Genomic DNA, 57,149 nt, shown 5'->3' on the forward strand with positions numbered 1-57,149 from the left:
AAGCCCGGCGAGGGCGGCCAGCTGCCCGGCCACAAGGTCTACCCGTGGGTCGCCAAGACGCGTCACTCGACGCCCGGCGTCGGCCTCATCTCGCCGCCGCCGCACCACGACATCTACTCCATCGAAGACCTCGCCCAGCTGATCCACGACCTCAAGAACGCCAACCCGGTCGCCCGCATCCACGTGAAGCTGGTCTCCGAGGTCGGCGTCGGCACGGTCGCCGCCGGTGTCTCCAAGGCCCACGCGGACGTCGTCCTCATCTCCGGCCACGACGGCGGAACGGGCGCCTCCCCGCTGACCTCCCTGAAGCACGCGGGCGGCCCCTGGGAGCTCGGCCTCGCCGAGACCCAGCAGACCCTGCTGCTCAACGGCCTGCGCGACCGGATCGTCGTCCAGACCGACGGCCAGCTCAAGACCGGCCGCGACGTCGTCATCGCCGCACTGCTCGGCGCCGAGGAGTTCGGTTTCGCGACCGCGCCGCTCGTCGTCTCCGGCTGCGTCATGATGCGCGTCTGCCACCTGGACACCTGCCCGGTCGGCATCGCCACCCAGAACCCGGTCCTGCGCGACCGCTTCTCCGGCAAGGCCGAGTTCGTCGTCAACTTCTTCGAGTTCATCGCCGAGGAGGTCCGCGAGCTCCTCGCCGAGCTGGGCTTCCGCACCCTCGAAGAGGCCGTCGGCCACGCCGAGCTGCTCGACACCAGCCGCGCCGTCACCCACTGGAAGGCGCAGGGTCTCGACCTGGAGCCGCTCTTCTACGTGCCGGAGCTGCCCGAGGGCGCGGTCCGCCACGCCGTGATCGAGCAGGACCACGGCCTGGAGAAGGCCCTCGACAACGAGCTGATCCAGCTCGCCGCCGAGGCCCTGGGCGCCGCCTCCGCCGAGGAGGCCCAGCCGGTCCGCGCCCAGGTCGCCATCCGCAACATCAACCGCACGGTCGGCACCATGCTCGGCCACCAGGTGACGAAGAAGTTCGGCGGCGCCGGCCTCCCGGCCGACACCATCGACATCACCTTCACCGGCTCCGCCGGCCAGTCGTTCGGCGCCTTCCTGCCGAGCGGTGTCACCCTCCGCCTGGAGGGCGACGCCAACGACTACGTCGGCAAGGGACTCTCCGGCGGCCGGGTGATCGTCCGCCCCGACCGGGGCGCCGACCACCTCGCCGAGTACTCGACGATCGCGGGCAACACCATCGGCTACGGCGCCACCGGCGGCGAGCTGTTCCTCCGCGGCCGCACCGGCGAGCGCTTCTGCGTCCGCAACTCCGGCGCCCTGGTCGTCTCGGAGGGCGTGGGCGACCACGGCTGCGAGTACATGACCGGCGGTACGGCGGTCGTCCTCGGCGAGACCGGCCGCAACTTCGCGGCCGGCATGTCGGGCGGTGTCGCCTACGTCGTCGACCTCGACCGGGACAACGTCAACTCCGGCAACCTGGGCGCGATCGAGGCCCTGTCGGACTCCGACAAGGTGTGGCTGCACGACGTCGTGCGCCGTCACCAGGAGGAGACCGGCTCCACGGTCGCCGAGAAGCTCCTCGCCGACTGGGACGCGAACGCGGACCGGTTCAGCAAGATCATCCCCACCACGTACAAGGCAGTGCTCGCCGCCAAGGACGCCGCTGAGCTCGCCGGTCTCTCCGAGGCCGAGACCACCGAGAAGATGATGGAGGCGGCGACCCATGGCTGACCCCAAGGGCTTCCTGACCACCGGTCGCGAGGTCGCCGAGACCCGCCCCGTGGCCGAGCGCGTCCGCGACTGGAACGAGGTCTACGTTCCCGGCTCCCTGCTGCCGATCATCAGCAAGCAGGCCGGCCGCTGCATGGACTGCGGCATCCCGTTCTGCCACAACGGCTGTCCCCTCGGGAACCTGATCCCCGAGTGGAACGACTACGCCTACCGCGAGGACTGGTCGGCGGCGCAGGAACGCCTGCACGCCACCAACAACTTCCCGGAGTTCACCGGCCGCCTGTGCCCGGCTCCCTGCGAGTCCGCGTGCGTGCTCGGCATCAACCAGCCGGCCGTCACCATCAAGAACGTCGAAGTCTCCATCATCGACAAGGCCTGGGACGGGGGCGACGTCAAGCCGCAGGTGCCCGAGCGCCTCTCCGGCAAGACCGCCGCCGTCATCGGCTCCGGCCCGGCGGGTCTCGCCGCCGCACAGCAGCTGACCCGGGCCGGCCACACCGTGGTCGTGTACGAGCGCGCCGACCGCATCGGCGGCCTGCTGCGCTACGGCATCCCCGAGTTCAAGATGGAGAAGCGGCACATCAACCGCCGCATCGAGCAGATGCGCGCGGAGGGCACCAAGTTCCGCACCGGCATCGAGATCGGCCGCGACCTCACGTCGACGGACCTGCGCAAGCGGTTCGACGCCGTGGTCATCGCCGCCGGCGCCACCACCGCCCGCGACCTGCCCGTCCCCGGCCGCGAGCTGAACGGCATCCACCAGGCGATGGAGTACCTGCCGCTCGCCAACAAGGTCGTCGAGGGCGACTTCGTGACCCCGCCGATCACCGCCGAGGGCAAGCACGTCGTCGTCATCGGCGGCGGCGACACCGGCGCCGACTGCGTCGGCACGGCCCACCGCCAGGGCGCGGCCTCGGTCACGCAGCTGGAGATCATGCCCCGACCGGGCGAGGACCGTAACGCCGGCCAGCCCTGGCCGACCTTCCCCATGCTGTACAAGGTCACCTCCGCGCACGAGGAGGGCGGCGAGCGGGTCTACTCCGTCTCCACCACCCACTTCGAGGGCGACGAGGACGGCAACGTCCAGTTCCTCCACCTCGTCGAGGTCGAGTTCGTCGCGGGCAAGCTGACCCAGAAGCCGGGCACGGAGCGCAAGATCCCCGCCCAGCTGGTCACGCTCGCGATGGGCTTCACCGGCACGGACGTGGAGAACGGCCTGGTCGCCCAGTTTGGTCTGGACCTCGACGAGCGGGGTAACATCGCCCGTGACGCGGACTTCGCCACCAACGTCGACGGCGTGTACGTCGCCGGTGACGCGGGCCGCGGCCAGTCCCTCATCGTGTGGGCCATCGCCGAGGGCCGCTCCGCCGCCCGTGGCGTGGACCGCTACCTGACCGGAGCCAGCTCCCTGCCGGCCCCGATCCGCCCGACGGACCGTTCGCTGACGGTCTGATCCCGCCGGATCACCCCAGAGACGTCCCGTACAACGACGTACGGAACTGAGCGCGGCGCCCCCCGAATGTCCCCGACCGGACGACTGGGTGGGCGCCGATGCGCGTCCCGGGGGAGCTGCGGAGACCGTCGACAGTTCCGGAGACCGTCGCCGTCGCCAGAGGCCGTCCACAGCTCCGGACACCGTCGACGGCCCGCCCGTAGACTGCCGTTCGTGGCGGAGGGGAAGACGGCGAGGGGGCCGGGGCCGCCACAGCCGCCGGGGTTCCCGGCGACCCGTCGGAGGGGGACACGTCCATGGCACTGAGCCTGCGGAAGGTCGAGGAGACCGCGCCCGCCCTGGTGAACCTCTACAAGGAGGCCGGCGCCTCGCTCCAGCGGCACGGGATCAGCGGGCAGCGCGTCGCCGTCTACCTCGTCGTCGACTACTCGGGGTCGATGAAGCCGTACTACAGGAGCGGTGCCGTCCAGGCCCTCGCCGACCGTGTCCTCGGGCTCTCCGCACAGCTCGACGACGACGGACGCGTGCCGGTCGTCTTCTTCTCCACCGACATCGACGCCGAGACCGACATCCGGCTCGACGACCACGCGGGCCGGATCGACCGGATCGTCGCCGGACTCGGCCACATGGGCAAGACCAGCTACCACCTGGCCATGGACGCCGTCATCGACCACTACCTCGACAGCGGCTCCACCGCGCCCGCGCTCGTCGTCTTCCAGACCGACGGCGGGCCGATCAACAAGCTCGCCGCCGAGCGGTACGTGTGCAAGGCCGCCCGGCTGCCCCTCTTCTGGCAGTTCATCGGCTTCGGAGACCCCACCAGCCGCCAGTTCGAGTTCCTGCGCAGGCTCGACGAGCTGGCCGTCCCCGCGAAGCGCCCCGTCGACAACTCCGGCTTCTTCCACGCCGGCCAGGACCCGAGCCGCATCCCGGACGCGGAGCTGTACGACCGGGTCGTCGCCGACTTCCCGGCCTGGCTCACCGCCGCCCGGAACCAGGGCATCGTCCGCTCATGAAACCGCCCACTTCCCCCGGGGGGCGCCGTGAAGATCGGTGAACTGGCGCGCGAGACCGGGGTGAGCGTACGGCTGCTCCGCTACTACGAGGAGCAGGGCCTCCTCGGCTCCGAGCGCACCCCCGGCGGGCACCGGCTGTACGGTCCCGACGCCCCCGCCCTCGTCCGCCGCGTCCGGGCCCTGCTCGGCGCAGGGCTGCCGACCCGGGTCATCGCCGAGGTCCTGGACTGCGTCTGCGGCAGCGAGGCGGAGATCGAACCCTGCCTCAGCCCGGTGCTCGTCGCCCGGCTGCACGCCATCGACGAGGAGATCCACGACCTCCAGGGCACCCGCTCCTCCCTCGCGGCGCTCGTGGCGGCGACCGAGGGCAGACCCTAGGGGGTGTCTCGCCGATCAGGCCGGGCTCACCGACAGGACACCCCTAGGGTCTTTCGTTTGGATCAGGCCGGATCAGGGAGTGGGGTCTGGTGCCGTGCTTCGCAAGGCGGAGGAGGGCGCCATGGCGGAGCCATGGGAACCGACGACAACGCGGCGAGGTGCGGTGCCGGACCCCGCGAGCCCGGCATGATCCAAACGAGAGGCCCTAGCCCCCGAGGAATGACCGGCGGGAAAGCGGTGGTCCCGGGCGCGGCACGCGGGCGATCATGAGACCCATGACTTCTCTCGTACGACACGTGACCATCGACTGCGCCGACGCCCACGCCCTGGCCGCCTTCTGGGCGCAGGTCCTCGACGCCGAGGTCACCGCGGAGGACGGGGTCGGCGACCCCGAGGTCGTGTCGGCCGGTGCCGACCTCCTCTTCATCCAGGTGCCCGAGGCGAAGACGGTGAAGAACCGCGTCCACCTCGACCTCCAGCCGCAGGACCGCACCCGCGACGAGGAGATCGAGCGGCTGCTCGGCCTCGGCGCCACCCTCGTCGACGACCGGAGGAACCCTGACGGCACCGGCTGGGCGACCCTGGCGGACCCGGAGGGCAACGAGTTCTGCGTCGAGCGCAACGCGGCGGAGCGCGCCGCCACCTCCTGAGGCGGCCGGCTCCCGGGAACGTCCGGAGTAATCCGGACAGTGGCTGTCGGGTATCCGGTGTCTCCTGGTCGTATGGGAGACACCGGAACCACCTGGTCCGCCTTCGAGGCCGCCGAACCCGAACTCGCCGCGACCGTCCGCGCACGCTTCGGGCAGTACACCCACCACGCCCTCGCCACCGTCCGCAAGGACGGCTCGCCCCGGCTCAGCGGCATCGAGGCCGACTTCCGCTTCGGCGAACTCTGGCTCGGCATGATGCCGAACTCCCGCAAGGCCCTCGACCTGCGCCGCGACCCCCGATTCGCCCTGCTCGCCAACCCCGGCTCCGGCACCGACATGGGGGGCGGCGACGTCCGCGTCTCCGGGCGGGCGGTCGAGGTCACCGACCCGGCGACCGTCGACCGGTACGCGGCCGAGGCGGGCGCGCCCCTGCCGTTCCACCTCTTCCGGGTGGAGCCGACCGAGGTCGTACGGACCTGGGTGGACGGGCACGAGATGGTCCTCCACAGCTGGGCGCGGGGGCGACCGACCCGGACGTACCGGCGCGGCAACGACGACAGCCCACCGCGCCGGGTGCCGCCCGCGTAGGACCAGAATGGGCGTGTGTCAGCGACCAAGAAGAAGACCCAGGCGAGCGCCGCGCCCGAGCGGCGCCGCGAACTCCTCGACACGGCGGCCGAGGTGTTCGCCGCCCAGGGGTACAACGCCACCACCGTCCGCAAGATCGCGGACGCCGCCGGGATGCTCGCCGGCAGCCTCTACTACCACTTCGACTCCAAGGAGTCGATGCTCGACGAGATCCTCTCCACCTTCCTCGACGAGCTGTGGCAGGGGTACGACGCCGTCCTCGCCGCCGGGCTCGGCCCCCGGGAGACGATCGAGGCCCTGGTCACCGAGTCCTTCCGCGAGATCGACCGGCACCGCGCCGCCGTCGCCATCTACCAGAAGGAGTCCCGGCACCTCACCGACCAGCCCCGCTTCCACTACCTCACCGACTCGCAGCACAAGTTCGAGAAGGCCTGGCTCGGGACCCTGGAGCGGGGCGTCGCGGCCGGAGTCTTCCGCGCCGACCTCGACGTCCGCCTCACCTACCGTTTCGTCCGCGACACCGTGTGGGTGGCCGCGTCCTGGTACCGGCCCGGCGGCCGGCACAGCCCGGAGGAGATCGCCCGCCAGTACCTGTCGATGGTCCTCGACGGGGTCGCCGTACGCCCGGCCCGGCCGGGGGGAGAGGCCGGCGGGCTGTGAGGTCGCCCACGTCGCACCGCCCTGGGCAGGTCTGATCCGTCCGGGCATCGGTCGGGAGGGGCGGGAAGGTTCCCGGGCGCACTATTGTTCCGGTAGAGACATCCGGGGCCCGTATCACGTGTTCCGGTAGACATCCGGAGCCCGTATCGCGTGTTCCGGGTAGAGCAGCCGGGGCCCGCACCGTGCAGGTGCGGGCCCCCGCTGTGCCGCGAGCACCGGCCAGAAAGGCACGCATGACCCGCTCCGAACGCCCTCACAAGCGCAGCCCCCGCACCGCCCAGGCGAAGTCCACGTCACAGCCGAAGGCCTCCCGCGGAGGGCGCCGTCCCACCGCGCCGCCGCCGCCCAGCGAGTTCACGCCGCCGGAGACGGTGACGCCCGCGCTGCCCGCGGTGGCCGCCTTCGCCGACCTCGACATGCCCGAGGGCCTGCTGCGGACCCTGGGTGAGCAGGGCGTCACGGAGCCGTTCCCGATCCAGGCCGCGACCCTGCCGAACTCGCTGGCCGGCCGTGACGTGCTCGGCCGCGGGCGTACCGGATCGGGGAAGACCCTCGCCTTCGGGCTCGCGATCCTCGCCAGGACCGCGGGCCGCCGCGCCGAGCCCACGGCGCCGCTCGCGCTCGTCCTGGTGCCCACGCGCGAGCTGGCCCAGCAGGTGACCGACGCCCTCACGCCGTACGCCTCCGCGCTGCGGCTGCGGATCACCACGGTCGTCGGCGGCATGTCGATCAGCCGGCAGTCCTCCGCGCTGCGGCGCGGCGCCGAGGTCCTCATCGCCACCCCCGGCCGGCTCCACGACCTCATCGAGCGGGGCGACTGCCGCCTCGACCAGGTCGCCGTCACGGTTCTCGACGAGGCCGACCAGATGGCCGACATGGGCTTCCTCCCGCAGGTCACGAAGGTGCTGAAGCAGGTCGAGCCGGGCGGGCAGCGGCTGCTGTTCTCGGCCACCCTCGACAAGAACATCGACAAGCTCGTCAAGATGTTCCTCGACGACCCGGTCGTCCACTCGGTCGACCCGTCGGCCGGCGCGGTCACCACCATGGAGCACCACGTCCTGTACGTGGCCGACGAGACCGACAAGAAGGCCGTCACCCTGCGGATCGCGGCCCGCGACGGCCGGACGATCCTCTTCATGGACACCAAGCGGTCCGTCGACCGGCTGGTCAAGCGGCTCCTCGCCAACGGCGTACGGGCCTCCGGCCTGCACGGCGGACGTTCGCAGCCGCAGCGCAACCGGACCCTGGACCAGTTCAAGACCGGCCAGGTGACCACGCTCGTCGCGACGAACGTGGCGGCGCGCGGCATCCACGTCGACGACCTCGACATGGTCGTGAACGTCGACCCGCCGATCGACCACAAGGACTACCTGCACCGCGGCGGCCGCACCGCCCGCGCCGGCGAGTCCGGCAGCGTCTTCACCCTGGTCCTGCCCGAGCAGAAGCGCGACATGGGCCGGCTGATGACGAACGCGGGCATCAGCCCCCGTACGGCGCAGATCAAGTCCAGCGACGAGCAGCTGATCGAGCTGACCGGCGCGCGGGAGCCCTCGGGCGTCCCGGTCGTCATCGAGACCCCGCAGCCGACCCCGCCCCGCAAGGCGACGGGCGCCGCGGGCAGCGGCAGCGGTGGTGGCAGCCGTCGCCGCCGCCGTCCGGCCCCCGCCGGCGGGACGGCCGGTACGGGCTCCGGCTCCGCTCGCTCCGGAGCCACCGGCACGGCCTCGGGCCGCGCCGCCGGTTCCTCGGGCCGCGCCGCCGGTTCCACCGGTGGTACCGGGCGTGGCGCGGGCTCCGGCCGGGGCGCCGGTGCGGGCGGCGGGCGCGGAGCCGCGTCCGGTGCCGGTCGCGCCGGACGTCAGGCGCCGGGCGCCGGGCGCTCGCGGAGCGCGGGCGGCTCGGGCGGCTCGCGCGGCTCCAGGCCGAGGCCGACCGACTCGTAGCCCCTCGGGACCGTACGACGTCCCACGGGGCGGTACGACGGTCCTCGGGGCGGTACGACACGGGAGCAGCGCACACCGGGGTCCTCCACGAGGGCCCCGGTGGTGTGTGCAGACGGTTCGCACATTCCGTGGGGGCCGGTGAACTTCCGGAAAACTCAAGGGCGTTGGGCTTTCGTGGGCCGATCTACGCGCGTCATCATCTGAGGCATGCGAATCCCCCCTCGATTCACCTTCGCCGGCGGCGTCGCCACCGCCCTCCTCTCCTCCCTCCTCCTCGGCGCCCCGGCCACCGCCGTCGCGGCCCCCGCGCCCGGCCCCGCCGCCGTCGTGTCCTCGGCCGCCGTCACCGCGGCCGTCGGGGACATCTGCTACTCCGACCTGCCCAGCCAGGCCCACGACACCCTGCGCCTGATCGACGCGGGCGGCCCCTTCCCGTACCGCCAGGACGGCACCGTCTTCCAGAACCGGGAACGGATCCTGCCGGCCCACTCGCTCGGCTACTACCACGAGTACACGGTCAAGACCCCGGGCGTCACCACCCGCGGGGCCCGCCGGATCGTGACCGGGGACGCGGCGCGGGAGGACTACTACACGGCCGACCACTACGCGTCCTTCGACCTCATCGACCACGACTGCTGAGCCGCTCCGGAACCCTCACCCCGCCGAACGGCACCCGCCGAGCCGTCAGACGCGGCGCGGAAACGTCCACTCCAGGCGGGTCCTGACCCGGGGGTCGCGCACGTGCTCGAGGGCGGCCAGCGCCGTCTCCCGCGCCGCGCCCTCCGGGTCGCCGTCCGCGAGGGCCGACGCCAGCGCGTCCACGGCCCGCGGGTCCTGCCGGATCGCGAGCCCGCGCGCCGCCTCCGCCGCCGTCTCCGGATCGGTGTCGCCGAGCCGCTCGGCGAGCCCCTCCCGTACGAGCGGGGTGTCGTCGGGCAGTTCGGCGAGCGCGAGCGTCGCCCAGTCCCGTACCCGCGCGTCACCGTCCCGGCTCAGCGCGAGCAGCACCCCGAGCGCCTCCATGTGCCCGGCCGGCACGATCCCGGCGAGGGCTCCCGCGACCGCCCGCCGTACCGTCGCGTCGGAATGCCCCGCCACCGCGAGGAGTTCCGGCACGGCGGCCGGGTCCGCGCACTGCCCGAGCGCCGTCACCACCGAGAGCACCGGCTCCCGCGCCTGCACGGCCGCCCCCGCCGATCCCGCCGGCCCCGCGGTCTCGCGGGTCTGCACTCCCGCCGCCGCCCACTCCGCCGCGAGCCGCCGCAGCACCGGGACCGCGCTCGGCGCGAAGCCGGGCAGGGCGCCGAGCACCCGCGCGCCCAGGGCCCGGCGCAGCGGATCGCGGTACGCGCACCACGCGGCCGCCGCCACGAACGTCTCCTCGTCGGCCCGCCCCGCCAGTTCGGCCACCGCCGTCGTCCAGTCGTCGAGCTCCGGATCGCCGCAGCGCAGGGCCCGCGCCGCCAGCTCCTCGTGCGAGGTCCGCAGTCCGAGCGCCGCCTCCAGGAGCGTGGCGATGGCCGCATGGCCGGTCTGGCGGTCGTCACCGCGCCCGGGGGCGCCGTTCTCCCGCAGCAGCTCCACGACGACGGTCACTCCGCCGTCCTCCCTGACCCGGCGCACCACGGCCTCGTACGTCTCCCCGCCCTCGTTCCCCGCGACGAGCCCCCGCCGCAGCTCGGCCGCCATGTCGGCGCCGATCCACCGCCGGGCCTCCCGCAGCGCCGCCTCGCGGGCCTGCGCCCCGTGGTCCAGGAGCGCCCGTACGCAGCCGGTGGAGCCGCGCCGCGCGGCGGCCACCAGCGGCAGGACCCCGTCGGGCCCGCGCCGGTCGGGGTCGGCCCCGTACTCCAGGAGCACCCGCGCCGTGTCCGCGTGCCCGAGCCGCAGCGCCCACGCCAGGGCCGTGAAGCCGTACGTCTCCTCCTGGTCCGGGTGCGCGCCCGCCGCGAGCAGCGCCCGCGCCACCCCGGTGTGTCCGCCGACGGCCGCCCCGCACAACGGCAGTTCGTCACCCTCCTCGCCGCTTCCCCGGCCCGGATCCGCCCCGGCTGCGAGGAGCACCCGTACGATTCCGGCCTCGGCGCCGACGGCCGCCCGGTACAGAGCGGTCTCCCCGTCCTCCCGGCCCTCGGGGTCGGCCCCGTCCCGCAGGGCTCGTACGGCCCCGTCCTCGTCCCCGTCCCGGATGGCGTCGAACAGCGTGCTCATGCGCCGACCCTGACCCGCCGTCCGGGTCCGGCGCAAATCCGATTCCGGGCCCGCGCGCCGGTCCGACGGGACCGGCGCTCCCCGTCCCCTCGTACGGCCGTGCCAGAATCGGCCGCATGACGCATGATCACGACGGCGCGGCGCTGAGCGTCGGCCACGGCGACGCCGCACTCGCGAAGCTCCTGGAGGAGGGGCTCGACGCGTTCAACTTCGCGGCCACCGGCACCACCGCCGAGGACCAGGGCGAGCTGTCGGTGAAGGCCGTCGACGCGAAGGGCGACCTCATCGGCGGGCTCACCGGCTGGACCTGGAGCGGCCTGTTCGGCATCGACATGCTGTGGGTCCGCGAGGGCAGCCGGAAGGACGGCTGGGGGAGCAGGCTCCTGCGCGCGGCCGAGGACGAGGCCCGGCGCCGCGGCTGCGACCGGGCCACCGTGTCGTCCTTCACCTTCCAGGCACCGGACTTCTACCGGCGGCACGGGTACGTGGAGACCGGACGCGTCCTGGGGATCCCGGGCGGCGCCGAGGACGTCCACTTCCACAAGAGCCTGACCGGGGACGCCGACGAGACCGCCTAGGGTCCTTCGTTTGGATCATGCCTAGCCCGCGCACTCCAGGACCGTGCGGCACACCCCGCACCTGGCCCGCAGGGTCCGGCCCGCCGGGATCCTGAGCCGGCCGCGGCAGACCGGGCAGCGGAACGAGACGCCGGTCGCCGGGGCCCCGCCGTGGAAGGCGTACGGGGCGCCGTCGTTCGCCCGGCCCCGGCGCCGCTCCCAGGCGTACCGCCGGTGTTCGGCCCAGCCCGCCCCGGTGAGCGGCGGCAGGGTCCGCTCCCGGTCCGCCCGCGCCCGGCCCCGTGTCCACGCCTCGTACGCGACCGCGCTGGTGAACCACGGTGACGGGTCCTCGCCGAACACCGCGGCCCGCTTGGCGAGGACGTACCCGAACTCCTCGGGGGTCAGATAGCCCAGCCGCTGGCTCTCCACCCCGTCCTGCCGGTACGCGTCGAGCAGCAGCCAGCCCGCGCCGAGGTACGCGGTGACGACATCGGTGAGGATCTCGTTCTCGTGGGTGTCGGGGAAGGCGAGCCCGAGCCGGTGCAGCAGGACGTGGGTGATCTCGTGGGCGAGGGCGGCGCCGATGTCCCTGCGGCGGGTCCGGAAGCGCTCGTTGAGCTCCACGCGGTACTCCGGCCCCGCGGCGAGTTCGACGGTCGCCGCGTACTCCATCGGCCGGAAGCCCACCACCATGCGCGCCTCGGGCAGCCGCAGGTGCCGGACGAGCGCGCGGGCCACCCGCTGGGTGCCCGGACGCAGGTCCTCGTCGTCGCCGAGGGCCACGTCGGCGGCGGGGACGCTCGCCGGGTAGCGGTGCACGCCGTCGGGGGAGAGGCGCCGGTAGAGCGCCGTGAGCGAGGCCTCCACCGTGGCGAGGTGCGGGAAGCCGTGGGCGACGCGGTCGCCCTCCTGGCGGTTCGTCATGCCTCACCCCCTTGCCCGTCCACTGTACGGTTCCGCGCCGCGATCTGGCCGAAAAGGCTTTCTTGTGGGGGGAGTTGGGCGCTGTCCATAATCCGGACATGACTTGACGGGCGCATGTCATGCCTCGTCGGGCTCAACCCCCCATGAAAGAAGGAACACACGTGAAGCAGAACCGAATGGTCCGCGCGCTCCAGAAACTGGCCGCCGCCGGCGCGGTCGTCCTGGCCGCCGTCAGCCTCCAGCCCACCACCACCGCCTCCGCCGCCCCCGCGCCCGTCGTCGGCGGCGTCCGCGCCGCCCAGGGCGAGTTCCCCTGGATGGTCAGGCTCTCCATGGGCTGCGGCGGCTCCCTGATCACCCCGCAGGTCGTGCTCACCGCCGCCCACTGCGTCAGCGGCTCCGGCAACAACACCGGCATCACCGCCACCGCCGGCGTCGTCGACCTGCAGAGCACCAGCGCCATCAAGGTCAGGTCCACCAAGGTCCTCCAGGCCCCCGGCTACAACGGCAAGGGCAAGGACTGGGCACTCATCAAGCTCGCCAGCCCCATCACCTCGCTGCCCACCCTGAAGATCGCCGAGACCACCGCGTACAACAGCGGCACCTTCACCGTGGCCGGCTGGGGCGCCGCCCGCGAGGGCGGGGCGCAGCAGCGCTACCTCCTCAAGGCCAACGTCCCGTTCGTCTCCGACGCCTCCTGCCAGGCCTCGTACGGCAGCGACCTCGTCCCCAGCGAGGAGATCTGCGCCGGCTACACCCAGGGCGGCGTCGACACCTGCCAGGGCGACTCCGGCGGCCCGATGTTCCGCAAGGACAACGCCGGAGCCTGGATCCAGGTCGGCATCGTGAGCTGGGGCGAGGGCTGCGCGCGCGCCGGCTACCCCGGCGTCTACACGGAGGTCTCGACCTTCGCCGCCGCCATCAAGTCGGCCGCGGCCACGCTGTAACCGCACCACCTGAACGGGTGCCCCGGAGCGGTCTCCGCTCCGGGGCACCCTTCGTTCCCGCGAAGACCTCCCTCAGTGGGCGTCCGGGAGGACGCCGAACTCGACGCCCGGCACGCCGTCCCCCTCCAGTTCGAGGACCCACACCTCGTTCACGCCCTCCCGCAGCACGGGACCCGGTACGAACAGCGACTCCTGCGGACCCGCCGACGACCAGTACCGGCCCAGACAGAAGCCGTTCACCCACACGAAGCCCCGCGTCGCACCCGGCAGCCGCAGTACCGCGTCCCCCGCGCCCGCCACCCCGACCGTGCCCCGGTAGAGACCCCGGCCCGCCCCCTCCGGAACCTCCCGGAAGGCCAGCGCGCCGACCCCGGCCGCCGTGAACGCGTCCAGCCGCAGCCCCCTGGCCCGTACCCCGTGCAGATACTGCCGCTCGTGCCGCACCCCGCCCGTGATCCCCTTCGACTCACCGAGCCGGGGCCCGTAGTTGACCCGGCCCAGCGACTCCACCCACAGATCCACCACCGCCGACCCCGCCACCGGCTCGGCGAGCACCGACTCCTCCGCGTCCAGCACCCCCGCCGGCACCCCGTCGACGTACACCACCGCCCGGTCCCGCAACCCCGTCACCGACAACGGGTACGGCTGCCGCGGCCCCGGCACCGTCAGCCGGTAACGGACCAGACCCCGGTCCACCCCCAGCTCCTCGAAGGTCGGCGGGACGGGCGACACCGTCTCCACACCGCCGAGCACCCCCAGAACCCCGTCCAGCGACACCCAGCCGTCGAGCGCACCGGAAACCGGCGCCGCCAGCCGGGCCGGCGGCTCCGGCGGCTCCGGCAGCGGCCCCTCCGCATACCGCGCGAGGACCTCACGGAAACGCCAGAACTTCTCCGTCGGCCGCCCCGCCTCGTCGACCGGCGCGTCGTAGTCGTACGAGGTCACCGTCGCCCGCAACGGCCCGTCGTGCAGCTCACCCGACCGGTTCGCGCCCGCCCAGCCCGCGAAGTTCGTCCCCCCGTGCGCCATGTACACATTGACCGACGCCCCGCACTCCAGGATCTCCCGCAGCGCCCCCGCCGCGTCCTCCGCGTCCCGCACCGCGTGCTCCGTGCCCCAGTGGTCGAACCAGCCGCACCAGAACTCCATGCACATCAGCGGCCCCTTCGGCTGATGCCGCCGCAGCGTCGCGAACCCCTCCCGCGCGCCCGAGCCGAAGTTCGCCGTCGCCAGCACCCCCGGCACCGAACCACCCGTCAACATGTGGTCCTCCGGCCCGTCCGAGGTGAACAGCGGCACGCTCACCCCACAGCCCCGCAACAGCTCCGCCAGCCACTCCAGATACGTCAGATCGCTGCCGTAACTCCCGTACTCGTTCTCCACCTGCACCAGGACCACCGGCCCGCCCCGGTCGACCTGCCGCTCCACCACCTGCGGCAGCAGCCGCCGGAACCACGCCTCCACCGGCCCCAGGAAATCCGGATCCAGCGTCCGCACCCGCCGCCCCAGCGGCCCCGTCAGCCAGTGCGGCAGGCCGCCGTTCTCCCACTCGGCGCAGATGTACGGCCCCGGACGCACGATCGCCCGCATCCCCGCCGCCGCCACCGCGTCCAGGAACCGGCCGAGCGCCCCCACATCCGCGTACCGCCCCCGCTCCGGCTCATGCAGATTCCACGGAACGTACGTCTCCACACAGTCGAGGCCCATCGCGCGCAGCATCCCGAGCCGGTGCTCCCACAGCTCCTCGTGCACCCGGAAGTAGTGCAGCGCCCCCGAAAGGAGGCGCACCGGCCGCCCGTCGAGCAGAAAGTCCTCGTCACCCACAGCGAACGTGCTCATGACCTCACCCTCACCCCCTGGCGGCGAACCGGTCCATGGACAAAGATCGTCGCAGTTTGGACGTTACGGAGGCCCGGCGATGTACCACACCTGGATGCGCTACTTCACGCCCAGCCCCGTCCACCACCGCCTCGGCCTCGTCTGCCTCGGCGTCGGGCTCCAGCACGGCACCCTGCCCACCGTCGGCCCCCGCACCCTCGACCACCACGTCGCCGTCGTCGTCTCCGCCGGCAGCGGCTGGCACCGGGGCGCCGACGGCCGCCGCACCACCGTCACCGCGCCCGCCCTGCTCTGGCTGACCCCCGGCACCCCCCACCACTACGGCGCCGACCCCGGCACCGGCTGGGACGAGGCCTTCGTCGACTTCACAGGACCCGCCACCACCACCTACACCGAACTCGGCTACATCGAACCCGACCGGCCCGTCGTCCCCCTCTCCGACGCCGCCCCCGCCCGCGACGCCATCAGCCGCATCGCGCGCGCCGCCCGCCCCGGCAACCCCCTCCTCGAAGTCGAGACCGGCGCCGCCGTCCACGAACTCCTCGTCGCCCTGCGCCGCGCCCGCGCCGACACCAACGCCGACGGCGACCCCGTCCTCGCCGCCCTCGCCCGCGACGCCTTCCAGCCCCTCTCCGTCGCCGAACACGCCGCCCGCCACGGCATGACCGCCGCCGAACTGCGCACCGCCGTCCGCCGCGCCGCCGGCTGCAGCCCCAAGGACTACCTGCTCACCGTCCGCCTCGGCCGCGCCAAGGAACTCCTCGCCGCCACCGAACTCCCCGTCGCCGCCGTCGCCCGCCGCGTCGGCTACGACGACCCCGCCTACTTCTCCCGGCTCTTCACCCGACGGGTCGGCACCGCCCCCATCCGCTTCCGCGAACAGCAGGGACGCTCCGTCCACGGCGGCTGGAGCAACCGCGTTCCGGATCCCGAACACCCGCCGACGATCCTCCCCCGATCCGTCTAAGCTCGCAGATCATGAGTGACTCCCCCCGCCCCCACGAGCCCACCCCGCCCCAGCCCGTCGACGACTCCGTCCGGGCCGAACTCACCCGGCTGCGCGAAAGCATCGACAACATCGACGCGGCGGTCGTGCACATGCTCGCCGAGCGCTTCAAATGCACCCAGCAGGTCGGCGTCCTCAAGGCCGAACACCAGCTGCCGCCCGCCGACCCCGCGCGCGAGGCACGCCAGATCGCCCGGCTGCGGGAACTCGCCGAGAGCGCGAAACTGGACCCGGCCTTCGCGGAGAAACTCCTGAACTTCATCATCGCCGAGGTCATCCGCCACCACGAGACGATTGCGGACGGAGCACGCTGATGGCCCGCGTCACGGTCTTCACCCTCGGAGGGACCATCTCCGCACGCGGCGGTGACGCGGCCCGCATGAGCGGCCAGGAGGTCCTCGCCGAACTCGGCGCGGGCCACGACGTCGTCCTGAACGACTTCCGCCGCGTCCCCAGCTCCACCCTCACCCACCAGGACCTCGCCGCCCTCGCCGCCGAAGTCCGCGCCACCGTCGCCGCCGGCTCCGGCGTGGTCGTCGTCCAGGGCACCGACACCCTGGAGGAGACCGCCTTCCTCCTCGACCTGCTCTGCACCACCGAGCAGCCGATCGCCGTCACCGGCGCCATGCGCCGCCCCGACCTGCCCGGCGCCGACGGCCCCGCCAACCTCGCCGCCGCACTCGCCGTCGCCGCCGACCCCGCCTGCCGGAACCTCGGCGTCCTCGTCGTCCTCGCCGACGAGATCCACACCGCCCGCCTCGCCCGCAAGACCCACACCACCTCCGTCGCCACCTTCGCCTCACCCGGCGCGGGCCCGATCGGCACCGTCGTCGAGGGCGAACCCCGCATCCTGCTCCGGCCCGCCGTCCCCGCCGCGCTCTGCCCCCTGACCTACGACCCCGAGGTACGGGTGGCGCTCGTGACCCTCACCCTCGGCGACCGCGGCGAACTCCTCGAAGCCGTCGACGGCCGCTTCCACGGCCTCGTCGTCGCCGCCTTCGGCGCCGGACACGCCCCCGCCTGGCTCGTCCCGCCCCTCGCCGACATCGCCCGCCGCATCCCCGTCGTCCTGGCCTCCCGCACCGGCGGCGGCACGACCCTCACCGACACGTACCGCAGCCCCGGGTCCGAGTACGACCTGCTGCACCACGGACTGATCCCGGCCGGACCCCTCGACCCGCCCAAGGCCCGGATCCTGCTCCACACCCTGCTCTCCAGCGGCGCCGCAGGACCCGCCGGCTACGACCGCCCCCGCATCACCGCCGCCTTCGCCCACCTCAACGGCACCGGCGTCGCCTGACCCCGCACCGGGGGCGCCGACAGGGGCGCCCGAGGGACTCGACCCCACCACCCCTGCCCCCCGCCCCGGGCATCGGGCAGCATAGGGCCATGTCCGTACTGACGCGCGACGAAGCGCAGACCCGTGCCCAGCTCCTCGACGTCCAGCACTACGAGGTCGAGCTCGACCTCACCACCGGCGACGACCTCTTCCACTCCCGGAGCCACATCCGGTTCACCGCCCGCACCGCCGGGGACACCTTCGTCGAGCTGAAGCCCGAAACCCTGCACTCCGCGCTCCTGGACGGCGAGCCCCTCGACCCCACCACCCTCGAGGAGAACCGGCTCCCGCTCCGCCTCACCGAAGGCGAACACGTCCTGCAGATCAGTACGACCATGCGGTACTCCCGCACCGGCGAAGGCATGCACCGCTTCACCGACCCCACCGACGGCGAGTCGTACGTCTACACCCAGCTCTTCATGGAAGACGTCCAGCGCGTCTTCGCCGCCTTCGACCAGCCCGACCTCAAGGCCGTCTTCGAACTGTCCGTCACCGCCCCCGAAGGCTGGACCGTCCTCGCCAACGGCATCACCGCACAACAGCCCGACGGAAGCTGGAAGGCCGCCCCCACCCCCCCGCTCTCCACCTACTTCGTCTGCGTCGCCGCCGGCCCCTGGCACTCGGTCCGCACCGAACACGCCGGACTCCCCTTCGGCATCCACTGCCGCCGCTCCCTCGCCCCCCACCTCGACGCCGACGCCGACGAGATCCTCACCGTCACCAAGGCCTGCTACGACCGCTTCCACGAGAAGTTCGACGAGCCCTACCCCTTCGACTCCTACGACCAGGCCTTCGTCCCCGAGTTCAACGCCGGCGCCATGGAGAACCCCGGACTCGTCACCTTCCGCGACGAGTTCGTCTTCCGCTCCGCCGTCACCGTCACCGAGCGACAGACCCGCGCCATGGTCATCGCCCACGAGATGGCCCACATGTGGTTCGGCGACCTCGTCACCCTCCGCTGGTGGGACGACATCTGGCTGAACGAGTCCTTCGCCGAGTACATGGGCTACCAGACCGTCAACGAGGCCTGCGCCGACCTCTTCCCCGACACCTGGGTCGACTTCGGCGTCACCCGCAAGGCCTGGGGATACGAAGCCGACCAGCGGCCCTCCACCCACCCCGTCGCCCCCGACCCGGAAGCCGTCCCCGACACCGCCTCCGCACTCCTCAACTTCGACGGCATCTCCTACGCCAAGGGCGCCTCCGCCCTCCGCCAGCTCGTCACCTGGCTCGGCGAGAAGGACTTCCTCGCCGGCATCAACATCCACTTCAAGCGCCACAGGTTCGGCAACGCCACCCTCGCCGACTTCATCGACAACCTCGCCGCCGCCACCGACCGCGACGTCCACGCCTGGGCCGACCAGTGGCTGCGCACCACCGGCGTCGACACCCTCACCCCCCGCCTCGAAGGCGAGGGCACCCGCTGGCAGCTCCACGTCGACCGCGACGGCAGCCGCCCCCACCGCGTCGAGGCCGGCGTCTACGACCGGCAGCCCGACGGCGAGCTCACCCGCCGCGAGCGCCTCTCCCTCGACATCCCGCAGCAGGCACCCGCCGAACTGACCGGCCCCCGCCCCGCCCTCGTCGTCCTCAACGACGGCGACCTCACCTACGCCAAGCTCCGCTTCGACGGGGCGTCCGAGGAATCCGTCCTCCGCGGCCTCTCCCGCATCCCGGACCCCCTCACCCGGGCCGTGATCTGGAACGCGATGCGCGACATGGTCCGCGACGGCGACCTCGCCCCCGCCGACTACCTGGAGTTCGCCCTCGCCCACCTCACCGAGGAGACCGAACTCGCCCTCGTCCAGGGCGTCCTGAGCTTCGCCCGCACCCAGATCGCCGACCGGTACGTCACCGAGGACGAGCGCCCCGCCGCCCTCTCCACCATCCGGCAGATCGCCCGCGCCCTGCTCCGCCGCACCGAGGACGGCGAGGCACCCGGCCTGCGCCTCACCGCCGTACGCGCCCTGATCGACAGCGCCACCACCCCCGACCAGATCGCCTCCTGGCTCGACGAGGGCACCGTCCACGGCGGCCCCGAACTCGACCCCGAACTGCGCTGGCGCATCCTCGCCCGCCTCGCCGTCCTCGGCGCCACCGACGAGACCACGATCGCCGCCGAACTGGAACGGGACACCAGCGCCGCCGGCCAGGAAGGCGCCGCCCGCTGCCGGGCCTCCCTCCCCGACCCCGAGGCGAAGGCCACCGCCTGGTCGGCCCTCTTCGACTCCGACGACCTCTCCAACTACCTCTTCACCGCCACCGCCCAGGGTTTCTGGCAGCCCGAACAGACCGCACTCGTCAGCGCGTACGTGCCCCGCTTCTACGAGGCGGCCGTCGCGCTCGGCGACCGCCGGGGCCCCGCGATGGCCGAGGCGGCGGGCCGCTACGCCTTCCCGACCTACGCGATCGACCCGGAGTCCCTCTCCCTCGGCGAACGCCACCTGAACGACGACACCATGATCCCCGCCCTCCACCGCAAACTGGTCGACCAGCTCGACGACCTCCGCCGAGCACTGCGCGTCCGCGAGGCCTGACAACACCTCAGGGACGGCGCACCGAACAGCGGCGCCGTCCCCCGGGCCGGCGCCCCGACCACCAGCACCGACCCGGGGGCGGCGCCCCGACCACCAGCGCCGGTCCGGGGACGGCGCCCCGACCACCAGCGCGCCGTCCCTCGTTCGGGTCACAACCCCCAACTCCCCGGACAGCCACCGCCAGGGCCCGCCACCCTGTCGTCCATGCGTGCCGCACCCCCACCCCTCGCCGGAGGCACCCCCGGCCCCGACGCCCTCCGCCCCCTCCTGGACACCGTCCTCGACGCCCTCCGCACCGGAGCCGAGGAGCGAGGCGGACCACTCCCGGCAGGCGGCCCGGAGACCGTGGCCCACCGGCTGCGGCACGCCCTCGGCGAGGCCCTGCCCCACCACGGCACCGACCCCCACGAGGCACTCCACACCCTCGTCCGGACGCTGGCCGCCGGCGCCGCAGACCCCGCCCACCCCCTCTGCGCCGCCCACCTCCACACCCCACCCCTCGCCCTCGCCGCCGCCGCCGACCTGGCCGCCTCCGCGCTCAACCCGTCCATGGACTCCTGGGACCAGGCACCGGCCGCCTCCGCACTCGAAGCACAGGTCACGGCAGCCCTCGCCGCCGAGATCCACCCGCGGGCCGACCGCCCCGACGCACTCGTCACCACCGGCGGCACCGAGTCCAACCAGCTCGCCCTGCTCCTCGCGAGAGAACGCCACGGCCCGGCCCTCCGCACCGTCGTCGGCGCCAACGCCCACCACTCCTTCCACCGCGCCGCCTGGCTCCTCGGCCTCCCCGAGCCGGTCGTGGTACCCACCCCCCACGGCACCATCGACCCCGCCGACCTCCACGAGGCCCTCACCACCCTCACCGGCCCCATGCTCGTCGCCGCCACCGCAGGCACCACCGACGAAGGCCTCATCGACCCCCTCCCGGCACTCGCCGACACCTGCGAAGCCCACCACGCCGACCTGCACGTCGACGCCGCCTACGGAGGCCCCGTCCTCTTCAGCCCCACCCACCGCCACCTCCTCGACGGCCTCGACCGCGCCCGAACCGTCACCGTCGACCTCCACAAACTCGGCTGGCAGCCGGCCGCCGCAGGACTCCTCGTCGTACGCGACACCGCCGACCTCACCGCCCTCGGCCACACCGCCGACTACCTCAACGCCGACGACGACACCGACGCCGGACTCCCCGACCTCCTCGGCCGCTCCCTGCGCACCACCCGCCGTCCCGACGTCCTCAAGACGGCCGTCACCCTCCGCGCCCTCGGCCGCACCGGCCTCGGCGCCCTCGTCGACGCCTGCATGGACCGCGCCCAGGACCTCGCCGACCTCATGGAGAAGCGCCCCGGACTCGACCTGCGAGCACGGCCCACCCTCACCACCGTCCTCTTCCGCCCCACCGACGCCACCGACGAAACCGTCGCCGCGATCCGCCGCACCCTCCTCACCGAAGGCCGCGCCGTCCTCGGCCGCGCCCACGCCGACGGCCGCCTCTGGCTCAAGGCCACCCTGCTCAACCCCCACGCCACCCCCGGCGACCTGGCACAGCTCATCACCCTCGTGGAAGGCAGCACGCACCGATGACCGGCACCACTCCCCAGCAGGACCTCGACCAGCCCCACGACCTGGTGGGCATCGGCATCGGCCCCTTCAACCTCTCCCTCGCCGCCCTCGCCCACGGCATCCCCGGCGGCCTCGCCGCCACCTTCTACGAGCAGAAACCCGCCTTCCAGTGGCACCCCGGCCTCCTCATCGAAGGCTCCACCCTCCAGGTCCCCTTCCTCGCCGACCTGGTCACCCTCGCCGACCCCGCCAGCCCCTGGACCTTCCTCAGCTACCTCAAGAGCCGCGAACGGCTCTTCCCCTTCTACTTCGCCGAGAAGTTCCACATCCACCGCGCCGAATACGACGCCTACTGCCGCTGGGTCAGCGAAAGACTCCCCGGACTCCACTTCGGCCACCAGGTCGACTCCGTCCGCTGGAACCCCGAACGACGCCTCTTCGAAGTCGACTTCACCCAACTCGACCCCGACGGCGAAGCCGAGGCCCTGGGCCGCGCCTACACCCGCAACGTCGTCCTCGGCGTCGGCACCGAGCCCTACGTCCCCGAGCCCCTCAAACCGCTCGCCGACGCCCCCGGCGTCCCCGTCTTCCACTCCGCCGACTACCTCGCCCACCGCGACACCCTCCTCGCCGCGGGACACGTCACCGTCATCGGCTCCGGCCAGTCAGGCGCCGAGATCTTCCTCGACCTGCTCAGAGCCCGCCCCGCCGGAGCCGAGAAGATCCACTGGCTCGCCCGCACCGAGGCCTTCGCCCCCATGGAGTACTCCAAGCTCGGCCTCGAACACTTCACCCCCGACTACACCCGCTACTTCCACGCCCTGCCCGAACCCGTACGCGCCGAACTCGTCCCCCGCCAATGGCAACTCCACAAAGGCATCGACACCGACACCATCACCGCCATCCACGACGAGCTCTACCGCCGCACCCTGCACGGCGGCTGGCCCGACGCCGTCCTCACCCCCGGCGTCCGCGTCCGCACCGCGGGACGCGTCGCCACCACCCAGGTCGAACTGCACCTCGAACACCTCCAACAGGGCACCCGCTCCCGCCTCACCACCGACGCCGTCGTCCTCGCCACCGGCTACCGCGAACGCCCCGTCGACCGGATGCTCGCCGGCCTCGACCCCTACCTCCGCCACGACTCCGCGGGCCGCGCCCGCGTCGACCAGCACTACCGACTCGTCCTCGACCCGTCCGTCACCGGCGCCGTCCACGTCCAGAACGCCGAGAAGCACACCCACGGCGTCGGCGCCCCCGACCTCGGCCTCGCCGCGTGGCGCAGCGCGACCATCCTCAACGCCGTCACCGGCAAGGAGCCCTACCCGCTGCCCCGCCGCACCGCCTTCACCACCTTCGGCCTGGAAACACGAGAGGCGCCGAGCATCCCGGCCCAGGACCGGAAACTGACGCCCCTCGTGCAGCAGTAGAAGCTAGAACACCGGCACGCCGTCCCGGGTCAGCTTCCAGTCCACCGACGCGAACTGCCCCGGGTCCACCGTCCCCTTCGCCGTCACCCACTGGATGATCGTGTTACGGATCTCGTCCGAGTTCGCCCACAGCTGCTGCGCGTTCGCGACGTGCGGGAACGCGCCGCCACCACTCGCCCGGTAGTTGTTCACCGCGAGGACGAACTTCGCCGCCGGGTCCAGCGGCCTGCCCTCGAAGGACAGGTTCACGATCCGCGACCCGGCCGGCTTCGCGATGTCGATCTCGTACGTCAGACCCGACACCGCGTCGTAGTTGTAATCCGGCGTCCCGCCCGCGTTGGTCAGCTTCGCCGTGTCCACCGGCGCACCCGCCGCGGTCTGGACGTAGTACCTCGCCGAGTACTCCAGGTACTCCTTCAGCTGGGCACCCGTCATCAGACGCGCCTCAAGCGTGTTCTCGAACGGGTACAGACCGGCCGCGTCCTTGATGGTGACCTGACCGGCCGGGATCCGCGCCGTACGCGAGAAGCACGACGCCTGCGACAGCACCGGCAGAGCCGCGTACGCGCCACCCGCGAGCGCCGCCTTCACGGTCTCCGCCTGCACGACGTTGATCAGATCGATGATCGGCTCGTCCTTCCACGGCGCGTCCGCCGTCGACATGACAGCCGTGGAGGTGCCGATCACCTGATTGACGTACGCGACGACCTTCTCGTGCTCGTCCGCGAGCAGCCCCGTGATCTTCGGATCCTCCGCCACCGTGTTCGAGTTCAGGACCTGCGCGGCGACCTTCTCGACCACCCAGCGGCCCTTCTCCCACACCAGGTCGAAGTCGAACAGGGTGAGCCGCTGACCCCACTTCAACGGCTCCGACAGGACGACGTCCTTCCCGGTCTCCTTGTTCTTCACCCGGTACTCCGGGATCTCCGTGTGCGCGTGACCGACGAGTATCGCGTCGATCCCCGGCACCTGCTCGGCCACCAGCCCCGCCGCGTTCTCGATGTGCGGGAGCTGGTCACCGTACGAGGACGTGCCACTGGAACCGGAGTGCGCCGAGACGACGACCACGTCCGCCCCCATCGACCTCAGCTTCGGCACCCACTTCGCCGCCTGCTCCTCGAGCCCGGGGAAGACCATCCTGCCGCTGACGTTCGCCTTGTCCCAGATGGCGATGCCCGGGTTGGTCAGACCCAGCACCGCGACCTTCACGTCCTTGCCGTGCGGGGTACGCAGACAGTGCATGCTGTACGGGGGAAAGGCCGGCCGCAGGGTCTTCGCGTCGAGCGCGTTCGCGCCGAGCAGCGGGAAGTCGCACTGCTCCTCGAACTTCCGCAGCACCGGGATGCCGTAGTTGAACTCGTGGTTGCCGAGCGCGGCGGCGTCGTACCCGATGGCGTTCATGGCCTGGGCCATCGGGTGGACCGGGCCGCCGGCCTTCGTGATCGGGTCGACCTTGGCGTAGTAGTACGACAGCTGCGTGCCCTGGATCGTGTCGCCGGCGTCGATGAGGAGCGTGTTGCGCCGGCCCTTCGCCGCGCGGACCTGGTCGACAAGCGTGGAGATCTTGGCGAGACCGATGTCGTTGTGCGCCTTGTCGTCGAACTCCCGGTCCGTGAAGTAGTCCCAGTTGAAGACGTTCCCGTGCAGGTCGGTGGTGCCCATCACGGTGAAGGAGTACCGCTTCTGCGGACGCGGGCGGCCGGACCCGTGGGCCTCGGCGGGAACGGCGACGGCTCCGGCGACGGCCACTCCGGCCCCGGCGGCGGCCGAGCGCTCCAGGAACGTCCTGCGGTTCAGCGGCATGTGTTTCTCCCCTTTGGTTCTGTGACGCCCGCGCCGACCGTGGCGCACAACGCGCGTAGATTCTGACCCGGAGCGGCACGTCGGCAACAGCCCTGCCGGGTTACGGAGTGGGAAAGTGTTCGGTGGACGCCCGATACCGAACACCGAGGAGCCACGACGTGACACAGGAACACGCGACCCCCGACGCGCCCCAGGTGACCGTCCGTGGCGAAGGACGCCTGGAGGTCGACCCCGAGTTCGCCCGGATCTGGCTGACCGTCTCCGCACGCGGCACGGACCGCACCGCCACCCTCGCCGACCTCACCCGACGCAACGCGCACGTGCTCGACCTCGTCAAGGCGCACGGGGACACGGTCCAACGCCTCGAGACCGGCAGGCTCTCCATCTCCCCCGAACTCGGCAGACGCGGCCGCGGGGAACGCGTCCACGCCTACGTCGGACGGGTCCGCGTCACCGCCGAACTCACCGACTTCACCGCCCTCGGCGAACTCGTCACCCGCCTCGCCGACCTCGACATGACCAGCGTCGACGGACCCTGGTGGGAACTGCGCCCCGACTCCCCGGCGTACGCCGAGGCCCGACGACTCGCGGTCACCGAGGCCGTACGACGCGCCCGCACGTACGCGGAGGCACTCGGCACCTCGCTCGCCTCACTCCTCGAACTCTCGGACGCAGGCCTCGCGGGACCCGGGGCGCCGATGCACCCGGCCTTCGCCGGAGCACCCATGGCCTTCGCCGCCGAAGGAGTCGGAGAAGCACCCCCGCTCGACCTCGAACCCCAGCGGCAGACGGTCACGGCCGAAGTCGTCGCACGCTTCACCATGGCACCGCCCGCACTCTGAGACGAGGGCCGGGAAGGCACCGGAAACGCTCATCGGAGCACCCCACTGCACAGATTCAAGACTTGTCAACAGCCTTTCACGGAAAGGTTGTTGAGTAGTCATGTCACGCCCATTCGCTACCGATCGGTAAGCCCTAGGCTCGACCCATGCGCCGAGCGAAAATCGTCTGCACCCTTGGGCCCGCCACCGAAACATACGACCAGATCAAGGCATTGATCGAGGCCGGAATGGACGTGGCCCGCCTCAACCTCAGCCACGGCAGCTACGTCGAACACGAGGAGCGCTACCAGCGCGTACGCAAAGCCTCCGACGAGACCGGCCGCAGCGTCGGCGTCCTCGCCGACCTTCAAGGCCCGAAGATCCGCCTCGGCCGCTTCCGCGAAGGACCCGTACTCCTTGAACGCGGCGACGAGTTCGCCATCACCGTCGAACCCATGGAAGGCGACCGCACCTGCTGCGGAACGACCTACTCCGGCCTCGCCGGAGACGTCACCGCAGGCGAACGCATCCTCGTCGACGACGGCCGCGTCACCCTCGAAGTCATCTCCGTCGACGGCCCCCGCGTCAACACCCTCGTCATCGAGGGCGGCATGGTCTCCGACAACAAGGGCCTCAACCTCCCCGGCGTCGCCGTCTCCGTCCCCGCCCTCTCCGAAAAGGACATCGAAGACCTCCGCTGGGCCCTGCGCATCGGCGCCGACGTCATCGCCCTCTCCTTCGTCCGCAGCGCCCGCGACATCGTCGACGTCCACCGGATCATGGACGAGGAAGGCCGCCGGCTCCCCGTCATCGCCAAGATCGAGAAGCCCCAGGCCGTCGACAACATCGACGAGATCGTCGCCGCCTTCGACGGCATCATGGTCGCCCGCGGCGACCTCGGCGTCGAAATGCCCCTCGAACAGGTCCCGATCGTCCAGAAGCGCGCCGTCAAACTCGCCAAACGCAACGCCAAGCCGGTCATCGTCGCCACCCAGATGCTCGACTCCATGATCGACAACTCCCGCCCCACCCGCGCCGAAGCCAGCGACGTCGCCAACGCCGTCATCGACGGCACCGACGCCGTCATGCTCTCCGGCGAGACCAGCGTCGGCCGCTACCCCATCGAAACGGTCCGCACCATGAGCCGCATCGTGGAAGCGGCGGAGGAAGACGTCCTCGCCAAGGGCCTCCCGCCCCTCACCGACCGCAACAAGCCCCGCACCCAGGGCGGAGCCGTCGCCCGCGCCGCCGCCGAGATGGGCGACTTCCTCGGCGCCAAGTTCCTCGTCGCCTTCACCCAGTCCGGCGACACGGTCAAGCGCCTCTCCCGCTACCGCTCCCCGATCCCCCTCCTCGCCTTCACCCCGGACCCGGCCACCCGCTCCCAGCTCAACCTGACGTGGGGCGTCGAGACGTTCCTGGGCCCGCACGTGGACTCGACGGACGCGATGGTGGCGCAGGTGGACGAGGAGCTGCTGAGGATCGGCCGCTGCCGCCCGGGCGACGTCGTGGTCATCACGGCGGGCTCCCCGCCGGGCGTGGCGGGCTCGACGAACCTGGTCCGCGTGCACCACATCGGGGACCCCCTGACGTAGTCAGTGCTTGGGCCCGACGTGCAGATCCATGAGCGCGACGGAGGCTTTGCGGGCGACGGAGACATCGCGAGCACCGGTCGCTCGGCGCCTGCTCCGCCAGGCCACACCGACACGGTCCAGCGTGTCGGTGTACAGCCGCGCTATGTCGTCCGAGGTGTTGGTGAAGAAGTAGCGGGGGTACTCGTACCGCTTCATCCGCCCGCCGATGGTCTTCTCCGTCCAGTTGACGATGCGCGACCCGTCGGAATGGATCAGTCCTCGGATGAACGACCACGGGTGGGCGTCGACGATCTCCTGCTGCCACTGTTCGAGGACGATGGCCCGTTCGTGCTTCCGGCCGGGTCCATGCTGCGGGAAGAGGCAGGTGAGGTGCTTGGAGTACACCTTGGCGTCGCTACACCCGGTCTTCCGTGCCCAGGAGGCTGTGTTGTCGGGGAACACCGTACGTACGGCCGTCATGGCTTCCTTCTGCACCCCGGGCCAGGCGTCGTCGAGTGTGATCCGCAGGCTCGGCACCCGGTGTTGCCGGGGGTGACTGATGTGCCCGTCACCGAGGTACAGCCCGAGAAGATACGCGTACGCGGCTTCATCGAGATGGCGTCCGTCGCACCGTGGGCAGAGGGGGCGCTTGACCCTGCCTGAGCACTCGCCGCGCTTCGCGCGGTCCTCGTGCTTCCAGGAGCTGATCGTGCCGGGGGGGATGTTCAGTGTCCGGGCGACAGCCGCGTTCTTCGCGCCGCTACGCAGAAGAGTGAGTGCCCGTTGGCGCGTTCCGATGTCGTACACACGGTCGAGGGTTGCTGATGCGCGCGTGTGGCTGCGGGTGGATCGACAGGGTTCACGCGTGTGAGTGACGATCACTGGCCGCTCGTCGACCTTCGAATCGAAGGAAAAGTGCCCCGGGTCGGACTCGAACCGACACTGTGTGGGTTTTGAATCCACTGCCTGCTGCCAATTGGGCTACCGGGGCCCGCGGAATCAAAGGTTTCCCCTGACCCTCTGCGCGTCCACCATACCGCAGCTAGGTAGGCTCTTGGTGAGCTGTATCCGCCTGGAAGAGGCCTTGAACGAGGAGCCCCCGTGACCGCCCCCGAGTCGCCCCAGCCCGCCGACGACGCCGCCGACACGTCGCACGTCCCGCCGCTGACGACCCGTGTCGTCATCGCCGAGGACGAGGCCCTCATCCGCCTCGACCTCAAAGAGATGCTGGAGGAAGAGGGCTACACGGTCGTCGGCGAGGCCGGAGACGGCCAGACCGCCGTCGAGCTCGCCCGTGAGCACCGCCCCGACCTCGTCATCCTCGATGTGAAGATGCCCATCCTGGACGGCATCTCGGCGGCCGAGAAGATCGCCGGCGAGTCCATCGCCCCGGTCCTCATGCTCACCGCCTTCTCGCAGCGCGAGCTCGTCGAGCGGGCCAGGGACGCCGGTGCCATGGCGTACCTGGTGAAGCCGTTCAGCAAGAGCGACGTGGTGCCGGCCATCGAGATGGCGGTGTCCCGCTTCTCCGAGCTGCGTGCCCTGGAGCAGGAGGTCGCGGACCTCTCGCAGCGTCTGGAGACCCGCAAGCTGGTGGACCGGGCGAAGTCGATCCTGCAGACGCAGTACGGGCTGACGGAGCCGGCCGCGTTCCGTTGGATCCAGAAGACGTCGATGGACCGTCGTATGTCGATGCAGCAGGTCGCCGAGGCGGTCATCGAGGACGCCGAGGAGAAGAAGGCGGCGAAGGGGCAGTAGCCCGTACCCGTACTCCGTACATCCGTACAGAAGAAGGCCCGCCCCACGGCACTGTGGGGCGGGCCTTCGGTTCGTGGTGCTGCTGCTCAGTCCTCGCCGAGGTACGCCTTGCGGACGGACTCGTCGTGGAGCAGGTTCTGCCCGGTGCCGGAGAGGACGACCTTGCCGATCTCCATGACGTGACCGTGGTCCGCCAGGGCGAGCGCGGCCTGGGCGTTCTGCTCGACGAGCAGGATGGTGGTGCCCTGGGCCTTGAGCTCGGCGATGGTCGCCATGATCTTCTGCATCATGATCGGGGAGAGGCCCATGGAGGGCTCGTCGAGCATGAGCAGCTTGGGCTGGGACATCAGGGCGCGGCCCATGGCGAGCATCTGCTGCTCGCCGCCGGAGAGGGTGCCGGCGGCCTGCTTGCGACGTTCGCCCAGGATGGGGAAGAGGTCGTAGGCGCGCTGGACGTCCTTGGCGATGCCGGCGGTGTCCTTGCGGAGGAAGGCGCCGAGGAGGAGGTTCTCCTCGATGGTCATCCGGGGGAAGATGTGCCGGCCCTCGGGGGAGTGGGCGAGGCCGAGGGAGACGATCTTGTGGGCGGGGATCTTGCGGAGGGACTTGCCCTCGAACTTGATCTGGCCGCCGACCGGCTTGAGGAGCCCGGAGAGGGTCCGCAGGGTGGTGGTCTTTCCGGCGCCGTTGGTGCCGATGAGGGTGACGACCTCACCGGCGTCGACGGAGAAGGAGATGCCCTTGACGGCCTCGATCTTTCCGTAGGCGACGCGCAGGTCCTCGACTTCGAGCATTGCGGTCATGCGTCGTTCTCCTTGCCCGAAGCAGGGTCGTGCGGGGTGTCCTCCGAGGCGGGGGTCTCGTCGGAGGCCGGGGCCTCGTCGGCCGGGGTCTCGTCGGAGGCGGGGGCCTCGTCGGTCTCCGGGTCCTCGGCGGGCTCCGGGGCCTCGTCGGCCTCGTCGGTCTCTTCGGCCTCCGGGGCGTCCGTCGCAGGCGCCGCGTCCGTCGCAGGCGTGGCCTCCGCGGGCGTGGCCTCCGCGGGCGTGGCCTCCGCGGACGGCGCGTCCGCCTCGACCGGCTCGCCCAGGTAGGCGGCGATGACGCGCTCGTCGCTCTGGACGGTCTGGCTGTCGCCCTCGATGAGCTTCTGGCCCTGGACGAGGACGGCGACGCGGTCGCAGAGGTTGAAGATGAACCGCATGTCGTGCTCGATGACGAGGACGGCGATGCCCATGTCCCGGATGGCGAAGATGAGTTCCTCGGCGGCCCGCGTCTCCTGCGGGTTCATGCCGGCGGTGGGCTCGTCGAGCAGGATCAGGCCGGGGTCGCTCGCGAGGGCGCGGGCGATCTCGAGCTTGCGCTGCTCTCCGTACGGGAGGTTCTTGGCGAGGTGCTGGGCCTTGTCCTGGAGGCCGATGAACTCCAGGAGTTCCATGGCCCGCTTGGAGGCCTCCGCTTCGGCCTTCTTGAAGGAGGGGAGGCGGAGCAGCGCGGACCAGAGGCCCTGCTTCATGCGGGTGTGGCGTCCGACGAGGACGTTTTCCAGGACCGTCATGTTGTGGAAGAGACGGATGTTCTGGAAGGTGCGGGCGATGCCGGCGTCGGTGACCTTGTAGGACGTGGGCGGCAGGACCGTGCCCTTGTACCGGACTTCACCCTCGGTGGGGACGTAGAGGCCGGTGAGGCAGTTGAAGAAGGTGGTCTTGCCGGCGCCGTTGGGGCCGATGAGGCCGACGATCTCGCCGCTGTTGACGGTGAGGTTCACGTCGCGGACGGCGGTGAGGCCGCCGAAGCGCATGGTGACCCCGCGTGCGTCGAGGACGGTCTCGCCGGTGGGCGCGGTGGTGGCGCCGGCGGTCTTCGTGGTGGTCGTCATGGTTCAGGCACCTGCCTTGGCGAGCGTGGCGGGCGTCTCGTCCTTCTCGTGGAACTCCAGCTGGTTGCGCCGGTTGGCGATGATGCCTTCCGGGCGGAAGCGCATGAGGAGGATCAGTGCGACGCCGAAGGCGAAGAGCTGGTACTCGCCCATGAACTGGAGCTTGTTCGGGATGAGGAAGAGGAGGGACGCGCCGACCAGGGGGCCGCTCATGGTGCCCATGCCGCCGAGGACGACGGCCGCGAGCAGGAAGGCGGAGTTGGGCGGGATGGGGCCGGCGAAGAGGTACTGCTCGGGGGTCACGGTGTAGGTGACGTGGGCCTGCACGGTGCCGGCGAGGCCGGCGAGGCCGGCGCCGAGGGCGAAGGCGATGAGCTTGACGCGGAAGCCGTTGATGCCCATGGCGAGTGCGGCGGTCTCGTCCTCGCGGATGGCGACCCAGGCGCGGCCGATGCGGGAGTCGCCGCTGCGTCGGAAGACGAGTACGACGACCGCCATGATCAGCAGCATCAGGAAGAAGTAGTTGGCGAAGCGTCCGATGGTGAAGCCGGCGATGGAGTGCGCGGCGCCGAAGTCGAATCCGAGGATGTTGAGGTTCGGGATGGACGAGATGCCGTTGGAGCCGTTGGTGATGTCGGGGCCGGAGGTGCCGTCGGTGTTCATCACCGCGATGCGGAAGATCTCACCGAAGCCGAGCGTCACGATGGCGAGGTAGTCGCCGCGCAGTCGCAGGGTCGGGGCGCCGATGAGGACGCCGAAGACCAGGGAGGCTCCGGCGCCGACCAGGATGGCGGCCCAGAAGGGGAAGTGGACGCCGAAGGGGGAGCTCGGGGCGCCCGAGACGAGGGCGGCCGCGTAGGCGCCGACGCCGAGGAAGGCGACGTATCCGAGGTCGAGGAGACCGGCGAGGCCGACGACGATGTTCAGGCCCAGGGCGACCGTGGCGAAGATCAGGATGTAGACGCCGAGCGTCGCGTACTGGTCGTCGGTCTGGGTGAAGGGGAAGAGCGCCGCGGCGGTGAACGCGCCCGCGATGGAGAGGTTCTGGTGCTTGCTGGTGAGCTGCGTGGCCTGTGCGACGAGGCCCGACTTGCTGACGGCGGCGAAGCCGAGGCCGGCTGTGATCAGGAAGCCGAGGAACAGCTCGTCGTACTCGGTGCCGACACCGTAGGTGAAGACGCCGAGGGCGATGGCGAGGACGCCGGCGATGATCAGGATCTCGACGGAGGAGTGCATCGTCGGGAGCCGGCGTGCGGTGCCGGTGGTGGCGAAGGCGGCCCTGAAGGAGGCCCAGCCGTTGCCGGCGCGGTGCTTGAACTGGTCCCAGGAGGTGTCCTCGGGGTCCACGGGGAGGACCTTCGGCCGCTCGAAGGGGAGGGCGAGGGCGCCGAGGAGGGCGAGGAGGCTGGCGAGTGCGACGACCGCGCCGCCGGGCTCCAGGTTGACGGGGCCGCCGAGCTGGATGCTGATGGCGCCGACGGTGAACCAGGTGATGGCGAAGTTGGCGAGGGCGGCGAGCTTGAGGGCCGCGTCGCCGCCGGCCGGGGTCAGCCAGCGGGTGCCCCTGACGCCGTACGAGGAGAGGGCGAAGAGGGCGGTGAGTACGCCGGTGACCAGGACCTGCATCTGGAGGCCGGCGGGGGAGCCGTAGTACGTGAGGTCGCCGGGGAAGCGGGGGGTCCAGGTCCAGGCGAGGAAGCAGCTGACGACGGTGAGGACGCCGCCGCCCAGGGTGAGGGCGCGGGCTGCCGTGGCCGGGATGAAGCCGATGAGGCCGGTCGCCTCGGCGGCGGGCTCGGGAGCCGCGGACGCCTTGGGGTTCTCGGAGATGGTGGTCATGGTGCTCACGCCCTGTCCGCGACGCGCTCGCCGAGGAGGCCTTGTGGCCGGGCGAGGAGTACGACGATGAGGAGTACGAAGGCCCAGACGTCGGCCCAGGACTGGCCGCCGAGCTGCTCCATACCGGGGATGTGGCTGATGTACGCCGTCGCCATGGTCTCGGCGACACCGAGGACGACTCCGCCGAGCATGGCTCCGTAGATGTTGCCGATTCCGCCGAGGACCGCGGCCGTGAAGGCCTTGAGGCCGAGGAGGAAGCCCATCTTGTAGTCGACGACGCCGTACTTGAGGCCGTAGGCGACGGCTCCGACGGCGGCCATGGCGGCGCCGAGGGCGAACGCGATGACGATGATCCGGTCGGTGTTGACGCCCATGAGCTTGGCGGTGTCCGGGTCCTGCGCGGTGGCCTGCATGCCGCGGCCGGTGCGGGTGCGCATGACGAAGAAGGCGAGGAAGGCCATGCAGATGGGGGCGGCGATGAGGAGGAAGACGTCGCCGGTCTGGATGGTGATCGGGCCGAGTTCGATGGAGCCGCCGGGGATCTGCGGGAAGGTCCGGGCGGACTTGGCCTCCGGGTACCAGACCCATACGGCGTACTGCAGGGCGAGCGAGAGACCGATGGCCGTGATGAGCGGGGCGAGGCGGGGGCCGCCGCGGAGCGGACGGTAGGCGAACCGTTCCGCCCCGATGGCTATGGTGGTCGCGACGAGCACGGCACCGATGATCATGAGCGGCAGTGCGACCCACATGGTGGTGCCGCCGGGCAGGATGAGCCAGACCGTGAGGGCTCCGAAGCCACCGGTCATGAAGATCTCGCCGTGGGCGAAGTTGATGAGCTGGACGATGCCGTAGACCATCGTGTAGCCGACGGCGACGAGCCCGTACATGGATCCCAGTAGCAGGCCGTTGACCAGCTGCTGCGGCAGTTCGTTCACCGCATTGTCCTCCGAGACTTTCGACGGATGTGACACCGCGCGGGGAGCCAGGTGCGGCCCCCCGCGCGGTGAAGGTGGTGCGTGAGTGGTGAGGTGGGGATCAGCCGCCGAAGGTGCCGGACTTGACCGGCTTGAACGCGCCGCCCTCGACCTTGTAGACGGTCAGCTGCTTGTTGGTGGTGTCACCGAACTCGTCGAAGGAGACCTTGCCGCTGACGCCCTCGAAGGAGACACCCTGGACGGCCTCGACGACCTTGGCGCGGGCGTCGTCCGGGAGCTTGCCGCCGTTGCCGTCGACGACCTTCTTGACGGCCTCGATGATGGCCCAGGTCGAGTCGTACGAGTAGCCGCCGTAGGCCTCGTAGGCCTCCTTGTAGCCACCGGTCTTGTAGTCGGCCAGGAAGTCCTTGGCCGAGGCGAGGGACTCGATCGGCGCGCCGACGGAGGTGGCGAAGTCGCCCTCGGCCGCGGTGGCGCCCGCGAGCTTCACGTACTCGGGGCTGAAGAGCGCGTCGCCGCCGACGACGACGACCTTCGCGCCGGCTTCCTTGATCTGCTTGGCCAGCGGGCCGGCGGCCGGGTACTCGCCACCGTAGTAGACGACGTCGGCGCCGGAGCTCTTCACCTTGGTCGCGACCGCGGAGAAGTCCTTGGTGTCGGGGTTGATGTGCTCGGTGCCGAGGACCTTGCCGCCGAGCTTCTCGAACTCGCCCTTGAAGGTGCCCGCGAGGCCGGCGCCGTAGGTCTTCTTGTCGTCGATGATGAAGGCCTTGGTCTTCTTGGCCTCGTTGAAGACGTACTGGGCCGCGAAGGGGCCCTGGATGGCGTCCGTGGTGGCGGTGCGGAAGTACGACTTGTAGCCGCGCTTCTTGTCGCCGGAGGCCCAGTTGACGCCCTGGCTCAGGGCCGGGTTGGTGTTGGCCGGGGAGACCTGGGCCAGCTTCGCGTCGTCGAAGACCTTCTGCATGGCCTCGGCGACGCCGGAGTTCAGCGGGCCGACGACGCCGAGGACGGTCTTGTCGGCGACGAACTTGGTGGCGTTCTGCTGGCCGGCGGAGGGCTGGGCCTGGTCGTCCAGGGACTCCAGCTTGAAGGTCACGCCCTTGACGTATTCCTTCTTGTTGGCCGTCTTGACCGCCAGGTCGGCCGAGTTCTTGATGCCGAGGCCGAGGGCCGACAGCTCGCCCGTGAGGGGGGCGTCGAGGCCGATGGTCACGGTGACGTTGCCGGTGTCACCGTCCTTGGCCGCGCCGTCCTTGTCGTCGCGCGAACCACAGGCGGTGAGGGTGAGTGCTCCCGCGGTGACCGCGGTGGTGAGTATGAGCATCGAACGGTTTCGCACGAAGGGTCCTTTCCCTGGCGCGGCCCCCTCGGATGAGGCGGTGCCGTGAAGCTGCAATGCGAGGGGTGCCGTTTTTGGAACGCCGGGCCGTACTGGGTTGGTACAGGGCCGTGCAGTAGGACGCGCCCGGCGGCGCGGTGACTGGCGGTGACTCTAAGCGCAGGTGGGGAGGGTCGGGGAGCGCCGAGGGAAGGATGTGACTGTCTTGTTATGCCGACGGGGAAAGAGTGTGTTCGACGGGTGGGAAAACCGGGGCATAGCGGTCTGTAATGCAGTGTTCACATAGTGAGAACGTGCAGTTCCGCTAAGGGGCTTGAGTGAATCTTGCTCCTGTCGGGGGCGTCGGCCGACTCTCCGGATATCGGACAGTGGCAGAAACCTCAGCGGACGGAACGCCTCGCCGGCCACCGTCCGCTCCCGCCCTCCCCCACCCGCGCGAACGTCACTCAGGGTGACGGCCGACGTCAGGGGAGCTGCACGTACGGCTTCAGGAAGGCGCGTGCACCGGGACTGTCCAGGCGGTACGTCACATTGGTGGCGTAGCACGGCGAATCGCCGGTGATCGTGGTGGCCACGAGGGTGAACGTGCCGTTCAGCGTGGCGAAGTTGGGGCCGCCCGAATCGCCGTAGCAGGCGCCGCCGTTCCCCTGGGGCGCGGTCATGGCGAGCCGGATCCAGGCGGGGTTCAGCGCGTCGAAGGAGACCGGTGCCTTCATGCGGACGCCGCCGCCGGGGTGGGTGTGTCCGCCGGGGCCGCGCTTGGACTCCTCGGTGCCGTAGCCGGCGACCAGGAAGGGGGTGGTGTTCAGGCCCTGTGCGCCGAGCGCGTCGAGGGCGCCGGCCCGGGGGAGGGTCGCCGGGGTGAAGGACCAGCGGGCCTTCATGGCGGAGGCGGGCACTTCGATCACCGAGATGTCGTGGGTGTCGGAGGCGGGGCCGGGGTAGGCGGGGTGGTTGTGGGCGGTGCCCTCGACCGCCACGCTGCGGGCCTGGGCGGCCGGGTCGCCCGGGTGGGCGGCGGCGGCCCTGTCCAGCCCGGCCTGCACGTCCTGGTCGAGCGAGACGTGGAAGCGGACGTTGTCCGGCCAGTCCGTCGTGCAGTGCGCGGCCGTGAGGAAGGTGTTCGCGTCGATCATGGTGCCGGAGCAGACCCAGTCGACGCGGTCCGGTGTGGCGGGGTCGCCGTCGTTGTCCCAGGTCGCGACGAGCGCGCCGACCTCGGTGCGCTCGGGGGCGGGGGCCGCGTTGTACGAGTTGATCGCCGAGGCCGGGATCGCGGTGGCGAGGACGGCGGCGCAGGCGGCGGCGGTGACGGTGGTCAGCGCGTAGGTGGTGCGAACGGCGGTCACGAAGAACCCCTCGGTGTGTGAGTGGATCGGGTGTTCTCCTGTGGGGGAGGTTCGCCAGTGAAGCGGCTGTGGCCGCGTGGGGCAAGAGGGGCCGGGGGTAAGGAAGTTGGAGGGAGCGGAGAGGAGAACGGCGCGGCGCGGGAGGGTCGCCCCGTCCCGCGCCGCGCCGTGGTGTGCCGTCCGTCCCTGTGGGGGGCGTCGCCCGCCCTGCTCGGACGGTTCAGGCCCGTCACCCGCCCCACTCGGAGGGTCAGGCCCGTCACCCGCCCCGCTCGGAGAGTCAGGCCCGTCACCCGCCCCGCTCGGACGGTCAGGCCCGTCCGGCCTCCGGCAGGTCGCCCGCGTCCTTGGTGGTGATCTCGCGCAGCATGCAGGTCAGCCGGGCGGTGCAGACCCGCTTGTCCTGCTCGTCGGTGATCACGATCTCGTACGTGGCGGTGGAACGCCCGCGGTGCACCGGGGTCGCGACGCCGGTCACCAGGCCGCTGCGCGCTCCGCGGTGGTGGGTGCAGTTCAGGTCGACGCCGACCGCGATCTTCGAGACCCCGCCGTGCAGCATCGAGCCGATGGACCCGAGGGTCTCGGCGAGCACCGCGGAGGCGCCGCCGTGCAGCAGGCCGTACGGCTGGGTGTTCCCCTCCACCGGCATCGTGCCGACGACCCGCTCGGCCGAGGCCTCCAGGATCTGGACGCCCATCCGGTTCCCGAGGTGCCCGGCGGAGAAGAGTGCCGGGAGGTCGACGCCCAGCGCCGCGTACTCGTCGATGACCTCCTGCGGGAACTTCACGTGCTGCTGTTCACCCATGGCCCGACTCCGTTCGTCTTCGTACGGCTGATCTTCCTGAGCTGCCTGAGCAAACGCTTAGGCGGAAGCGGATTCTTCCAGACGCACGATCACGGACTTGCTGGCGGGGGTGTTGCTGATGTCCGCCGTCGACTCCAGCGGCACGAGGACGTTGGTCTCCGGGTAGTAGGCCGCCGCGCATCCCCGGGGCGTCGGGTAGTGCACCACCCGGAAGCCGGGCGCCCGCCGCTCGCTGCCGTCCGTCCACTCGCTCACCAGATCCGCGTAGTCCCCGTCGGCGAAGCCGAGGGCCGCCGCGTCCTCGGGGTGGACCAGGACGACCCGGCGGCCGCCCTTGATGCCCCGGTAGCGGTCGTCCAGGCCGTAGATCGTGGTGTTGTACTGGTCGTGCGAGCGCAGCGTCTGCAGCAGCAGCCGCCCCTCGGGCACCCTCGGGTACTCGACGGGCGCCGCGGTGAAGTTGGCCTTGCCGGTCTTGGTGGGGAAGCGGCGCTCGTCGCGCGGGCCGTGCGGCAGCGCGAAGCCGCCCGGGTTCGCCGCGAGCCGGGCGTTGAAGTCCTGGAAACCGGGCACCACGCGCGCGATGCGGTCCCGGATCGTGGCGTAGTCCGCCTCGAACTCCTCCCAGGGGGTGGCCGAACCGGCGCCGAGGACCGCGCGGGCCATCCGTGCCACGATCGCCGGCTCCGACAGCAGGTGCGGACTGGCCGGGGGCAGGTTGCCGCGCGAGGCGTGCACCAGACTCATCGAGTCCTCGACCGTCACGAACTGCTTGCCGCTCCTCTGCACGTCCTTGTCGGTGCGGCCGAGGGTGGGAAGGATCAACGCGCGCGTGCCCGTGACCGCGTGCGAGCGGTTCAGCTTCGTCGACACGTGCACGGTCAGGCGCGCGGTGCGCATCGCGGCCTCGGTGACCTCCGTGTCGGGCGTCGCCGCCACGAAGTTGCCGCCCATTGCGAAGAACACCTTCGCCTCGCCGTCGCGCAGCGCCTGGATCGAACGGACCACGTCGAAGCCGTGGTGGCGCGGCGAGACGATCCCGAACTCCTTGTCCAGGGCGTCGAGGAAGGCGGGCGCGGGCCGCTCGAAGATGCCCATCGTGCGGTCGCCCTGAACGTTGGAATGGCCGCGCACCGGGCACACCCCGGCGCCCGGCCGGCCGATGTTTCCGCGGAGCAGCAGGAAGTTGACCACCTCGCGGATGGTCGGCACGGAGTGCTTGTGCTGGGTGAGGCCCATCGCCCAGCAGACGACGGTCCGCTCCGAGGCGAGCACCATCTCCAGGGCACGCTCGATGGCGGCCCGGTCGAGCCCGGTGGCGGCGAGCGTCTCGTCCCAGTCGGCCTCCTTCGCCGCCGCCGTGAACTCCTCGAAGCCGTGGGTGTGCTCCCGTACGAACTCCTCGTCGACCGCGCCGGGCGTCTGGAGGACCAGCTTGTTGAGGAGCCGGAAGAGGGCCTGGTCGCCGCCGATGCGGATCTGCAGGAAGAGGTCGGTGAGCGCGGCGCCCTTGAGCATGCCCTGCGGGGTCTGCGGGTTCTTGAACTTCTCCAGGCCGGCCTCGGGCAGCGGATTGACCGAGATGATCTTCGCGCCGGCCGTCTTCGCCTTCTCCAGGGCCGAGAGCATCCGCGGGTGGTTCGTCCCCGGGTTCTGGCCGGCCACGATGATCAGGTCCGCCTGGTGCAGGTCCTCCAGGGAGACGCTGCCCTTGCCGATGCCGATGGTCTCCGTCAGGGCCGAGCCCGAGGACTCGTGGCACATGTTGGAGCAGTCGGGCAGGTTGTTCGTGCCGAACTCGCGGGCGAAGAGCTGGAGCAGGAACGCCGCCTCGTTGCTCGTCCGTCCCGAGGTGTAGAAGAGGGCCTCGTCGGGGGAGCCGAGCGCCCGGAGCTCCTCGGCGATGATCGCGAAGGCCCGCTCCCAGGTCACCGGCTCGTACCGCTCGCCACCCTCCGGGGCGCTCCCCTTCTCCAGGAGCATCGGCTGGGTGATCCGGCCCTGCTGGCCCAGCCAGTACCCGCTGCGGGTCGCCAGGTCCGCCACCGGGTGCGCGGCGAAGAACTCAGGGGTCACCCGGCGCAGCGTCGCCTCCTCGGCGACCGCCTTCGCCCCGTTCTCGCAGAACTCCGCCACGTGCCGCTTGTCCGCCTCGGGCCAGGCGCAGCCGGGACAGTCGAAGCCGTCCTTCTGGTTGACCTTCAGGAGGGTCCGGGCGGTGCGCAGCGTCCCCATCTGCTCCTGGGCGATCCGCAGGGTGTGCCCGACGGCGGGCAGGCCCGCCGCGGCGTGCTGGGGCGGCGTGACCTGCGGTGCGTCCTGGACCGGGTCACCGACCGGCGGCTTGCTGACCATCGCGCTCTCCCTTGAGCGGTAATCCTGTGGCGTACGTCTCCGATCCTGTCACGCGGTACGGACAGCCCGGCACCTCAGCCGCTGTGGACGGGATTGTCGGTGGGCCGTGGCAGGATCGTGGTGTGGCCGAGACAGCATCGAAGAACCCCGCAGACACCCGCCCCCGCCTGCTCCTCATGGACGGGCACTCGCTCGCGTACCGGGCGTTCTTCGCGCTGCCCGCGGAGAACTTCACCACCGCGACGGGGCAGCCGACGAACGCGATCTACGGGTTCGCCTCGATGCTGGCGAACACGCTCCGCGACGAGGCGCCCACGCACTTCGCGGTCGCCTTCGACGTGTCGCGGAAGACCTGGCGGTCCGAGGAGTTCCCGGAGTACAAGGCGAACCGTTCGAAGACCCCCGACGAGTTCAAGGGGCAGGTCGAGCTGATCGGCGAGCTCCTCGACGCGATGAACGTGCCGCGCTTCGCCGTCGACGGCTTCGAGGCGGACGACGTCATCGCGACCCTCACCACCCAGGCCGAGGCCGAGGGCTTCGACGTCCGGATCTTCACCGGTGACCGGGACTCCTTCCAGCTGGTCTCCGACCGCACCACCGTGATCTACCCGACCAAGGGCGTCTCCGAGGTCACCCACTTCACCCCGGAGAAGGTCCAGGAGAAGTACGGCCTCACGCCCTCGCAGTACCCCGACTTCGCCGCCCTGCGCGGCGACCCGTCCGACAACCTGCCGGGCATCCCCGGCGTCGGTGAGAAGACCGCCGCCAAGTGGATCAACCAGTTCGGCTCCTTCGCCGAGCTGGTCGAGCGCGCCGACGAGGTCAAGGGCAAGGCAGGCCAGAACTTCCGCGACCACCTGGAGTCGGTCCGGCTGAACCGCCGCCTGACCGAGATGGTCCGGGACGTCGAGCTGCCGAAGGCCGTGACGGACCTGGCCCGCGAGCCGTACGACCGCGGGGCTGTCGCGCTCGTCCTCGACACCCTGGAGATCCGCAACCCCTCGCTGCGCGAGCGGCTCCTCGCCGTCGACCCGGGCGCCGCGGAGGAAGCCGCCCCGGCCCCCGACGCCGGCGTGGAGATCGACGGGTCCGTCCTCGGCTCCGGAGAGCTCGCCCCCTGGCTGGCCGAGCACGGCACCGAGCCCCTCGGCATCGCCACCGTCGACAGCTGGGCCCTCGGCACGGGGAACGTCAGCGAGATCGCCCTCGCCGCCGCCGGCGGAGCCGCCGCCTGGTTCGAGCCCAGCGCGCTCGACGAGGCCGACGAGCGGGCCTGGTCCGCGTGGATCGCCGACCCCGCCCGGCCCAAGGTCATGCACAACGCCAAGGGCGCCATGCGGGTCTTCCCCGAGCACGGCTGGAGCATCGCGGGCGTCACCATGGACACCGCCCTCGCCGCCTACCTCGTCAAGCCCGGCCGGCGTTCCTTCGCGCTCGACGCGCTCTCCGTGGAGTACCTCCACCGCGAGCTGGCCCCCGCGGCCGCCGCCGACGGGCAGCTCGCCTTCGGCGCCGACGACACCGCCGAGGCCGAGGCCCTCATGACCCAGGCGCGGGCCGTCCTCGACCTCGCCGGGGCCTTCGACGAGCGGCTCGCCGAGGTCGGCGCCCGTGAACTCCTCCACGAGGTCGAGCTGCCCACCTCCGTGCTGCTCGCCCGTCTGGAGCGGCACGGCATCGCCGCCGACCGCGACCATCTGGAGGCGATGGAGCAGCAGTTCGCCGGCGCCGTGCAGCAGGCCGTGAAGGAGGCGCACGCCTCCGTCGGGCACGAGTTCAACCTCGGCTCGCCCAAGCAGCTCCAGGAGGTCTTCTTCGGCGAGCTGAACCTGCCGAAGACGAAGAAGACCAAGACCGGTTACACCACGGACGCCGACGCGCTCGCCTGGCTCGCCGCTCAGACCGAGCACGACCTGCCCGTGATCATGCTCCGGCACCGTGAGCAGGCGCGGCTGCGCTCCACCGTCGAGGGCCTGATCAAGACGATCGCCGCCGACGGCCGGATCCACACCACCTTCAGCCAGACCGTCGCCGCCACCGGCCGGCTGTCCTCCACCGACCCCAACCTGCAGAACGTGCCGGTGCGGACGGACGAGGGCCGGGCCATCCGGCACGGCTTCGTCGTCGGCGAGGGCTTCGAGGCCCTCATGACCGCCGACTACAGCCAGATCGAGTTGCGCGTCATGGCGCACCTCTCCGAGGACGAGGGCCTCATCGAGGCCTTCACCTCCGGCGAGGACCTCCACACCACCGTCGCCTCCCAGGTCTTCGGCGTCGAGCGGTCCGCCGTCGACGCCGAGATGCGCCGCAAGATCAAGGCCATGTCGTACGGCCTGGCGTACGGCCTCTCCGCCTTCGGCCTCTCCCAGCAGCTGAACATCGACCCGGGCGAGGCCCGCGGACTGATGGACACCTACTTCGAGCGCTTCGGCGGGGTGCGGGACTACCTGCGCCGGGTCGTCGACGAGGCCCGCGCCACCGGGTACACGGAGACGATGCTGGGCCGCCGCCGCTATCTGCCGGACCTCAACAGCGACAACCGGCAGCGTCGCGAGTCCGCCGAGCGGATGGCGCTCAACGCTCCCATCCAGGGCACGGCCGCCGACATCGTCAAGGTCGCCATGCTGAACGTGGACCGGGCGCTCACGGAGGCGGGCCTCGCCTCCCGGATGCTCCTCCAGGTCCACGACGAAATCGTGCTCGAACTCGCCCCCGGCGAGCGCGAGCAGGTCGAGGCACTGGTCCGCGAGCAGATGTCCGCGGCAGCCGACCTGCGCGCCCCGCTGGACGTCTCCGTCGGCGTGGGCCACGACTGGGACTCAGCCGCGCACTGACAGCAGGACGACGGGCGGGCCCCTACGGGCCCGCCCACCCGGTGGTGGCCTGCGCCCACCCCGTTGCGGGCCGCGCCCACCCCAACCCCCCCATTGTGGGCAGTCGTCCCGCTGGGCGGGACGGGTGGACACGGGACGGCGCCCCCTGCCGGGCCTAGACTTCCAGGCCTGAACCCACACCCCTAGTCCGGCCCGGCGCGCAGGGGCACCTGCGCCAGGTGGACCAGTCGAGGGGCGGCCTCACGGCCCCGCTCCCGAGACTGGGCGCATGATCACGAGCCGCTCCCGCCTGAGAGCCTGGGTCCTCCTCACCGCCCTCTTCGGGGCGTCCGGCACCGCCTGGCCGGCCGAGGCGCACCGGGCGCCCGCACTCTGTACCTCGTCCCGCGAGCCCGCCCTCGCCGCCCGCCTCTCCCAGGACATCGCGGCCGCCCTCAAGGGCCGCGACGGCACGGTCTCGGTCGCCGTCCACGACACCCGCCGCGGACTGCGCTGCCGGCTCGGCGACACCCTGGCGTACGACTCGGCCAGCATCGCGAAGGTCCTCATCCTGCAGGCCGTCCTCGGGCGCGCCGAGGAGCTCGGCCGGGAGCCCACCCGGCTCGAGACCCAGCGGATGAAGGCGATGATCACCCGCTCCGACAACACCGCCGCCACCGCCCTGTGGCAGGGGCTCTCCCGCGCCCGGTTGTACAGGGTCCTGCGCGAGGCCGGAGCCCAGGACACGATCCTCGGCCACGACCGCTACTGGGGCCTCACCCGCACCACCGCCCGGGACCAGCTCGCCCTGCTCGCCGCGGTCTCCCGCCGCACCGAGGCGCTGAACCTGATGGGCCAGGTGGTCCGCGACCAGGCCTGGGGTGTCACCGCGGGCGCGCCCCGCACGGTCAAGGTCCACCTCAAGAACGGCTGGCTGCCCCGGGCCACCCACGCCTGGCGCGTCCACAGCATCGGCATCGCACGCCCGGCCGCCCTCGCAGCGTCGGCGACCGACTACCGGATCGCCCTCCTCAGCCACGACAACCCCAGCATGCGGTACGGCGTCCGCACCCTGGAGGGCATCTCCCTCGTCGTGCACCGCGGACTCTCCGGTGCCGTCGCCGCCCGCGGCTTCACCCCGCCGGAGAAGATCAGCGAGCTCCCTGACGGGAGCGCTCCGCCCGGGGATCCCCGGCCTTCTCCTCCGGCGGGAGAGGGGTGGCGGGGACATCCGGCACCGCGGTGGGCGGCCTTCGGAACAGCCGCGTCACCGCCCCGTACAGCACGAGCCCGACGGCGAGCCCCGCGCCGGCCCCGAAGCAGGCCGTCGGAATGACGTCCAGGGGCGTCTCGATCCGGTCCCAGCCCCAGTACGCGGCCCAGCGCAGCACCCGGTGCGCGACGCCGGCGAGGACACAGCCGCCGATCAGGCAGACCGCGAACAGCCGCCCGCGCCGTCCCGGTACCGGGACCCGGGCCGGCAGCTCCACGCCCGGGCCCGCGGAGCGCAGCGCCCGCGCGACGAACCAGACCAGTAGCCCCAGGGCCAGTGCCGAACCCCCGTACTGCGCGTAGAGATAGACGGGGAACCCGGCCACGACATCGCCGAGGAACGGGACCGCCCGGGTGCCCCAGCGGTCGAGGTGGGTGAAGGAGTCCCACACCACATGGGTCGTCGCGCCGAGGATCGCGGAGAGACCGAACCATCCGGCGAGCACCGCCGGGTGCCGGTCGCGCCAGTCGCCGCCCCGGACGAGCCCGTACACCCGCCCGCGCCACCGGGCGGGCAGCAGCACCACGAGCGGCTCACGCACCATCAGCCACAGCGCCACGAGCGCGGCGGTGATCAGGACGTCGGCGGTGACGATCCCGACGGGGGAGTGGGTGACGTCCCCGAAGACCATCGCCCCGGGGAACGCCGTGGCGGCGAAATAGGTCATGTCGGGCGCGAAGGAGCCGGCGACGAGAGCCGACGCGACCAGGGGTCCGCGCGCGGTCCCGTTCCTGCGCAATACGGGCAGCACGGCAGCGGCATGACTCAGCGTGAACGGCAACGGGAGCTCCCCCAGGTTCCGGTGGTGACGGCCGGAGTGTGGCATCGGCCGCAGTGCAAGAGGTGTCCGACGCTCCACTCGGTTCCCGTCCGTACCTGGTCGGGGAGCGGCCGAGAGGTGACGAAAGAGTGAAAGCCGGTCAGGCGCCGGTGTTCGACGGGCCGGAGTTGGCATAGGGTCGCCGGAGGTCTCACGCGGGGAGCGCGGGACCGCCGTCGAGGGGGAAGGGACCACGGAGATGTCAGCGCACTTGGGCCGCAGGCTGCGCAAGGGAGCCACCAGCGGTGCGGTGGTGGCCGCGGCGGTCGCCGCGCTCGCCGCCTCGCAGGCACCCGAAGCGATACCGCCGACCGCCGACAACGCCGGCGGGGACCGTGCGATCGGCGCCGGGGACACGGCGTCGCCGTCCGGCGACCACTCGGCGACGGGCGATTCCCCGTACTACACCGAGCTGCCGCCGCTGACCACGCCGAACAAGCCCGGCGCGAGCATCAACCTGCCGGTGATCACCGGGCCCGCCGAAGCCGGCATACCCGCGTCCGTGCTCTCCGCCTACAAGCGCGCCGAGCAGTCGATTCGCTCGACCGACCCCGGCTGCAACCTGCCCTGGCAGCTGCTCGCCGGCATCGGCAAGGTCGAGTCGGGACAGGCCCGGGGCGGCCGGGTCGACGCCAACGGCACGACCTTCTCGCCGATTCTCGGCCCCGTCCTCAACGGCGTCGGATTCGCCAACATCTCCGACACCGACGGCGGCGCCTACGACAACGACGCCACCCACGACCGCGCCGTGGGCCCGATGCAGTTCATCCCGTCCACCTGGGCCACCTGGGGCCAGGACGCGAACAGCGACGGGAAGAAGGACCCCAACAACATCTACGACGCCGCGCAGGCCGCCGGTCTCTACCTCTGCGCCGGCGACCGCAACCTCGCCCTCAAGGCCGACCTCGACCGGGCGATCCTCAGCTACAACCGCTCGCGGGAGTACCTCAACACGGTCCTGTCGTGGTTCGAGTACTACCAGCGCGGCACCCACCAGATCCCGGACGGCACCGGGGTGCTGCCGGTCGACCGCAGCGACGGCCCGCGGGGCAACCGCCCAACCGGTCCGCTCTCGCCCTCCCCGACGTCGCCCGCTCCCCAGCCGTCCACGCCGGGCAACCCGAGGCCGACCCAGCCGGGCGGGCCCGCCGAGGGCAGCACGCCGACGCCGACGCCGCCCACCCCGACCACGCCGCCGGTCACCCCGCCGACGAAGCCCCCGACCGTGCCCCCGGCCGTCACGGTCGCGCGGCTCGCGCCCGTCGCGACGGGACAGCTCACCGCGGTCACCGAGAGCACCTTCGCCAAGTCCCCGGCGGTCGCCGCCCTCGACGCCTCGGGTACGCCGGTCCCCGGTGTGAGCATCCGCTTCCAGATCGCCGGCGCCACCGACACCCGCTTCCCCGGCGGCGCGACGACCGTCACCGTGACCACCGGTTCGAGCGGCATCGCCCACGCCCCCGCGCTGCGGGCGGGCGTGAAGGTCGGCTCGTTCACGGTCAATGCCACCGTCTCGGGCCGCACCATGAACGCGACCGTGTTCGCCGCGACCGTCACCGAGCGCCGGGCGGACACCCTCGTCCGTATCGCCGATGACACCCTGTCGGCGACCACGGGCACCGCCTTCACCCCGAAGGTGCAGCTGAAGGCCACCGACAAGGGCGTGCTTGCCCCCGGTGTACTCGTCACCGCCGTGATCGTCGCCTCGGCGACGGGCGAAGAGAGCGCCGACAGCCCGTACTTCAAGGACGCGGTGACGGGCGACACGTTCCGGACGGTCTCCCTCAAGACCAGCGCGGACGGCCTGATCACGCTTCCCGCGCTCCTCGCGGGCGACAAGGCCGGCGAGTACGTGATCCGTCTGACCGCGCCCGGCGGCGGCAGCACCGAGGTCAAGCTGACGGTCACCGCTCCCGCCCCGACCCCGACCCCGACCCCGACCCCGACTCCGGAGCCGAGCCCGGAACCGACGTCGTCCGGCACCGAGTCGCCCGAGGCCTCCCCGTCGCCCTCGGCCTGACCCGGCCGCGCTTCCGCACCCGCATCTCCCTCCGCGCCGCCTCCCGTCCCCACCGGACGGCGAGGCGGCGCTTCGCGTTCCCGGCCCGGTGGGGGAGGTGCGGTCGCGGTGGCCCGCGTGGTGCAACGTGTTCTCATCTCGCGGTCACGTTGCTACGGTGCCCCCGCCCTGACGAGCCATCAGATCACCTTCCGGGAGGCCGACCATGCGCGCCCTCGTCGCCGCCGCCATCGGACTCGCCCCAGTCCTCCTCTTCGTCCTCCTCGTCTCCGTGGTCGATCTGCCACCCGACGGCCCCACCTCGCCCAAGCCCCTGCTGACCGCCGATCCCGGCCCCAAGAAGTAGGGGCGGCGACCGTGCGCCGCCGAGCCGGCCTCGTCCTCCTCGCCCTCGCCGTCTTCTGCGCGGCGATGGCCCCGACCCTGCGCTGGTACGCCTTCCCCCGGCTGGCGAAGATTCCGCCGAACCAGTACCAGGAGACCGTCCTGGAGGCGAAGCCCGCGACCCTCCTCAACTACTCCACGCTCCAGGCGGAGAAGGTCGAGAAGATCACGATCATCCAGACCCTCAAGGGCAACGTGGAGGAGTCGCGGCGCATCGAACGCGACGCCGGACGCGACGTCGTCGTCTGGGACGCCCTCGCCTACATCACCGGCCCCGACGGCAAGATGGTCTCCAAGGTCCCCGAGCGGTACATCTTCGACGCCCACACCCAGGACCCGGTCCACGCCACCGGCGAGTCCGTCGACGGCGACCCGGTCCGGCGCGAGGGCATCGAGTTCAAGTGGCCCTTCCTCACCGAGAAGCGGGACTACCAGTACTTCGACGCCCAGACCCGCACCTCCGCCCCCATCCACTACAAGGGCACCCGCACCTTCCGGGGCATGGAGGTCTACTACTTCGAGCAGACCATCCCCTGGACCCGGGTCCCCATGCCCAAGACCATGCCGGTCAAGATCCCCCCGGAGGTCATCGCCGAATCCGGCCTCAGCCGCTGGTACACCACCAAGCGGATGTTCTGGATCGAGCCGGTCACCGGCGCCCCCGTCAACGGCGAGGAGATCCACAAGGAGGAGCTCCGCAACGCCAAGGCGCTGATGGGCCGGGACACCATCACCGTCTTCGAGGGACACGTGAAGATGCGCGAGGACTACGTCCGAAGCGTCGGCGAGATGGTCTCCTCCAACCGCCTCATGGTTCTCATGCTCGTCTCCTACCTCCCCTGGAGCCTCGCCTTCCTCGCGCTCCTCCTCCTCGCCCTCGCCCTCTGGCTGGAGGCCCGCTCCCGCCGCCCGGCGCCGGAACCCGGCGCCGCCCCGGTCACCCCTCCCGTCTGAGCCGCGCACTCGTGTGCCGCGTCGGCTCCGCCGTCGACGGATCCTCCGGCCACGGGTGCTTCGGATAGCGCCCCCTCAACTCCGCCCGCACCGCCCGGTAGCCGTCCCGCCAGAACGACGCCAGGTCGGCGGTCACCGCCGCCGGCCGCCCGGCGGGGGAGAGGAGGTGGACGAGCACCGGGACACCCGCCACCCGAGGCGTCTCCGCGAGCCCGAACAACTCCTGGAGCTTCACCGAGAGCACCGGCCGCCCACCCCCGTACTCCACCCGGATCCGCGAACCGCTCGGCACCTCGATCCGCTCCGGCGCCAGCTCTCCCAGCCGGCCCGCCTCGCCCGAGGCCCACGGCAACAGCCGCCGCAGCGCCTCACCGGCGTCGATCCGCCCCAGATCCGCCCGGCGCGCGGCCCGGGACAGCTCGGGCTCCAGCCACTCCCCGGCCCGGTCGACCAGCGACTCGTCCGCCATGTCCGGCCACGGCTCCCCCAGCTCCCCGTGCAGGAAAGCGAGCCGCTCCCGCAGCTCCCCGGCCTCCCGGCTCCACCGCAGCAGACCGAGCCCCTCCCGCCGCAGGCCGTCGAGCAGCGCCTCCCGTACGAGCACGGGCTCGGCACCGGACCCGAGGGGCCGGACCGTCAGCTCGACCGCGCCCAGCCGGTCCACCGAACGCGCGACCACGTCCCCGTCCTCCCAGTGGACCTCCTCGCCGGTGGACCGCAGATGACCGGCCGCCCGCCGCGCCATGTCCTCGTCCAGCACGGCGGCCAGCCGCACCCGTGCCGTGGCGTCCCGGGCCGTACGGTCCGCCACCGCCACCGCCAGCCACGGGGTCGCCCGCAGCGCCGAGCCCTCCGCGAGCCTGGCCCCGCTTCCGGACACCATCAGATAGCCCCCCTGTTCCCGGGCCCTGGCCACCCGTTCGGGAAAGGCCAGCGCCGTCACCAGGCCGGCCACCGCGTCCTCACCCACCGGCGAGCCGGCCCCTGCCCGGCCGCCCCCTGCCCCGCCGCCCCCGCCGCCGTCCGCCGATTCGGTCGCCGACCGTTCCAGACGGCGGGCCTCCGCCTTCCACCGGGCGCCGTACCCGTCGGAGCCCCGGCGTGCGGCCCGCCAGGCCGCCGCCAGATCGTCCCCGTAGTCACGCGGCGGCTCCTCGCTGAGCAGCGCCACCACCTCCGCCGCCCGCCGTGCCCCGACCTCCCGCGCTCCGTCCAGCAGGGCACGGCCGAGCCGGGGGTGCAGCCCGAGCCGGGACATCCGTACTCCCCGCTCCGTCGCCCGGCCTGCCGGGTCCACGGCCCCGATCGACCCGAGGACCGAGCGGGCCGCCGCCATCGCCCCGGCCGGCGGCGCGTCGAGCAGCGCGAGTCCTTCCGCCGTCGGATCGCCCCAGCAGGCGGCCCGCAGGGCGAAGTCCGCCAGGTCGGCGACCTTGATCTCCGGGGAGGGGAAGCGCGGCCTGCCTCCGTCGCTCGCCTCCGCCCAGCAGCGGTACACGAAGCCGAAGTCCTCGCGGCCGGCCCGGCCGAGCCGCTGCGTCGCCGTCGCCTCGGACACCGTCACCGTCGCCAGCGAGCCAAGCCCCCGGGCGTGGTCCGTACGCGGCTCCCGGGCGAGCCCCGAGTCCACCACGATCCGCACTCCCGGCACCGTCAGACTGGACTCCGCCACCGAGGTCGCGAGCACCACTCGGCGCCGCCCGCCGGGTTCCGTGCCGCGCAGCACCGCGTCCTGCACCGCCGCCGGTGCCCGCCCGTGCAGCTGGAGCACCTCCGCGTCCACGCCGGCCAGCATTCCGGCCGTCCGGGCGATCTCCCCCGTGCCCGGCAGGAAGCAGAGGACGTCGCCCTCGTGCCGCTCCATCGCGAGCCGCACCGTCGCGGCGACGTGCCGCAACAGCGCCGGGTCCACCCAGGTGCCGTGGGCCGGCCGGACACCCGCGGGCGGCGTCGCGAAGAAGACCCGACAGCCGTGCCCCTCACCCTTGCTCCACACCACCGGAGCGGGCCCGCCGCCGTCCAGGACCGTGAGGAGATCCGCCCATGCCGCGGCGTCGCTCGTCGCCGACGCGGCGATCAGCTTCAGCTCCGGGCGCAGGGTGGCCCGTACGTCCACGAGGAAGGCCATCGCCGTGTCCGCGTCCAGGTGCCGCTCATGGCACTCGTCGAGCAGCACCACGTCCACACCGGCCAGCTCCGGATCGCGCTGGAGCCGCTGGAGCAGGATGCCGGTGGTCACCACCTCGACCCGGGTCGCCGGGCTTGTCCGCCGCTCACCGCGCACCGAGAATCCGACCGTCCCGCCGACGTCCTCGCCGAGCAGCCACGCCATCCGCCGGGCCGCCGCCCGCACCGCCATCCGGCGGGGCTCCGCGACCAGGACCCGTCGCCGCGGTCCTTCCCCTATGAGACCCGCGAGCGCCAGCGGCACCAGCGTCGTCTTGCCGGTGCCGGGAGGCGCGGACAACACGGCCGTACCGCGCCGGTCGAGCGCGGCCAGCAGCTCGGGGACGGCATGGCGGACGGGGAGAAGGTCGAGTGCGTCGTTTCGGATCACGCAGTCAGTCTCGTACGAGACGCGAAAAGGTGGGCCCCGTTGTCCACAGGGCCCACCTGTCAGTACGACAACCGTCAGTACGACAACCGCGCCGCGGCTATGCCGTGCGTTCGCAGACGAAGATCGCCGTGCCCGGGATCAGGTTCCCCCTCAACGGGGACCAGCCGCCCCACTCCTGGCTGTTCCACTCGGGCCACTCCGGCTCCACGAGGTCCACCAGGTGGAACCCGCCGGCCACCACGTCCCGCACCCGGTCGCCGATCGTCCGGTGGTGCTCCACGTAGACGGCCCGCCCCTGCTCGTCCTGCTCCACATAAGGGGTGCGGTCGAAATAGGAGGCCGCGATCGACAGGCCCTCCGGGCCCGGCTCGTCGGGGAACGCCCAGCGGATCGGATGCGTCACCGAGAAGACCCACCGCCCGCCCGGCCGCAGCACCCGCCGCACCTCCCGGAACACCCGCACCGGGTCGGCGACGAACGGCACCGCCCCGTACGCCGAGCACGCCAGGTCGAAGGAGCCGTCCCGGAACGGCAGCGCCCCGGCGTCGGCCTCCACCAGTGGAACGTCCCCGCCGATCCGCAGCGCGTGCTGGAGCTGCCGGTGCGAGAGGTCGAGGGCCACCGGCCGGGCCCCCTGCGCCGCCAGCCACCGCGAGCACTGCGCGGCGCCCGCCCCGATCTCCAGGACGTCCAGGTCCTTCAGCGAGGAGGCCGGCCCGAGGAGCCCCGCCTCGGCCTCGTCGAGCCCCTCGGGCCCCCACACGAACCGGTCGTCGCCGAGGAAGGAGCCGTGGTCGTTCTGGTACTCGTCGGCGTTCCTGTCCCACCAGCCACGGCTGGCCCGGCTGCTCTCCGCGTCCCCCGCGTCACGCCGGGTCGCCTCCGCCTCGTCCTCCGTCGAGTGGGGAGCAACTTCGTGTTCGTACTCTTGGTTCATCTCGCCCGCCGATGTAGTTTGCGCTCAGTGCCGCCCTGCGGCGGACCCGCCGATGCGGCGTCCAAGGACACGAGTAGTGCCGGAGTTGAGCCGATCTGCCCCGGGTGCGCGCTTCGCGCATTGACCCTGTCCGGCCGCCCCCGTATGCTAAAGGTTGCGCTGCGGGCCTGCGCGCCTCAGACGGAGCAGGCCGCGCTCGTACCTGTTGTATGTCCCCTCGGTTTTCGAGGCTCCTTCCCGTTCTCGGGAAGGGTGCTTCATTGGCTGTCCGGCTTCTTGGTGCGATACGGGCTCTCGGCGTAGCAGTACCTACGACTTTCTGTCCGTAACCGGAGCCCTTTCCCACATGACGAGCAGCACCGAGACCACCGCCACCAGCACCACCCCGCAGGTTGCGGTCAACGACATCGGTAACGAGGAAGCCTTCCTCGCCGCGATCGACGAGACGATCAAGTACTTCAACGACGGCGACATCGTCGACGGCGTCATCGTGAAGGTCGACCGGGACGAGGTCCTGCTCGACATCGGTTACAAGACCGAAGGTGTGATCCCGAGCCGCGAGCTCTCGATCAAGCACGACGTCGACCCGAACGAGGTCGTCAAGGTCGGCGACGAGATCGAGGCCCTTGTTCTCCAGAAGGAGGACAAGGAAGGTCGCCTCATCCTGTCCAAGAAGCGCGCTCAGTACGAGCGTGCCTGGGGCACGATCGAGAAGATCAAGGAAGAAGACGGCATCGTCACCGGTACCGTCATCGAGGTCGTCAAGGGTGGTCTCATCCTCGACATCGGCCTCCGTGGCTTCCTGCCGGCCTCTCTCGTCGAGATGCGTCGCGTCCGCGACCTCCAGCCCTACGTGGGCAAGGAGCTCGAGGCGAAGATCATCGAGCTGGACAAGAACCGCAACAACGTGGTCCTGTCCCGCCGTGCCTGGCTCGAGCAGACCCAGTCCGAGGTTCGCCAGACCTTCCTCACGACCCTGCAGAAGGGTCAGGTCCGCTCCGGCGTCGTCTCCTCGATCGTCAACTTCGGTGCCTTCGTGGACCTGGGTGGCGTCGACGGCCTCGTGCACGTCTCCGAGCTGTCCTGGAAGCACATCGACCACCCGTCCGAGGTTGTCGAGGTCGGCCAGGAGGTCACCGTCGAGGTTCTCGACGTGGACATGGACCGCGAGCGTGTCTCCCTGTCGCTGAAGGCGACGCAGGAGGACCCGTGGCAGCAGTTCGCCCGGACCCACCAGATCGGTCAGGTCGTCCCGGGTAAGGTCACCAAGCTGGTTCCGTTCGGTGCGTTCGTCCGCGTGGACGAGGGCATCGAGGGTCTGGTCCACATCTCCGAGCTGGCCGAGCGCCACGTGGAGATCCCGGAGCAGGTCGTCCAGGTCAACGACGAGATCTTCGTCAAGGTCATCGACATCGACCTCGAGCGTCGTCGCATCAGCCTCTCGCTGAAGCAGGCCAACGAGTCCTTCGGTGCCGACCCGGCCTCGGTCGAGTTCGACCCGACCCTGTACGGCATGGCCGCGTCCTACGACGACCAGGGCAACTACATCTACCCCGAGGGCTTCGACCCCGAGACCAACGACTGGCTCGAGGGCTTCGAGACCCAGCGCGAGGCCTGGGAGACCCAGTACGCCGAGGCGCAGGCTCGTTTCGAGCAGCACCAGGCTCAGGTCATCAAGTCCCGCGAGGCCGACGAGGCCGCTGCTGCCGAGGGCGCTGCCGCCCCGGCCGCCGGTGGCAACGCCGGTGCGGGCATCTCGGGTGGTTCGTACTCCTCGGAGTCGGACGACACCTCCGGCGCCCTGGCGTCGGACGAGGCGCTTGCCGCCCTGCGCGAGAAGCTGGCCGGCGGCCAGAGCTGAACAGGCTCTCCGCTGAGCGCTAGCCGCTAGCGAATCGAGGCCCGCTTCCCTTCGGGGGAGCGGGCCTCGGTCATGTCCGGGCGGTGCCGGCCTTTCCGGGTGCCGCCGGTCGGTTCAGGGCGTGACGGGGATGTTCGTCAGGCCGTTCCCGCCGGTCACCGTGTTCGAGGCGTACACCGTGGTCGGGCAGGAGCCGCTCCGGTTGGTCACGTTGATCGCGAGGCGCTGCGGCCCGGTCGCGCCCGTCAGGTCCGCGTGGTTGTTCCGGAAGACGGTCCCGCAGCCCCAGCCGCTCTGCTGGCTGTGGGTCTCGAAGCCGTTGTTCGTCGTGTTGACGCCGGTGTTGTCCGCCACGAGGACGCCGTTGCCCTTCACGTCGACCCAGGAGTCGTCGTAGTTGGCGCCGGTCAGCCCGCGCCCGTCGAAGGTGTTGCCGACGATCCGCGCCCCGGTGGTGCCCTCCTTGATGTCGACGCTCTCGCCGCCGACGTCCGGCCCGATGACGTTGCCGAGGATCTGCGCGTTGTCGCTCCGGTCGCCGAGGGTGTTCGCGGAGCCGACGTAGATCCCCTCGCCCATGCCCCGGCCGTCGTTCCCCGTGTCGTAGATCCGGGAGTTCCTGATGACGCCGTTGCTGCTGGAGTTGCGGAAGTGCACGCCCTCCATGTCCAGGCCGTGCACGGTCACCCCGTCGATCACCACGCCGTTCGCGGCGTCCGCCATGATCCCCTTCTGGCCGCCGGTCACGGTGAGGCCGGCGACCGTCCAGTACGAGGCGCCGTTGAGGTGCAGTCCGTAGCCGCCGCCTGCGGTCAGGACCGCGCGGGAGGAGCCGGTCAGGGTGATCCGGGCCGAGGAGGTGCCCGGGGTCGTGGCCTTGAAGTTCCCGGTGTAGGTGCCGTCCGCGAGGCGGATCGTGTCGCCGGGGCGGGCGTTGGTGAGCGCGGTCTTCAGCTGGGCGGCGGTCGAGACGTCGACGGTCGCCGCCGAGGCGGGGGTCGTGACGAGGGGGACGGCGAGGAGCGCCGGGAGGAGGGGGAGGAGCAACGTCCGGGTGCGCATGGGTTCCGTGCGGTGTGGGGAGCGAGGGTGTTCCTGTATGTGCACGATGACCGAGATGCTGAACGCGATGCTGTCCCGAGACGGTAGGGAGAGGCTGTGGACATGTCAAGGTCTGGACCAGTGGTCGGAGTTGGTCCCGCTCCGCCCCGGAAGATCGCGCGGCGTGGGAATGGCGGTGCCGCACGAGACGTTCCCAGAGAGAACACGAGGAGGAGCGGTAATCGTGCTTGATCCCCAGGATTTGTACGAATGGGACGCGAAGGGCCTGGCCGTCGTCGACCTCGCCCTGGCGCAGGAGTCGGCCGGGCTGGTCATGCTGTACCACTTCGACGGCTACATCGACGCGGGCGAGACCGGCGAGCAGATCATCGAGCGCGTGCTCGACACACTGCCCCACCAGCTGGTCGCCCGATTCGACCACGACCGGCTCGTGGACTACCGCGCCCGCAGACCGCTGCTGACCTTCCGGCGCGACCGATGGACGGCGTACGAGACGCCGTCCATCGAGGTCCACCTCGTCCAGGACGCCACCGGCGCGCCCTTCCTCGTCCTCTCCGGCCCCGAGCCGGACGTGGAGTGGGAGCGGTTCGCCGCCGCCGTCCGCCAGGTCGTCGAGCGTCTCGGAGTGCGCCTCTCCGTCAACTTCCACGGCATCCCCATGGGTGTGCCGCACACGCGCCCCGTGGGTCTCACGCCGCACGGCAGCCGCACCGACCTCATGCCGGGCCACCGCAGCCCGTTCGACGAGGCCCAGGTTCCCGGCAGTGCCGAGTCCCTCCTCGAGTACCGGCTCACCGAGTCCGGCCACGACACCCTCGGTGTCGCCGCGCACGTGCCGCACTACGTCGCCCGGTCCCCGTACCCGGACGCCGCCCTGAGCGTCCTCGAAGCCGTCACGGCCGCCACCGGCCTCGTCCTTCCCGCCGTCGCCCATGCCCTGCGGACGGAGGCCCGGCGCACCCAGACCGAGATCGACCGCCAGATCGGCGAGGGCGACGAGGAGCTGGTCGCACTCGTGCAGGGCCTTGAGCACCAGTACGACGCGGTGGCCGGGGCCGAGACCCGCGGCAGCCTGGTCGCCGAACCGGTCGACCTGCCGTCGGCGGACGAGCTGGGCCGCGAGTTCGAGCGCTTCCTCGCCGAGCGAGAGGGCGACTCCTGACCCGCCCGCGGCACGCCCAGGACATCCCCTAAGCTGCCGCTCATGCTGAAGGTGGGCCTGACCGGCGGGATCGGCGCCGGCAAGAGCGAAGTGTCACGGCTGCTCGTCTCGTACGGGGCCGTGCTGATCGACGCGGACCGGATCGCCCGCGAGGTCGTCGAGCCCGGCACTCCGGGGCTCGCGGCCGTCGTCGCGGCCTTCGGGGACGGCGTCCTCACCGAGGACGGGGCGCTCGACCGGCCGAAGCTCGGCTCCGTCGTGTTCGCCGACGCCGACCGCCTCGCCACGCTCAACGCCATCGTGCACCCCCTGGTGGGGGCGCGGTCGGCTGAGCTGGAGAGCAGGGCCGGTAGGGGAGACGTCGTCGTCCACGACGTACCCCTGCTCGCCGAGAACGGCCTCGCGCCCCTGTACGACCTGGTCGTCGTCGTGGACGCGTCCCCGGAGACCCGGCTCGACCGGCTCGTACGGCTGCGCGGCATGGCCGAGTCCGAGGCACGGGCCCGGATGGCGGCCCAGGCCACGCGTGAGCAGAGGCTGGCCGTGGCCGACCTCGTGATCGACAACGACGGACCTCTCGACGCCCTCGAACCGCAGGTGCGGAAGGTCTGGGACGAGCTGGAGCGCAGGGCCGCGGACGCCGCCTAGGACGGGCCGCGGGAGCCGTCGCGGGGCCCCGCCGAGCGCTGTCGGTGGAATGCGGGGGTCGGGTCCGGTGTTCAACCACCGGATCGAGGGGAAGGATGCCATGGTGGCCGACAGAAACCCGGAAACGCATGTCATCGACTTCCGCGCCGCCGAGCACCTGCTGGCCGCGCGGGACCCTCGGGGCGCGGTGAAGCTGCTGGACTCGGTGATCGCCGCCCACCCCGAGAACACGGCGGCGCGTCTGCTGCGGGCCCGTGCGTTCTTCGCCGCCGCGCAGCTGCGTCCCGCCCAGCTGGAGTTCGAGCTGGTCCTGGAGCGCGAGCCGGACAACGCGTTCGCGCACTTCGCGCTGGCCCGCACCTTCGAGCGCTCGGGGCAGACGGCCCAGGCCACCCGGCACTTCCGCCTCGCCGCCGCGCTCGACCCGAAGCCGGAGTACCTCCAGGCGGCGGGGTTCGACACGGAGAAGTAGCGGCGGGCAGGGCGCTCAGCGCCCCGTGCCCCCGTGGTCCGGTTCGTACGGAGGGATGTTCCGCCCCGGCTGCCAGTGCGGACCCTGGTGGAGGTGGCGCAGCACCAACGCCAGGTCGCACACGACCACCAGGAAGAGCACCCCGCATGCCGCGGCCCAGCCGGGGCGGCCCACCAGCGAGAACACGGTCGTGCCGAAGGCGGCCCAGAGCAGTCCCCACACACTCAGCCAGAACCGCAGGCGCAGTGCGCTGCGCGCGGTCGCCGGCTCGTTCCCGGTACGCATGACGGTCACCGTCTCCCGTCGGAGCCTCTGGGGCACTTCCAGGATGGACCCCGGGACGGGGCCGAGGGAACCGCGCGGGAGGTGGCCGGGCGTGCGCTCTCAGTGGACGACGCTGTAGCTGCGCCAGGGCAGGGTCCCCGGCACGATCTCGTCGCCGCTGTTGGTGGGCAGGTACCTGGAGTTCTTGCCCTTACAGTCGCGCGTCGGGTACAGCACGATGTCGACCAGGGTGTTGTTCTCGACCTTCGTCGCGCCGCTCGGGGCGAGGCGGTGGCAGCCGTTCACCGAGGGGCTCGTCACCATCACCCCCAGCTCACGCCCGGTCTCGTACTCGATCGTGCCCACGGCGGTGCGGCCGAGACCCGAACAACCGGCGACGGTGAGAGTGAGCAGCACGGCCCCGGTGGCGGTCGTGAGACGCCGGTGAACGGACATGGGCGGATCCTCTTCTGTGGTGGCGCTGAGACGGATGCGGCGGTGGTGCGGCGGCGGTGCGGTGGCGGGCTCCGTGGCGGAGGAGTTCCAGGCCACCTTCCCGCCCTCCGGGCCCGGTGTCATCCGCTGCTGGGCCGCCCGGGGGAGCCCGCCTGGCGGCCGTTGTCAGACCCCACCCGTAAGGTCGGAGGTCAGGTCGAGGATCGTCACCCGGTGGGAGGAGCGCGCAGCCGTGACACAGCCCTGGATCACCGTCGCCGCCGTCTTCCTGCCGGC

The 57,149-nt window shown here is 71.6% G+C and carries 48 protein-coding genes, 1 tRNA gene and 1 pseudogene (2 of these 50 running past the window's edge); 30 read left to right on the top strand and 20 right to left on the bottom strand.

All coding sequences use genetic code 11. From position 1 onward, the window contains the following. The 9 genes from gltB to IO20_RS0102140 all read left to right on the top strand — a co-directional run. Positions 1-1,686, top strand: partial view of a glutamate synthase large subunit gene (gltB, locus tag IO20_RS0102100; RefSeq protein WP_030547241.1) — the end only. 2,880 nt of this gene lie to the left of the window's left edge; the window shows 1,686 of its 4,566 coding nt (coding positions 2,881-4,566); its start codon lies beyond the left edge, outside the window; its stop codon occupies positions 1,684-1,686. Then, positions 1,679-3,139 (top strand): glutamate synthase subunit beta, encoded by a 1,461-nt coding sequence (locus IO20_RS0102105; protein WP_030547239.1) that lies wholly within the window; start codon positions 1,679-1,681, stop codon positions 3,137-3,139. Before gltB ends, IO20_RS0102105 begins: the two co-directional genes overlap by 8 nt. Before the next feature lie 296 nt (positions 3,140-3,435). Further along, positions 3,436-4,155: a VWA domain-containing protein gene (locus IO20_RS0102110; protein WP_030547237.1), complete on the top strand. Its 720-nt coding sequence runs from the start codon at positions 3,436-3,438 to the stop codon at positions 4,153-4,155. Between the two features lie 27 nt (positions 4,156-4,182). Beyond that, complete coding sequence (locus tag IO20_RS0102115; protein ID WP_030547234.1) at positions 4,183-4,533, top strand: MerR family transcriptional regulator; 351 nt, start codon at positions 4,183-4,185, stop codon at positions 4,531-4,533. A 275-nt stretch (positions 4,534-4,808) separates the two neighbouring features. After that, positions 4,809-5,183 (top strand): VOC family protein, encoded by a 375-nt coding sequence (locus IO20_RS40195; RefSeq protein WP_030547232.1) that lies wholly within the window; start codon positions 4,809-4,811, stop codon positions 5,181-5,183. A 72-nt stretch (positions 5,184-5,255) separates the two neighbouring features. Then, a complete protein-coding gene (locus tag IO20_RS0102125; protein WP_030547230.1) occupies positions 5,256-5,771 on the top strand; it encodes a pyridoxamine 5'-phosphate oxidase family protein in 516 nt (171 codons plus the stop codon). A 15-nt stretch (positions 5,772-5,786) separates the two neighbouring features. Continuing rightward, positions 5,787-6,431: a TetR/AcrR family transcriptional regulator gene (locus tag IO20_RS0102130; protein ID WP_030547228.1), complete on the top strand. Its 645-nt coding sequence runs from the start codon at positions 5,787-5,789 to the stop codon at positions 6,429-6,431. A 233-nt stretch (positions 6,432-6,664) separates the two neighbouring features. Next, positions 6,665-8,374: a DEAD/DEAH box helicase gene (locus IO20_RS0102135; protein ID WP_030547226.1), complete on the top strand. Its 1,710-nt coding sequence runs from the start codon at positions 6,665-6,667 to the stop codon at positions 8,372-8,374. A 207-nt stretch (positions 8,375-8,581) separates the two neighbouring features. After that, the gene (locus IO20_RS0102140; protein ID WP_030547224.1) at positions 8,582-9,013 is read left to right on the top strand and encodes a guanyl-specific ribonuclease; all 432 of its coding nucleotides are present in this window, start codon (positions 8,582-8,584) and stop codon (positions 9,011-9,013) included. A 45-nt stretch (positions 9,014-9,058) separates the two neighbouring features. On the opposite strand, the gene IO20_RS0102145 is transcribed toward IO20_RS0102140, so the two are convergent. After that, positions 9,059-10,585, bottom strand: coding sequence for an ankyrin repeat domain-containing protein (locus IO20_RS0102145; RefSeq protein ID WP_037634377.1), 1,527 nt, complete (start codon positions 10,583-10,585; stop codon positions 9,059-9,061). 116 nt (positions 10,586-10,701) lie between these two features. Between IO20_RS0102145 and IO20_RS0102150 the strand changes: the two genes are divergently transcribed. Further along, positions 10,702-11,163: a GNAT family N-acetyltransferase gene (locus IO20_RS0102150; RefSeq protein ID WP_030547220.1), complete on the top strand. Its 462-nt coding sequence runs from the start codon at positions 10,702-10,704 to the stop codon at positions 11,161-11,163. Between the two features lie 21 nt (positions 11,164-11,184). On the opposite strand, the gene IO20_RS0102155 is transcribed toward IO20_RS0102150, so the two are convergent. After that, positions 11,185-12,069 carry a hypothetical protein gene (locus IO20_RS0102155; RefSeq protein ID WP_030547218.1) on the bottom strand — a complete coding sequence of 295 codons (885 nt, stop codon included), beginning with the start codon at positions 12,067-12,069 and terminating at the stop codon, positions 11,185-11,187. 176 nt (positions 12,070-12,245) lie between these two features. Here IO20_RS0102155 and IO20_RS0102160 point away from each other — a divergent pair, with 176 nt between their 5' ends. Then, complete coding sequence (locus tag IO20_RS0102160) at positions 12,246-13,016, top strand: S1 family peptidase (RefSeq protein ID WP_030547216.1); 771 nt, start codon at positions 12,246-12,248, stop codon at positions 13,014-13,016. A 72-nt stretch (positions 13,017-13,088) separates the two neighbouring features. On the opposite strand, the gene IO20_RS0102165 is transcribed toward IO20_RS0102160, so the two are convergent. Beyond that, positions 13,089-14,855, bottom strand: coding sequence for a glycoside hydrolase family 35 protein (locus tag IO20_RS0102165; protein WP_030547215.1), 1,767 nt, complete (start codon positions 14,853-14,855; stop codon positions 13,089-13,091). A gap of 79 nt (positions 14,856-14,934) precedes the next feature. Between IO20_RS0102165 and IO20_RS0102170 the strand changes: the two genes are divergently transcribed. The 6 genes from IO20_RS0102170 (at position 14,935) to IO20_RS0102195 (ending at position 22,733) form a co-directional block, all read left to right on the top strand. Next, positions 14,935-15,822 carry a helix-turn-helix domain-containing protein gene (locus IO20_RS0102170; RefSeq protein ID WP_030211669.1) on the top strand — a complete coding sequence of 296 codons (888 nt, stop codon included), beginning with the start codon at positions 14,935-14,937 and terminating at the stop codon, positions 15,820-15,822. 11 nt (positions 15,823-15,833) lie between these two features. Continuing rightward, entirely contained in the window at positions 15,834-16,175 is a 342-nt protein-coding gene (locus tag IO20_RS0102175) for a chorismate mutase (protein WP_031126676.1), read from the top strand. Then, the gene (locus IO20_RS0102180; RefSeq protein ID WP_030547213.1) at positions 16,175-17,161 is read left to right on the top strand and encodes an asparaginase; all 987 of its coding nucleotides are present in this window, start codon (positions 16,175-16,177) and stop codon (positions 17,159-17,161) included. Before IO20_RS0102175 ends, IO20_RS0102180 begins: the two co-directional genes overlap by 1 nt. Before the next feature lie 89 nt (positions 17,162-17,250). Continuing rightward, the gene (gene pepN / locus IO20_RS0102185) at positions 17,251-19,737 is read left to right on the top strand and encodes an aminopeptidase N (protein WP_030547212.1); all 2,487 of its coding nucleotides are present in this window, start codon (positions 17,251-17,253) and stop codon (positions 19,735-19,737) included. Between the two features lie 204 nt (positions 19,738-19,941). Further along, complete coding sequence (locus IO20_RS0102190; protein ID WP_030547210.1) at positions 19,942-21,324, top strand: pyridoxal phosphate-dependent decarboxylase family protein; 1,383 nt, start codon at positions 19,942-19,944, stop codon at positions 21,322-21,324. Continuing rightward, a complete protein-coding gene (locus tag IO20_RS0102195; protein WP_030547208.1) occupies positions 21,321-22,733 on the top strand; it encodes a lysine N(6)-hydroxylase/L-ornithine N(5)-oxygenase family protein in 1,413 nt (470 codons plus the stop codon). The genes IO20_RS0102190 and IO20_RS0102195 overlap by 4 nt, the downstream gene beginning before the upstream one ends. 3 nt (positions 22,734-22,736) lie before the next feature. Here IO20_RS0102195 and IO20_RS0102200 read toward each other — a convergent pair whose 3' ends face one another. After that, the gene (locus tag IO20_RS0102200) at positions 22,737-24,536 is read right to left on the bottom strand and encodes a bifunctional metallophosphatase/5'-nucleotidase (protein WP_030547206.1); all 1,800 of its coding nucleotides are present in this window, start codon (positions 24,534-24,536) and stop codon (positions 22,737-22,739) included. 158 nt (positions 24,537-24,694) lie between these two features. Between IO20_RS0102200 and IO20_RS0102205 the strand changes: the two genes are divergently transcribed. Beyond that, positions 24,695-25,378, top strand: a complete 684-nt coding sequence (locus tag IO20_RS0102205; protein WP_030547204.1) for an SIMPL domain-containing protein — start codon at positions 24,695-24,697, stop codon at positions 25,376-25,378. A gap of 146 nt (positions 25,379-25,524) precedes the next feature. Then, positions 25,525-26,952: a pyruvate kinase gene (gene pyk, locus IO20_RS0102210; RefSeq protein ID WP_030547202.1), complete on the top strand. Its 1,428-nt coding sequence runs from the start codon at positions 25,525-25,527 to the stop codon at positions 26,950-26,952. On the opposite strand, the gene IO20_RS0102215 is transcribed toward pyk, so the two are convergent. Continuing rightward, the gene (locus tag IO20_RS0102215) at positions 26,953-27,738 is read right to left on the bottom strand and encodes a hypothetical protein (RefSeq protein WP_030547200.1); all 786 of its coding nucleotides are present in this window, start codon (positions 27,736-27,738) and stop codon (positions 26,953-26,955) included. A gap of 109 nt (positions 27,739-27,847) precedes the next feature. Next, a tRNA-Leu gene (locus IO20_RS0102220) sits at positions 27,848-27,922 on the bottom strand. A 110-nt stretch (positions 27,923-28,032) separates the two neighbouring features. On the opposite strand from IO20_RS0102220, the gene IO20_RS0102225 reads away from it, so the two are divergent. After that, complete coding sequence (locus tag IO20_RS0102225) at positions 28,033-28,689, top strand: ANTAR domain-containing response regulator (RefSeq protein ID WP_030547198.1); 657 nt, start codon at positions 28,033-28,035, stop codon at positions 28,687-28,689. Between the two features lie 86 nt (positions 28,690-28,775). Here the strand turns inward: IO20_RS0102225 and IO20_RS0102230 are convergent, their stop codons facing one another. From IO20_RS0102230 to IO20_RS0102265, 8 genes are all read right to left on the bottom strand, one after another. Then, positions 28,776-29,492 carry an ABC transporter ATP-binding protein gene (locus IO20_RS0102230; RefSeq protein WP_030206170.1) on the bottom strand — a complete coding sequence of 239 codons (717 nt, stop codon included), beginning with the start codon at positions 29,490-29,492 and terminating at the stop codon, positions 28,776-28,778. After that, positions 29,489-30,565 carry an ABC transporter ATP-binding protein gene (locus IO20_RS0102235; RefSeq protein ID WP_030547197.1) on the bottom strand — a complete coding sequence of 359 codons (1,077 nt, stop codon included), beginning with the start codon at positions 30,563-30,565 and terminating at the stop codon, positions 29,489-29,491. The genes IO20_RS0102230 and IO20_RS0102235 overlap by 4 nt, the downstream gene beginning before the upstream one ends. A gap of 3 nt (positions 30,566-30,568) precedes the next feature. Beyond that, on the bottom strand, positions 30,569-32,404 hold the full coding sequence (locus tag IO20_RS0102240) for a branched-chain amino acid ABC transporter permease (protein WP_106978535.1): 1,836 nt from the start codon (positions 32,402-32,404) through the stop codon (positions 30,569-30,571). A 5-nt stretch (positions 32,405-32,409) separates the two neighbouring features. After that, the gene (locus IO20_RS0102245) at positions 32,410-33,339 is read right to left on the bottom strand and encodes a branched-chain amino acid ABC transporter permease (protein WP_030547195.1); all 930 of its coding nucleotides are present in this window, start codon (positions 33,337-33,339) and stop codon (positions 32,410-32,412) included. 100 nt (positions 33,340-33,439) lie between these two features. Beyond that, the gene (locus tag IO20_RS0102250; protein ID WP_106978528.1) at positions 33,440-34,666 is read right to left on the bottom strand and encodes a branched-chain amino acid ABC transporter substrate-binding protein; all 1,227 of its coding nucleotides are present in this window, start codon (positions 34,664-34,666) and stop codon (positions 33,440-33,442) included. A 479-nt stretch (positions 34,667-35,145) separates the two neighbouring features. Continuing rightward, positions 35,146-36,030, bottom strand: a complete 885-nt coding sequence (locus tag IO20_RS0102255; RefSeq protein ID WP_051874308.1) for a trypsin-like serine protease — start codon at positions 36,028-36,030, stop codon at positions 35,146-35,148. A gap of 310 nt (positions 36,031-36,340) precedes the next feature. Beyond that, positions 36,341-36,835, bottom strand: a complete 495-nt coding sequence (locus tag IO20_RS0102260; protein ID WP_030547192.1) for a PaaI family thioesterase — start codon at positions 36,833-36,835, stop codon at positions 36,341-36,343. 57 nt (positions 36,836-36,892) lie between these two features. After that, complete coding sequence (locus IO20_RS0102265) at positions 36,893-39,190, bottom strand: FdhF/YdeP family oxidoreductase (protein ID WP_030547191.1); 2,298 nt, start codon at positions 39,188-39,190, stop codon at positions 36,893-36,895. A 122-nt stretch (positions 39,191-39,312) separates the two neighbouring features. On the opposite strand from IO20_RS0102265, the gene polA reads away from it, so the two are divergent. Together polA and IO20_RS41135 are read left to right on the top strand one after the other, a co-directional pair. Continuing rightward, positions 39,313-42,024: a DNA polymerase I gene (gene polA, locus IO20_RS0102270; RefSeq protein WP_030547189.1), complete on the top strand. Its 2,712-nt coding sequence runs from the start codon at positions 39,313-39,315 to the stop codon at positions 42,022-42,024. A gap of 625 nt (positions 42,025-42,649) precedes the next feature. Continuing rightward, positions 42,650-42,943 (top strand): annotated as a pseudogene (locus IO20_RS41135) (serine hydrolase); the annotation flags it as partial. Between the two features lie 211 nt (positions 42,944-43,154). Here IO20_RS41135 and IO20_RS38215 read toward each other — a convergent pair. Next, complete coding sequence (locus IO20_RS38215) at positions 43,155-44,057, bottom strand: DUF4184 family protein (protein WP_030547184.1); 903 nt, start codon at positions 44,055-44,057, stop codon at positions 43,155-43,157. A gap of 238 nt (positions 44,058-44,295) precedes the next feature. Here IO20_RS38215 and IO20_RS0102285 point away from each other — a divergent pair, with 238 nt between their 5' ends. From IO20_RS0102285 to pgfA, 3 genes are all read left to right on the top strand, one after another. Continuing rightward, positions 44,296-46,116 (top strand): lytic transglycosylase domain-containing protein, encoded by a 1,821-nt coding sequence (locus IO20_RS0102285; RefSeq protein WP_030547182.1) that lies wholly within the window; start codon positions 44,296-44,298, stop codon positions 46,114-46,116. 205 nt (positions 46,117-46,321) lie between these two features. Next, positions 46,322-46,462 (top strand): SPW_0924 family protein, encoded by a 141-nt coding sequence (locus IO20_RS39480; RefSeq protein ID WP_106975990.1) that lies wholly within the window; start codon positions 46,322-46,324, stop codon positions 46,460-46,462. Positions 46,463-46,473: 11 nt separating this feature from the next. Continuing rightward, entirely contained in the window at positions 46,474-47,454 is a 981-nt protein-coding gene (pgfA, locus tag IO20_RS0102295; RefSeq protein ID WP_030547179.1) for a cell envelope lipid trafficking protein PgfA, read from the top strand. Here the strand turns inward: pgfA and hrpB are convergent. Further along, a complete protein-coding gene (hrpB, locus tag IO20_RS0102300; RefSeq protein WP_030547177.1) occupies positions 47,438-50,011 on the bottom strand; it encodes an ATP-dependent helicase HrpB in 2,574 nt (857 codons plus the stop codon). The two genes, pgfA and hrpB, sit on opposite strands and share 17 nt — an antisense overlap. Before the next feature lie 97 nt (positions 50,012-50,108). Then, the gene (locus IO20_RS0102305; RefSeq protein WP_030547175.1) at positions 50,109-50,948 is read right to left on the bottom strand and encodes a class I SAM-dependent methyltransferase; all 840 of its coding nucleotides are present in this window, start codon (positions 50,946-50,948) and stop codon (positions 50,109-50,111) included. A gap of 346 nt (positions 50,949-51,294) precedes the next feature. Here IO20_RS0102305 and rpsA point away from each other — a divergent pair, with 346 nt between their 5' ends. Beyond that, positions 51,295-52,809, top strand: a complete 1,515-nt coding sequence (gene rpsA, locus IO20_RS0102310; protein WP_030547172.1) for a 30S ribosomal protein S1 — start codon at positions 51,295-51,297, stop codon at positions 52,807-52,809. Positions 52,810-52,923: 114 nt separating this feature from the next. Here the strand turns inward: rpsA and IO20_RS0102315 are convergent, their stop codons facing one another. Beyond that, positions 52,924-53,871: a right-handed parallel beta-helix repeat-containing protein gene (locus tag IO20_RS0102315; protein WP_030547170.1), complete on the bottom strand. Its 948-nt coding sequence runs from the start codon at positions 53,869-53,871 to the stop codon at positions 52,924-52,926. A 223-nt stretch (positions 53,872-54,094) separates the two neighbouring features. Between IO20_RS0102315 and IO20_RS0102320 the strand changes: the two genes are divergently transcribed. From IO20_RS0102320 to IO20_RS0102330, 3 genes are all read left to right on the top strand, one after another. Further along, on the top strand, positions 54,095-55,033 hold the full coding sequence (locus tag IO20_RS0102320; RefSeq protein WP_030547168.1) for a PAC2 family protein: 939 nt from the start codon (positions 54,095-54,097) through the stop codon (positions 55,031-55,033). 42 nt (positions 55,034-55,075) lie between these two features. Next, positions 55,076-55,681: a dephospho-CoA kinase gene (gene coaE, locus IO20_RS0102325; RefSeq protein ID WP_030547166.1), complete on the top strand. Its 606-nt coding sequence runs from the start codon at positions 55,076-55,078 to the stop codon at positions 55,679-55,681. A 103-nt stretch (positions 55,682-55,784) separates the two neighbouring features. Continuing rightward, the gene (locus tag IO20_RS0102330) at positions 55,785-56,153 is read left to right on the top strand and encodes a tetratricopeptide repeat protein (RefSeq protein ID WP_030547164.1); all 369 of its coding nucleotides are present in this window, start codon (positions 55,785-55,787) and stop codon (positions 56,151-56,153) included. A gap of 15 nt (positions 56,154-56,168) precedes the next feature. On the opposite strand, the gene IO20_RS0102335 is transcribed toward IO20_RS0102330, so the two are convergent. After that, positions 56,169-56,438: a DUF6343 family protein gene (locus IO20_RS0102335; protein WP_030547162.1), complete on the bottom strand. Its 270-nt coding sequence runs from the start codon at positions 56,436-56,438 to the stop codon at positions 56,169-56,171. Positions 56,439-56,537: 99 nt separating this feature from the next. Beyond that, on the bottom strand, positions 56,538-56,873 hold the full coding sequence (locus IO20_RS0102340) for a hypothetical protein (protein ID WP_030547160.1): 336 nt from the start codon (positions 56,871-56,873) through the stop codon (positions 56,538-56,540). 232 nt (positions 56,874-57,105) lie between these two features. Here IO20_RS0102340 and IO20_RS0102345 point away from each other — a divergent pair, with 232 nt between their 5' ends. Beyond that, positions 57,106-57,149, top strand: partial view of a DEAD/DEAH box helicase gene (locus IO20_RS0102345; protein ID WP_030547157.1) — the 5' end (the start) only. It continues 2,836 nt past the right edge of the window; the window shows 44 of its 2,880 coding nt (coding positions 1-44); it begins with the start codon at positions 57,106-57,108; its stop codon lies beyond the right edge, outside the window.

The organism is Streptomyces exfoliatus, from assembly GCF_000725545.1.
In the GTDB taxonomy this organism is placed as follows: domain Bacteria; phylum Actinomycetota; class Actinomycetes; order Streptomycetales; family Streptomycetaceae; genus Streptomyces; species Streptomyces exfoliatus.

What these genes read in the sequence shown, in the direction of transcription:
- IO20_RS0102305 (WP_030547175.1), bottom strand. Translation starts at nt 50,948, where the DNA reads ATGAACCAAGAGTACGAACACGAAGTTGCTCCCCACTCGACGGAGGAC.
- IO20_RS0102140 (WP_030547224.1), top strand. Translation starts at nt 8,582, where the DNA reads ATGCGAATCCCCCCTCGATTCACCTTCGCCGGCGGCGTCGCCACCGCC.
- pepN (WP_030547212.1), top strand. Translation starts at nt 17,251, where the DNA reads ATGTCCGTACTGACGCGCGACGAAGCGCAGACCCGTGCCCAGCTCCTC.
- rpsA (WP_030547172.1), top strand. Translation starts at nt 51,295, where the DNA reads ATGACGAGCAGCACCGAGACCACCGCCACCAGCACCACCCCGCAGGTT.
- IO20_RS0102260 (WP_030547192.1), bottom strand. Translation starts at nt 36,835, where the DNA reads ATGGGTGAACAGCAGCACGTGAAGTTCCCGCAGGAGGTCATCGACGAG.
- pyk (WP_030547202.1), top strand. Translation starts at nt 25,525, where the DNA reads ATGCGCCGAGCGAAAATCGTCTGCACCCTTGGGCCCGCCACCGAAACA.
- IO20_RS0102170 (WP_030211669.1), top strand. Translation starts at nt 14,935, where the DNA reads ATGTACCACACCTGGATGCGCTACTTCACGCCCAGCCCCGTCCACCAC.
- IO20_RS40195 (WP_030547232.1), top strand. Translation starts at nt 4,809, where the DNA reads ATGACTTCTCTCGTACGACACGTGACCATCGACTGCGCCGACGCCCAC.
- IO20_RS0102200 (WP_030547206.1), bottom strand. Translation starts at nt 24,536, where the DNA reads ATGCCGCTGAACCGCAGGACGTTCCTGGAGCGCTCGGCCGCCGCCGGG.
- IO20_RS0102145 (WP_037634377.1), bottom strand. Translation starts at nt 10,585, where the DNA reads ATGAGCACGCTGTTCGACGCCATCCGGGACGGGGACGAGGACGGGGCC.
- IO20_RS0102175 (WP_031126676.1), top strand. Translation starts at nt 15,834, where the DNA reads ATGAGTGACTCCCCCCGCCCCCACGAGCCCACCCCGCCCCAGCCCGTC.
- IO20_RS0102155 (WP_030547218.1), bottom strand. Translation starts at nt 12,069, where the DNA reads ATGACGAACCGCCAGGAGGGCGACCGCGTCGCCCACGGCTTCCCGCAC.
- IO20_RS0102250 (WP_106978528.1), bottom strand. Translation starts at nt 34,666, where the DNA reads ATGCTCATACTCACCACCGCGGTCACCGCGGGAGCACTCACCCTCACC.
- IO20_RS0102195 (WP_030547208.1), top strand. Translation starts at nt 21,321, where the DNA reads ATGACCGGCACCACTCCCCAGCAGGACCTCGACCAGCCCCACGACCTG.
- IO20_RS0102135 (WP_030547226.1), top strand. Translation starts at nt 6,665, where the DNA reads ATGACCCGCTCCGAACGCCCTCACAAGCGCAGCCCCCGCACCGCCCAG.
- IO20_RS0102160 (WP_030547216.1), top strand. Translation starts at nt 12,246, where the DNA reads ATGGTCCGCGCGCTCCAGAAACTGGCCGCCGCCGGCGCGGTCGTCCTG.
- IO20_RS0102340 (WP_030547160.1), bottom strand. Translation starts at nt 56,873, where the DNA reads ATGTCCGTTCACCGGCGTCTCACGACCGCCACCGGGGCCGTGCTGCTC.
- IO20_RS0102265 (WP_030547191.1), bottom strand. Translation starts at nt 39,190, where the DNA reads ATGGTCAGCAAGCCGCCGGTCGGTGACCCGGTCCAGGACGCACCGCAG.
- IO20_RS0102110 (WP_030547237.1), top strand. Translation starts at nt 3,436, where the DNA reads ATGGCACTGAGCCTGCGGAAGGTCGAGGAGACCGCGCCCGCCCTGGTG.
- IO20_RS0102285 (WP_030547182.1), top strand. Translation starts at nt 44,296, where the DNA reads ATGTCAGCGCACTTGGGCCGCAGGCTGCGCAAGGGAGCCACCAGCGGT.
- IO20_RS0102105 (WP_030547239.1), top strand. Translation starts at nt 1,679, where the DNA reads ATGGCTGACCCCAAGGGCTTCCTGACCACCGGTCGCGAGGTCGCCGAG.
- IO20_RS39480 (WP_106975990.1), top strand. Translation starts at nt 46,322, where the DNA reads ATGCGCGCCCTCGTCGCCGCCGCCATCGGACTCGCCCCAGTCCTCCTC.
- IO20_RS0102335 (WP_030547162.1), bottom strand. Translation starts at nt 56,438, where the DNA reads ATGCGTACCGGGAACGAGCCGGCGACCGCGCGCAGCGCACTGCGCCTG.
- coaE (WP_030547166.1), top strand. Translation starts at nt 55,076, where the DNA reads ATGCTGAAGGTGGGCCTGACCGGCGGGATCGGCGCCGGCAAGAGCGAA.
- IO20_RS0102165 (WP_030547215.1), bottom strand. Translation starts at nt 14,855, where the DNA reads ATGAGCACGTTCGCTGTGGGTGACGAGGACTTTCTGCTCGACGGGCGG.
- IO20_RS0102180 (WP_030547213.1), top strand. Translation starts at nt 16,175, where the DNA reads ATGGCCCGCGTCACGGTCTTCACCCTCGGAGGGACCATCTCCGCACGC.
- IO20_RS0102125 (WP_030547230.1), top strand. Translation starts at nt 5,256, where the DNA reads ATGGGAGACACCGGAACCACCTGGTCCGCCTTCGAGGCCGCCGAACCC.
- IO20_RS0102150 (WP_030547220.1), top strand. Translation starts at nt 10,702, where the DNA reads ATGACGCATGATCACGACGGCGCGGCGCTGAGCGTCGGCCACGGCGAC.
- IO20_RS0102230 (WP_030206170.1), bottom strand. Translation starts at nt 29,492, where the DNA reads ATGACCGCAATGCTCGAAGTCGAGGACCTGCGCGTCGCCTACGGAAAG.
- IO20_RS0102235 (WP_030547197.1), bottom strand. Translation starts at nt 30,565, where the DNA reads ATGACGACCACCACGAAGACCGCCGGCGCCACCACCGCGCCCACCGGC.
- IO20_RS0102190 (WP_030547210.1), top strand. Translation starts at nt 19,942, where the DNA reads ATGCGTGCCGCACCCCCACCCCTCGCCGGAGGCACCCCCGGCCCCGAC.
- IO20_RS0102315 (WP_030547170.1), bottom strand. Translation starts at nt 53,871, where the DNA reads ATGCGCACCCGGACGTTGCTCCTCCCCCTCCTCCCGGCGCTCCTCGCC.
- IO20_RS0102240 (WP_106978535.1), bottom strand. Translation starts at nt 32,404, where the DNA reads ATGACCACCATCTCCGAGAACCCCAAGGCGTCCGCGGCTCCCGAGCCC.